Origin of the sequence: Escherichia sp. E10V10 (genome assembly GCF_004211985.1) — a bacterium.
GTDB lineage: Bacteria > Pseudomonadota > Gammaproteobacteria > Enterobacterales > Enterobacteriaceae > Escherichia.
In genome coordinates this window covers 1-57671 of the sequence record NZ_RHJO01000003.1, presented here as the reverse complement: position 1 = coordinate 57671, position 57671 = coordinate 1, and the positions used below count along the sequence as shown (strand labels likewise).

50 protein-coding genes, 1 tRNA gene, 1 pseudogene and 1 riboswitch (1 of these 53 running past the window's edge) are annotated in these 57671 nt (G+C 51.7%); of the genes and pseudogenes, 32 read left to right on the top strand and 20 right to left on the bottom strand.

What is annotated here, in order from left to right; genetic code table 11:
- On the top strand, positions 1-2106 hold the 3' portion of the coding sequence (locus D9736_RS06720; protein WP_130257978.1) for a TonB-dependent siderophore receptor. It extends 36 nt beyond the left edge of the window; the window shows 2106 of its 2142 coding nt (coding positions 37-2142); its start codon lies beyond the left edge, outside the window; it ends in the stop codon at positions 2104-2106.
- Between the two features lie 63 nt (positions 2107-2169).
- Here the strand turns inward: D9736_RS06720 and parE are convergent, their stop codons facing one another.
- Genes parE through nudF form a run of 5 tightly spaced genes read right to left on the bottom strand, consistent with a single transcriptional unit; the run spans position 2170 to position 6576 of the window.
- Complete coding sequence (gene parE, locus D9736_RS06715; RefSeq protein ID WP_130218204.1) at positions 2170-4062, bottom strand: DNA topoisomerase IV subunit B; 1893 nt, start codon at positions 4060-4062, stop codon at positions 2170-2172.
- Between the two features lie 28 nt (positions 4063-4090).
- Positions 4091-4672: an esterase YqiA gene (gene yqiA / locus D9736_RS06710; RefSeq protein WP_130257977.1), complete on the bottom strand. Its 582-nt coding sequence runs from the start codon at positions 4670-4672 to the stop codon at positions 4091-4093.
- Positions 4672-5499, bottom strand: coding sequence for a 3',5'-cyclic-AMP phosphodiesterase (gene cpdA / locus D9736_RS06705; protein WP_130218206.1), 828 nt, complete (start codon positions 5497-5499; stop codon positions 4672-4674). Before cpdA ends, yqiA begins: the two co-directional genes overlap by 1 nt.
- Before the next feature lie 24 nt (positions 5500-5523).
- Positions 5524-5946, bottom strand: coding sequence for a DUF1249 family protein (locus tag D9736_RS06700; protein WP_130257976.1), 423 nt, complete (start codon positions 5944-5946; stop codon positions 5524-5526).
- Positions 5947-6576 (bottom strand): ADP-ribose diphosphatase, encoded by a 630-nt coding sequence (nudF, locus tag D9736_RS06695; protein ID WP_021564655.1) that lies wholly within the window; start codon positions 6574-6576, stop codon positions 5947-5949.
- Between the two features lie 204 nt (positions 6577-6780).
- Here nudF and tolC point away from each other — a divergent pair, with 204 nt between their 5' ends.
- The 6 genes from tolC to dsbI all read left to right on the top strand — a co-directional run bounded on the left by tolC (position 6781) and on the right by dsbI (position 13897).
- The gene (tolC, locus tag D9736_RS06690) at positions 6781-8262 is read left to right on the top strand and encodes an outer membrane channel protein TolC (protein ID WP_130257975.1); all 1482 of its coding nucleotides are present in this window, start codon (positions 6781-6783) and stop codon (positions 8260-8262) included.
- 147 nt (positions 8263-8409) lie between these two features.
- Entirely contained in the window at positions 8410-9081 is a 672-nt protein-coding gene (locus tag D9736_RS06685; RefSeq protein WP_000831534.1) for a DUF1190 family protein, read from the top strand.
- A 5-nt stretch (positions 9082-9086) separates the two neighbouring features.
- On the top strand, positions 9087-10247 hold the full coding sequence (locus tag D9736_RS06680) for a glutathionylspermidine synthase family protein (protein WP_130223918.1): 1161 nt from the start codon (positions 9087-9089) through the stop codon (positions 10245-10247).
- Between the two features lie 481 nt (positions 10248-10728).
- Positions 10729-12525: an aryl-sulfate sulfotransferase gene (locus D9736_RS06675; protein WP_130257974.1), complete on the top strand. Its 1797-nt coding sequence runs from the start codon at positions 10729-10731 to the stop codon at positions 12523-12525.
- A gap of 17 nt (positions 12526-12542) precedes the next feature.
- Positions 12543-13211 carry a thiol:disulfide interchange protein DsbA/DsbL gene (locus D9736_RS06670; RefSeq protein ID WP_000040018.1) on the top strand — a complete coding sequence of 223 codons (669 nt, stop codon included), beginning with the start codon at positions 12543-12545 and terminating at the stop codon, positions 13209-13211.
- A 14-nt stretch (positions 13212-13225) separates the two neighbouring features.
- The gene (dsbI, locus tag D9736_RS06665; RefSeq protein ID WP_130257973.1) at positions 13226-13897 is read left to right on the top strand and encodes a protein-disulfide oxidoreductase DsbI; all 672 of its coding nucleotides are present in this window, start codon (positions 13226-13228) and stop codon (positions 13895-13897) included.
- Positions 13898-13944: 47 nt separating this feature from the next.
- Here dsbI and ygiD read toward each other — a convergent pair whose 3' ends face one another.
- Positions 13945-14733: a 4,5-DOPA dioxygenase extradiol gene (gene ygiD / locus D9736_RS06660; protein WP_205712922.1), complete on the bottom strand. Its 789-nt coding sequence runs from the start codon at positions 14731-14733 to the stop codon at positions 13945-13947.
- Positions 14734-14875: 142 nt separating this feature from the next.
- On the opposite strand from ygiD, the gene zupT reads away from it, so the two are divergent.
- Complete coding sequence (zupT, locus tag D9736_RS06655; protein WP_014639308.1) at positions 14876-15649, top strand: zinc transporter ZupT; 774 nt, start codon at positions 14876-14878, stop codon at positions 15647-15649.
- Between the two features lie 55 nt (positions 15650-15704).
- On the opposite strand, the gene yqiD is transcribed toward zupT, so the two are convergent.
- Both yqiD and ribB read right to left on the bottom strand, forming a co-directional pair.
- A complete protein-coding gene (gene yqiD, locus D9736_RS23350) occupies positions 15705-15875 on the bottom strand; it encodes a protein YqiD (RefSeq protein WP_165382779.1) in 171 nt (56 codons plus the stop codon).
- A 263-nt stretch (positions 15876-16138) separates the two neighbouring features.
- Positions 16139-16792, bottom strand: coding sequence for a 3,4-dihydroxy-2-butanone-4-phosphate synthase (ribB, locus tag D9736_RS06650; protein ID WP_130257971.1), 654 nt, complete (start codon positions 16790-16792; stop codon positions 16139-16141).
- Positions 16793-16895: 103 nt separating this feature from the next.
- A riboswitch (FMN riboswitch) is annotated at positions 16896-17044 on the bottom strand.
- A 121-nt stretch (positions 17045-17165) separates the two neighbouring features.
- Between ribB and ubiK the strand changes: the two genes are divergently transcribed.
- Positions 17166-17465, top strand: coding sequence for a ubiquinone biosynthesis accessory factor UbiK (gene ubiK / locus D9736_RS06645; RefSeq protein WP_064529620.1), 300 nt, complete (start codon positions 17166-17168; stop codon positions 17463-17465).
- 34 nt (positions 17466-17499) lie between these two features.
- Here the strand turns inward: ubiK and glgS are convergent, their stop codons facing one another.
- On the bottom strand, positions 17500-17700 hold the full coding sequence (gene glgS, locus D9736_RS06640) for a cell surface composition regulator GlgS (protein WP_130210460.1): 201 nt from the start codon (positions 17698-17700) through the stop codon (positions 17500-17502).
- A 266-nt stretch (positions 17701-17966) separates the two neighbouring features.
- On the opposite strand from glgS, the pseudogene D9736_RS06635 reads away from it, so the two are divergent.
- From D9736_RS06635 to ibsE, 5 genes and pseudogenes are all read left to right on the top strand, one after another.
- A pseudogene (locus D9736_RS06635) lies at positions 17967-18595 on the top strand (OB-fold-containig protein).
- 26 nt (positions 18596-18621) lie between these two features.
- Positions 18622-20283 carry a flotillin family protein gene (locus D9736_RS06630; protein ID WP_130257970.1) on the top strand — a complete coding sequence of 554 codons (1662 nt, stop codon included), beginning with the start codon at positions 18622-18624 and terminating at the stop codon, positions 20281-20283.
- A gap of 238 nt (positions 20284-20521) precedes the next feature.
- Positions 20522-20581, top strand: coding sequence for a type I toxin-antitoxin system Ibs family toxin (locus tag D9736_RS06625; RefSeq protein ID WP_001387081.1), 60 nt, complete (start codon positions 20522-20524; stop codon positions 20579-20581).
- A gap of 316 nt (positions 20582-20897) precedes the next feature.
- A complete protein-coding gene (locus tag D9736_RS06620) occupies positions 20898-20957 on the top strand; it encodes a type I toxin-antitoxin system Ibs family toxin (protein WP_100733770.1) in 60 nt (19 codons plus the stop codon).
- Positions 20958-21272: 315 nt separating this feature from the next.
- Positions 21273-21332: a type I toxin-antitoxin system Ibs family toxin gene (gene ibsE / locus D9736_RS06615; protein ID WP_001387082.1), complete on the top strand. Its 60-nt coding sequence runs from the start codon at positions 21273-21275 to the stop codon at positions 21330-21332.
- Between the two features lie 119 nt (positions 21333-21451).
- On the opposite strand, the gene hldE is transcribed toward ibsE, so the two are convergent.
- Genes hldE through ygiF form a run of 3 tightly spaced genes read right to left on the bottom strand, consistent with a single transcriptional unit; the run spans position 21452 to position 27097 of the window.
- Positions 21452-22885 (bottom strand): bifunctional D-glycero-beta-D-manno-heptose-7-phosphate kinase/D-glycero-beta-D-manno-heptose 1-phosphate adenylyltransferase HldE, encoded by a 1434-nt coding sequence (gene hldE, locus D9736_RS06610; protein ID WP_130218220.1) that lies wholly within the window; start codon positions 22883-22885, stop codon positions 21452-21454.
- Positions 22886-22932: 47 nt separating this feature from the next.
- Positions 22933-25773 carry a bifunctional [glutamate--ammonia ligase]-adenylyl-L-tyrosine phosphorylase/[glutamate--ammonia-ligase] adenylyltransferase gene (gene glnE / locus D9736_RS06605; protein ID WP_130218222.1) on the bottom strand — a complete coding sequence of 947 codons (2841 nt, stop codon included), beginning with the start codon at positions 25771-25773 and terminating at the stop codon, positions 22933-22935.
- A gap of 22 nt (positions 25774-25795) precedes the next feature.
- Positions 25796-27097, bottom strand: a complete 1302-nt coding sequence (gene ygiF / locus D9736_RS06600; protein WP_130257969.1) for an inorganic triphosphatase — start codon at positions 27095-27097, stop codon at positions 25796-25798.
- A gap of 243 nt (positions 27098-27340) precedes the next feature.
- On the opposite strand from ygiF, the gene D9736_RS06595 reads away from it, so the two are divergent.
- Together D9736_RS06595 and cca are read left to right on the top strand one after the other, a co-directional pair.
- Complete coding sequence (locus D9736_RS06595; protein WP_130210468.1) at positions 27341-27961, top strand: TIGR04211 family SH3 domain-containing protein; 621 nt, start codon at positions 27341-27343, stop codon at positions 27959-27961.
- 63 nt (positions 27962-28024) lie between these two features.
- Entirely contained in the window at positions 28025-29263 is a 1239-nt protein-coding gene (gene cca / locus D9736_RS06590) for a fused tRNA nucleotidyltransferase/2',3'-cyclic phosphodiesterase/2' nucleotidase/phosphatase Cca (protein WP_130257968.1), read from the top strand.
- 181 nt (positions 29264-29444) lie between these two features.
- Here cca and bacA read toward each other — a convergent pair whose 3' ends face one another.
- A complete protein-coding gene (bacA, locus tag D9736_RS06585; RefSeq protein WP_130210446.1) occupies positions 29445-30266 on the bottom strand; it encodes an undecaprenyl-diphosphate phosphatase in 822 nt (273 codons plus the stop codon).
- Between the two features lie 90 nt (positions 30267-30356).
- Positions 30357-30725, bottom strand: coding sequence for a bifunctional dihydroneopterin aldolase/7,8-dihydroneopterin epimerase (folB, locus tag D9736_RS06580; protein WP_010347879.1), 369 nt, complete (start codon positions 30723-30725; stop codon positions 30357-30359).
- Positions 30726-30829: 104 nt separating this feature from the next.
- On the opposite strand from folB, the gene plsY reads away from it, so the two are divergent.
- The gene (gene plsY, locus D9736_RS06575; RefSeq protein WP_130210442.1) at positions 30830-31447 is read left to right on the top strand and encodes a glycerol-3-phosphate 1-O-acyltransferase PlsY; all 618 of its coding nucleotides are present in this window, start codon (positions 30830-30832) and stop codon (positions 31445-31447) included.
- 12 nt (positions 31448-31459) lie between these two features.
- Here the strand turns inward: plsY and ttdR are convergent, their stop codons facing one another.
- Positions 31460-32392, bottom strand: a complete 933-nt coding sequence (gene ttdR / locus D9736_RS06570; protein WP_130257967.1) for an L-tartrate utilization transcriptional activator TtdR — start codon at positions 32390-32392, stop codon at positions 31460-31462.
- Between the two features lie 206 nt (positions 32393-32598).
- Here ttdR and ttdA point away from each other — a divergent pair, with 206 nt between their 5' ends.
- From ttdA to ttdT, 3 genes are read left to right on the top strand one after another with little or no spacing between them, the layout of a single operon-like run.
- Positions 32599-33510, top strand: a complete 912-nt coding sequence (gene ttdA / locus D9736_RS06565) for a L(+)-tartrate dehydratase subunit alpha (RefSeq protein ID WP_130223898.1) — start codon at positions 32599-32601, stop codon at positions 33508-33510.
- A complete protein-coding gene (gene ttdB, locus D9736_RS06560) occupies positions 33507-34112 on the top strand; it encodes a L(+)-tartrate dehydratase subunit beta (protein WP_000722957.1) in 606 nt (201 codons plus the stop codon). The genes ttdA and ttdB overlap by 4 nt, the downstream gene beginning before the upstream one ends.
- A gap of 47 nt (positions 34113-34159) precedes the next feature.
- Complete coding sequence (ttdT, locus tag D9736_RS06555) at positions 34160-35623, top strand: L-tartrate/succinate antiporter (protein WP_130257966.1); 1464 nt, start codon at positions 34160-34162, stop codon at positions 35621-35623.
- A 42-nt stretch (positions 35624-35665) separates the two neighbouring features.
- Here ttdT and tsaD read toward each other — a convergent pair whose 3' ends face one another.
- On the bottom strand, positions 35666-36679 hold the full coding sequence (gene tsaD / locus D9736_RS06550) for a tRNA (adenosine(37)-N6)-threonylcarbamoyltransferase complex transferase subunit TsaD (protein ID WP_001264352.1): 1014 nt from the start codon (positions 36677-36679) through the stop codon (positions 35666-35668).
- Between the two features lie 237 nt (positions 36680-36916).
- Between tsaD and rpsU the strand changes: the two genes are divergently transcribed.
- The 3 genes from rpsU (at position 36917) to rpoD (ending at position 41024) form a co-directional block, all read left to right on the top strand.
- The gene (gene rpsU, locus D9736_RS06545; RefSeq protein WP_001144069.1) at positions 36917-37132 is read left to right on the top strand and encodes a 30S ribosomal protein S21; all 216 of its coding nucleotides are present in this window, start codon (positions 36917-36919) and stop codon (positions 37130-37132) included.
- A 110-nt stretch (positions 37133-37242) separates the two neighbouring features.
- Positions 37243-38988, top strand: a complete 1746-nt coding sequence (gene dnaG / locus D9736_RS06540) for a DNA primase (protein WP_000918810.1) — start codon at positions 37243-37245, stop codon at positions 38986-38988.
- A gap of 194 nt (positions 38989-39182) precedes the next feature.
- Positions 39183-41024: an RNA polymerase sigma factor RpoD gene (gene rpoD / locus D9736_RS06535; protein WP_130223894.1), complete on the top strand. Its 1842-nt coding sequence runs from the start codon at positions 39183-39185 to the stop codon at positions 41022-41024.
- A 78-nt stretch (positions 41025-41102) separates the two neighbouring features.
- Here rpoD and mug read toward each other — a convergent pair whose 3' ends face one another.
- The gene (mug, locus tag D9736_RS06530) at positions 41103-41609 is read right to left on the bottom strand and encodes a G/U mismatch-specific DNA glycosylase (RefSeq protein ID WP_130257965.1); all 507 of its coding nucleotides are present in this window, start codon (positions 41607-41609) and stop codon (positions 41103-41105) included.
- Positions 41610-41734: 125 nt separating this feature from the next.
- Between mug and D9736_RS06525 the strand changes: the two genes are divergently transcribed.
- Positions 41735-41810, top strand: a tRNA-Ile gene (locus D9736_RS06525).
- A 60-nt stretch (positions 41811-41870) separates the two neighbouring features.
- Here D9736_RS06525 and nfeF read toward each other — a convergent pair.
- The gene (gene nfeF / locus D9736_RS06520; RefSeq protein WP_130257964.1) at positions 41871-42635 is read right to left on the bottom strand and encodes an NADPH-dependent ferric chelate reductase NfeF; all 765 of its coding nucleotides are present in this window, start codon (positions 42633-42635) and stop codon (positions 41871-41873) included.
- Positions 42636-42922: 287 nt separating this feature from the next.
- Between nfeF and nfeR the strand changes: the two genes are divergently transcribed.
- Complete coding sequence (gene nfeR / locus D9736_RS06515; RefSeq protein WP_000018003.1) at positions 42923-43546, top strand: DNA-binding transcriptional regulator NfeR; 624 nt, start codon at positions 42923-42925, stop codon at positions 43544-43546.
- A gap of 198 nt (positions 43547-43744) precedes the next feature.
- Here the strand turns inward: nfeR and aer are convergent, their stop codons facing one another.
- Positions 43745-45265 carry an aerotaxis sensor receptor Aer gene (gene aer, locus D9736_RS06510; RefSeq protein WP_130257963.1) on the bottom strand — a complete coding sequence of 507 codons (1521 nt, stop codon included), beginning with the start codon at positions 45263-45265 and terminating at the stop codon, positions 43745-43747.
- A gap of 417 nt (positions 45266-45682) precedes the next feature.
- Between aer and ygjG the strand changes: the two genes are divergently transcribed.
- Positions 45683-47062, top strand: a complete 1380-nt coding sequence (ygjG, locus tag D9736_RS06505; RefSeq protein ID WP_001297164.1) for a putrescine aminotransferase — start codon at positions 45683-45685, stop codon at positions 47060-47062.
- Between the two features lie 41 nt (positions 47063-47103).
- On the opposite strand, the gene D9736_RS06500 is transcribed toward ygjG, so the two are convergent.
- A complete protein-coding gene (locus D9736_RS06500; RefSeq protein WP_000450588.1) occupies positions 47104-47436 on the bottom strand; it encodes a tRNA-binding protein in 333 nt (110 codons plus the stop codon).
- Between the two features lie 218 nt (positions 47437-47654).
- Between D9736_RS06500 and ebgR the strand changes: the two genes are divergently transcribed.
- The 6 genes from ebgR to ygjK all read left to right on the top strand — a co-directional run bounded on the left by ebgR (position 47655) and on the right by ygjK (position 57428).
- On the top strand, positions 47655-48638 hold the full coding sequence (ebgR, locus tag D9736_RS06495; protein WP_089560137.1) for a transcriptional regulator EbgR: 984 nt from the start codon (positions 47655-47657) through the stop codon (positions 48636-48638).
- Between the two features lie 183 nt (positions 48639-48821).
- Entirely contained in the window at positions 48822-51914 is a 3093-nt protein-coding gene (gene ebgA, locus D9736_RS06490; protein WP_130257962.1) for a beta-galactosidase subunit alpha, read from the top strand.
- Entirely contained in the window at positions 51911-52360 is a 450-nt protein-coding gene (locus D9736_RS06485; RefSeq protein WP_001219954.1) for a beta-galactosidase subunit beta, read from the top strand. The genes ebgA and D9736_RS06485 overlap by 4 nt, the downstream gene beginning before the upstream one ends.
- Before the next feature lie 62 nt (positions 52361-52422).
- Complete coding sequence (locus D9736_RS06480; protein ID WP_130257961.1) at positions 52423-53856, top strand: amino acid permease; 1434 nt, start codon at positions 52423-52425, stop codon at positions 53854-53856.
- A 133-nt stretch (positions 53857-53989) separates the two neighbouring features.
- Positions 53990-55060, top strand: coding sequence for a protein YgjJ (ygjJ, locus tag D9736_RS06475; protein WP_130257960.1), 1071 nt, complete (start codon positions 53990-53992; stop codon positions 55058-55060).
- Between the two features lie 16 nt (positions 55061-55076).
- Positions 55077-57428, top strand: a complete 2352-nt coding sequence (gene ygjK / locus D9736_RS06470; RefSeq protein WP_130257959.1) for an alpha-glucosidase — start codon at positions 55077-55079, stop codon at positions 57426-57428.
- Positions 57429-57671: the final 243 nt, after the last annotated feature.

Below are 57671 nucleotides of genomic sequence, written 5' to 3'. Positions count from 1 at the left end.
GGTCGGGCGCTCTTTTCACTGCTCTTTGCAGCACCAATGATTCATGCAACCGACACTGCAACGACCAAAGATGGCGAAACAATCACTGTTACAGCGGATGCAAATACCGCAACTGAGGCGACCGATGGTTATCAACCTCTGAGCACCTCCACGGCGACATTAACCGATATGCCGATGCTGGATATCCCGCAGGTGGTCAATACGGTTAGCGATCAGGTTCTGGAAAATCAGAATGCGACGACGCTGGATGAGGCGCTTTATAACGTCAGTAACGTGGTACAGACCAATACATTAGGCGGGACTCAGGATGCTTTTGTACGCCGTGGGTTTGGCGCAAACCGGGATGGCTCCATCATGACCAACGGTCTGCGAACCGTACTTCCTCGCAGCTTCAACGCTGCAACAGAACGTGTAGAAGTGCTAAAAGGTCCGGCCTCCACGCTGTATGGCATTCTCGATCCTGGCGGACTGATTAACGTCGTGACAAAGCGCCCGGAAAAAACATTCCATGGTACTGTCTCAGCCACTTCCTCCAGTTTTGGCGGAGGCACTGGGCAACTGGATATCACAGGTCCCATTGAAGGCACTCAGCTGGCATACCGCCTGACGGGGGAAGTGCAGGATGAAGATTACTGGCGGAATTTCGGTAAAGAGCGCAGCACATTTATTGCCCCATCACTCACCTGGTTTGGTGATAATGCAACAGTAACCATGCTCTATTCACATCGGGATTATAAAACGCCGTTCGATCGTGGAACGATTTTCGACCTTACGACGAAACAGCCCGTAAACGTTGATCGAAAAATACGTTTCGACGAACCGTTTAATATTACAGATGGTCAGTCCGATCTGGCGCAACTCAACGCAGAATATCATCTCAATAGCCAGTGGACAGCGCGCTTTGATTACAGCTACAGCCAGGATAAATACAGCGATAATCAGGCTCGTGTTACCGCGTATGATGCAACGACAGGAACGCTGACACGGCGTGTTGATGCAACTCAGGGATCTACCCAGCGTATGCATTCTACTCGTGCGGATCTGCAAGGGAATGTTGATATTGCTGGATTCTATAATGAGATTCTGGGTGGGGTATCATATGAATATTATGATCTTCTGCGCACAGATATGATTCGCTGTAAAAACGCTAAAGATTTCAATATCTACAACCCTGTTTATGGCAATACCAGCAAATGCACAACGGTCTCGGCGTCGGACAGCGATCAGACGATCAAACAGGAGAGCTACTCAGCTTATGTACAGGATGCGCTCTATCTGACAGATAACTGGATTGCTGTCGCCGGGCTCCGCTATCAGTATTACACACAATATGCGGGTAAAGGCCGTCCTTTTAATGTCAATACTGACAGCCGCGATGAACAATGGACGCCCAAACTGGGGTTAGTCTACAAACTGACGCCATCGGTATCCTTATTTGCTAATTATTCGCAAACATTTATGCCGCAGTCGTCAATTGCCAGCTACATTGGCGATCTTCCACCGGAATCATCTAATGCTTACGAAGTCGGGGCAAAATTCGAGCTGTTCGATGGTATAACCGCAGATATTGCGCTGTTTGATATCCATAAACGTAACGTGTTGTATACCGAAAGTATTGGTGATGAAACCATCGCCAAAACGGCAGGCCGCGTTCGTTCTAGAGGGGTAGAAGTCGACCTTGCGGGAGCATTAACTGAAAACATTAATATCATTGCCAGCTACGGCTATACCGATGCTAAGGTTCTGGAAGATCCTGATTATGCAGGAAAACCATTGCCGAATGTTCCTCGTCATACCGGTTCGCTATTCCTGACCTATGATATTCATAACATGCCAGGCAATAACACACTGACGTTTGGCGGTGGCGGACATGGTGTAAGCCGTCGTTCGGCAACCAATGGGGCTGACTATTATCTGCCAGGCTATTTTGTTGCCGATGCCTTCGCCGCATACAAAATGAAATTGCAGTATCCGGTCACACTGCAATTAAACGTCAAAAACCTGTTTGATAAAACGTATTACACCTCTTCCATCGCCACAAATAATCTGGGGAATCAGATTGGCGATCCGCGTGAAGTGCAATTCACGGTGAAAATGGAATTTTGATAAAAAAAGCCCGGTATACACGTGTATACCGGGCTATGTTTTATTCTCCTGACGGGAAGATTATCAGACCTCAATCTCCGCCATGTCACCTTTCTCTTGCAACCAGTTACGGCGATCTTCCGAGCGTTTCTTCGCCAACAGCATATCCATCATCGCGTCGGTACGCTGATCGTCTTCATCATCGATGGTCAACTGCACCAGACGGCGAGTGTTCGGGTCGAGCGTGGTTTCACGTAGTTGCAGCGGGTTCATTTCACCCAGACCTTTAAAACGCTGGACATTTGGCTTGCCTTTCTTGCGTTTTAATTGTTCGAGCACGCCCTCTTTCTCTTCTTCCGTCAAGGCGTAATAGACCTCTTTGCCAAGGTCAATGCGGTAGAGCGGTGGTAGCGCTACATATACGTGACCATGTTTCACCAGCGTACGGAAGTGTTTTACAAACAAGGCGCAGAGCAACGTGGCAATGTGCAGACCATCGGAGTCAGCATCCGCCAGGATACAGATCTTGCCATAACGCAGTTGGCTAAGATCATCGCTGTCAGGATCGATACCGATCGCTACCGAAATATCATGCACTTCCTGCGAGGCCAGCACTTCGTCGGAAGAAACTTCCCAGGTGTTAAGGATCTTACCTTTCAGCGGCATGATCGCCTGATATTCACGATCGCGCGCCTGCTTGGCAGATCCGCCTGCGGAGTCACCTTCCACGAGGAACAGTTCGGTACGGTTAAGGTCCTGCGCGGTACAATCAGCCAGTTTGCCAGGCAGTGCCGGGCCGCTGGTCAGCTTTTTACGCACCACTTTTTTGGCCGCACGCATACGGCGCTGGGCACTGGAAATCGCCATCTCCGCCAGCAGTTCAGCCGCCTGAACGTTCTGGTTCAGCCACAGGGTAAAGGCATCTTTCACCACGCCAGAAACGAATGCCGCGCACTGACGCGAAGAGAGACGCTCTTTGGTCTGCCCGGCAAACTGCGGATCCTGCATTTTTACTGACAGCACATAGGCACAGCGATCCCAGATATCTTCCGCCGACAGCTTCACGCCGCGCGGCAGGATGTTGCGGTATTCGCAAAACTCACGCATCGCATCCAGCAGCCCCTGACGCAGACCGTTAACGTGCGTACCGCCCTGCATCGTTGGGATCAGGTTGACGTAACTTTCGGTCAGCAGTTCGCCACCTTCCGGCAGCCACAGCAGCGCCCAGTCAACGGCTTCCGTTTCACCGTTAAAGTTACCGATAAACGGTTTTTCCGGCAGTGTCGGCAGGCCGTTTACCGCTTCCGCCAGGTAATCATTCAGACCGTCCTGATAGCACCAGCGTTGTTCGGTATTGTTGATCTCATCTTTAAAAGTGATCTCAACGCCAGGACACAATACCGCTTTGGCTTTCAGCACATGTGTAAGGCGTGAAACAGAGAAGCGCGGGCTGTCAAAGAAGGTTTCATCCGGCCAGAAGTGCACGCTGGTACCGGTATTGCGTTTACCGCAAGTGCCGACAACCTGCAAATCCTGCACCTTTTCGCCATTTTCAAAGGCGATGTTATAAATCTGACCATCGCGGCGCACGTTAACTTCTACGCGCTTTGACAGGGCGTTAACCACCGAGATCCCCACGCCGTGCAGACCGCCAGAGAACTGGTAGTTTTTGTTAGAAAATTTACCGCCCGCGTGCAAACGGCAAAGAATCAGTTCTACCGCCGGAACACCTTCTTCCGGGTGAATATCCACCGGCATCCCACGGCCATCGTCAATCACTTCCAGCGACTGGTCAGCATGTAAAATAACGTCCACGCGTTTTGCGTGACCCGCCAGTGCTTCATCCACACTGTTATCAATGACTTCTTGCCCCAAATGGTTAGGGCGAGTGGTATCGGTATACATCCCCGGACGGCGGCGAACCGGCTCAAGCCCGGTGAGTACCTCAATGGCATCAGCGTTATAAGTTTGCGTCATGGTTTAAGTTAGTAATTCGAGTTGATCGTCAGAGATGGTGCAGACCAAGAAAATCGACGATCGGGTTGAAATAATCTTCGAAGCCCGTGAATGCGTGGTTGCCGCCTTCTATAACAGTCTGGCGGCAGGAAGCGTAGTACGCCACCGCCTGGCGGTAATCCAGCACTTCATCTCCCGTCTGTTGCAGCAGCCAGATCAAATCCGGCGCTTCCAGCGGGTCAATCTGCATGACTTTAAGATCGTAAATATGGCGAGACTCTAGCACATATTGCTGCCCGGTGTAGGGGTTCTCGTTCTGACCGAGATAGTCCGTCAGCAGTTCAAACGGGCGCACCGCCGGGTTTACCACCACTGCGGGCAGCATAAAACATTGCGACAACCAGGTGGCGTAATATCCCCCCAGTGACGAACCGACAATACCCAGCGAATCGCCGCCATGTTCCAGGACAATGGATTCCAGCAGTTCTGCCGCATCGGAAGGATACGGCGGTAACTGCGGAATAATCAGCTCAACGTCAGGGTGATGTTCCGCCAGCCAGTTTTTCAACAAGCTCGCTTTCGCAGAAAGCGGCGAACTATTGAAACCGTGTAAATAAAGAAGCGTCGACATCAGTAACCTTCTGAAGCGGTATCTGGTTGGAAACGGGAGTCTGCCAGGCGGTGTACTTCTGTGGTCAGCGTACCATCGGCATGGAGTTCCAGCGTACGCCAACCGGGCGCGATGGTGTCCAGCGTGAAGTTGGAACAGTGCGGCTTAAACTGCACGCAGGTCGATGGCGTTGCCAGCAGGCGACGACCGTTCCAGTCGAGATCCAGTTCCTGATGGATATGGCCGCATAACAGATATTTGACGTGCGGAAACTTCACCAGCACGTTATCCAGTTCGCCCGCGTTACGCAGGCTGTGTTGGTCAAGCCAGCTACAGCCCGCAGGCAACGGATGATGATGCAGCAACAGCAAGGTATGGCGCTCTGGCGCATCAGCCAGTTTACGTTCCAGCCACTCGAGTTGAAACTCGCTTAGCTCACCGTGCGGTACGCCAAACACCTGGCTGTCCAGCAACAGGATTTGCCACTGTTCACCGATAAACACGCGTTTCGCTGAAGATATACCCGCGTCCTGTAGCGCGCTGTACATCGCAGGCTGGAAATCATGGTTGCCCGGCAGCCAGACGCAGGGCGCACGAAAACTTGCGATGCCTTCAGCGAAGTGCTGATAGGCCGCAGCCGTTTGATCCTGCGCTAAATCACCTGTCGCGACAATCAGGTCGAATTCGTGCTGGTGTGGGCGAATCGCCTCCAGCACCGCCTGGTAACTTTCCCAGGTGTTCACCCCTAACAGGGCTTCGTGCTTTTGCGCAAACAGGTGAGTATCGGTAATTTGTAAAATCCTGACTCTGGACTCACCAGCCAGAGGAAGGGTTAACAGGCTTTCCAAATGGTGTCCTTAGGTTTCACGACGCTAATAAACCGGAATCGCCATCGCTCCATGTGCTAAACAGTATCGCAACCAGTCCGCTAAAAACTGATTAATTTGATGCTTTTCGTCGCGTTGATGCAACTTTTTATTAGGATAATCATACCGCGCTTTGAAGCGGAAAATCTGCTGACTTGAACACACTTCAGCCACCATCGCGTCATGATACAGACGCACCGTCATCGACGGAAGGCTCCAGTAACTGATCGCGGGCGCAATCTGTTCAATAGTCACCAGGGTAGTGTATCGGGTCGATTCCACAATCGTTAGCCGATATTGTGCATCTGCCACCTGATAGCTTACAGTTTCACCGGGTGCGTCATTGCGCGGTAACAAACGGCGCAATTGTGAAAAGTTCATCTCGCACAGGCGCATCATTTCAGGAAAGTCAGGTGTGTAACGCTTCATTTATGCCCACTCATTTTTTAACGCTTGATGATGCAGTTGCAGCCATTGCAAAGCGATGACCGACGCTGCGTTGTCGATTTTCCCCTCTTCTACCCATTGGTATGCCTGTTCCCGACTTACCACATGAACGCGAATATCTTCGTTTTCATCAGCCAGACCGTGAATACCGCTTGCGGTCGTGGCGTCCACTTCGCCCACCATAATTGACGAACGCTCGCTGGTGCCGCCCGGGCTTGCCAGGAAACTTAACACCGGTTTGGTCCGTTTCACTTTTAGTCCCGCCTCTTCAATCGCTTCGCGACGGGCAACATCTTCCACACTCTCACCTTCTTCAATCATCCCGGCAACCATTTCCAGTAACCAGGGCGTTTCGCTAGTGTCATACGCGGCGATTCGTATCTGCTCAATCAGTACAACTTCATCGCGCACTGGGTCAAAGGGTAGCAAGACTGCGGCGTGACCGCGTTCAAAAATTTCCCGTCGGACCTCATGACTCATTTGTCCGTTGAATAGACGATGGCGAAATCTATAAAGATCTAATGAAAAAAAGCCGCGATAAAGTGTTTCTCGTGCAATAATTTCTACATCGTTTTTGCCAAATGTAACGGGCAGGTTGTCTGGCTTAAGCATGGCTAATGTCCTGGCACTAATAGTGAATAAAATGTGAATTTCAGAGACGTTTGACTGCCGTTTGAGCAGTCATGTGTTAAATTGAGGCACATTAATGCCCTATGGCACGTAACGCCAACCTTTTGCGGTAGCGGCTTCTGCTAGAATCCGCAATAATTTTACAGTTTGATCGCGCTAAATACTGCTTCACCACAAGGAATGCAAATGAAGAAATTGCTCCCCATTCTTATCGGCCTGAGCCTTTCTGGGTTCAGTTCGTTGAGCCAGGCCGAGAACCTGATGCAAGTTTATCAGCAAGCACGCCTTAGTAACCCGGAATTGCGTAAGTCTGCCGCCGATCGTGATGCTGCCTTTGAAAAAATTAATGAAGCTCGCAGTCCATTACTGCCACAGCTAGGTTTAGGTGCAGATTACACCTACAGCAACGGCTACCGCGACGCGAACGGCATCAACTCTAACGCAACCAGTGCGTCCCTGCAGTTGACCCAGTCCATTTTCGATATGTCGAAATGGCGCGCACTGACCTTGCAGGAAAAAGCTGCCGGTATTCAGGACGTCACTTACCAGACCGATCAACAAACTTTGATCCTCAACACCGCGACCGCTTATTTCAACGTGTTGAATGCCATTGACGTGCTTTCTTATACTCAGGCACAAAAAGAGGCAATCTACCGTCAGTTAGATCAAACCACCCAACGCTTTAACGTGGGCCTGGTGGCGATCACCGACGTGCAGAACGCCCGCGCACAGTACGATACCGTGCTGGCGAACGAAGTGACCGCACGTAACAACCTCGACAACGCCGTTGAGCAGCTGCGTCAGATCACCGGTAACTACTATCCGGAACTGGCGGCGCTGAATGTCGAAAACTTCAAGACCGACAAGCCACAGCCGGTTAACGCGCTGCTGAAAGAAGCCGAAAAACGCAACCTGTCGCTGTTACAGGCTCGTTTGAGCCAGGACCTGGCGCGCGAGCAAATTCGCCAGGCGCAGGACGGTCACTTACCGACTCTGGATTTGACGGCCTCTACCGGAATTTCTGACACCTCTTACAGCGGTTCAAAAACCCGTGGTGCGACCGCAGGCCAGTATGACGACAGCAATATGGGCCAGAACAAAGTGGGCCTGAGCTTCTCGCTGCCGATTTATCAGGGCGGAATGGTTAACTCACAGGTGAAACAGGCACAGTACAACTTTGTCGGTGCCAGCGAGCAACTGGAAAGCGCCCATCGTAGCGTCGTGCAGACCGTGCGTTCCTCCTTCAACAACATTAATGCATCTATCAGTAGCATTAACGCCTACAAACAAGCCGTGGTTTCCGCCCAAAGCTCATTAGACGCGATGGAAGCGGGCTACTCGGTCGGTACACGTACCATTGTTGATGTGTTGGATGCGACCACCACGCTGTACAACGCCAAGCAAGAGCTGGCGAATGCGCGTTATAACTACCTGATTAACCAGTTGAATATTAAATCAGCTCTGGGTACGTTGAACGAGCAGGATCTGCTGGCACTGAACAATGCGCTGAGCAAACCGGTTTCCACTAACCCGGAAAACGTTGCCCCGCAAACGCCGGAACAGAATGCTATTGCTGATGGTTATGCGCCTGATAGCCCGGCACCAGCCGTTCAGCAAGCATCCGCACGCACTAACACCAGTAACGGTCATAACCCTTTCCGTAACTGATGACGACGACGGGGCTTCGGCCCCGTCTGAACGTAAGGCAACGTAAAGATACGGGTTATCTGCCGCATTCTTCCCCCTTCTCGCTTCAATTTCGACCAGCCATCCTCTATTCTGATGGGTATTTACCACTGGTCCCGGAAGACAAAAATGAAACGGACAAAATCCATACGCCACGCATCGTTCCGTAAAAACTGGAGCGCACGCCACCTGACACCTGTCGCTCTCGCTGTTGCTACTGTTTTTATGCTGGCAGGCTGTGAAAAGAGTGATGAAACTGTGTCTCTCTATCAAAATGCTGACGACTGTTCAGCTGCAAACCCAGGCAAAAGCGCCGAATGTACCACCGCGTACAACAATGCGCTGAAAGAAGCAGAACGTACTGCGCCGAAATACGCCACTCGTGAAGACTGTATTGCCGAATTTGGTGAAGGTCAGTGCCAGCAGGCGCCAGCCCAGGCTGGCATGGCACCTGAAAACCAGGCGCAGGCCCAGCAATCCAGCGGGAGTTTCTGGATGCCGTTGATGGCCGGTTACATGATGGGACGTCTGATGGGCGGCGGCGCGGGATTTGCACAGCAGCCGCTGTTCTCCTCGAAAAACCCAGCCAGCCCGGCTTACGGTAAATATACCGACGCGACGGGTAAAAACTATGGCGCAGCCCAGCCAGGCCGCACCATGACCGTACCGAAGACGGCAATGGCACCAAAACCGGCGACCACCACTACCGTTACCCGCGGCGGTTTTGGTGAATCTGTTGCCAAACAAAGCACTATGCAGCGTAGCGCAACCGGCACCTCTTCTCGTTCAATGGGTGGCTGATACCGATGGAAAGAGTCAGTATTACCGAGCGCCCAGACTGGCGTGAAAAAGCCCACGAATACGGTTTCAATTTTCACACCATGTACGGCGAGCCGTACTGGTGTGAAGATGCTTACTACAAGTTAACCCTCGCCCAGGTTGAAAAGCTGGAAGAAGTCACCGCCGAACTGCACCAGATGTGCCTGAAAGTGGTGGAAAAAGTGATCTCCAGCGATGAGCTGATGACCAAATTCCGCATTCCAAAGCACACGTGGAGTTTTGTGCGTCAGTCATGGCTGACGCACCAGCCGTCGCTTTATTCACGCCTTGATCTGGCGTGGGATGGCACTGGCGAACCTAAACTTCTGGAAAATAACGCTGATACGCCCACATCACTGTATGAAGCAGCATTCTTTCAGTGGATCTGGCTGGAAGATCAGCTTAACGCGGGCAACCTGCCGGAAGGCAGCGACCAGTTTAACAGTCTGCAAGAAAAGCTGATCGATCGCTTTGTCGAGCTGCGTGAACAGTATGGCTTCCAGTTGCTGCATCTCACCTGCTGTCGTGACACGGTGGAAGATCGTGGCACCATCCAGTATTTGCAGGACTGCGCGACGGAAGCTGAAATTGCTACCGAGTTCCTGTACATCGACGATATCGGTTTAGGTGAAAAAGGTCAGTTCACGGATTTACAGGATCAGGTCATCGCTAACCTGTTCAAACTGTATCCGTGGGAGTTTATGCTGCGCGAGATGTTCTCCACCAAGCTGGAAGATGCTGGCGTACGCTGGCTGGAACCGGCGTGGAAGAGCATTATCTCCAACAAAGCACTTCTGCCGCTACTGTGGGAGATGTTCCCGAATCATCCGAACCTGTTGCCCGCTTATTTTGCGGAAGATGATCATCCAGAAATGGAAAAATATGTGGTTAAGCCAATCTTCTCGCGTGAAGGCGCAAACGTGTCGATTATCGAGAATGGCAAAACCATTGAAGCAGCAGAAGGTCCGTATGGCGAAGAAGGCATGATTGTTCAACAATTCCATCCGCTGCCGAAATTTGGCGACAGCTATATGTTGATTGGTAGCTGGCTGGTGAACGATCAACCCGCCGGAATTGGCATTCGTGAAGACCGTGCATTGATCACCCAGGATATGTCTCGGTTTTATCCGCATATTTTTGTTGAATAACACTGCTTAATATTGCCCCGATAATCGGGGCAATTTTCATAATCCATCATTTATAATCTCCATCAATATATAAATCCATACATCTCCAACTTTTATTTAACATTAATAACCAATTTAATGTTAAATCGTCATATGTAAGTGATATTGCAATTAAAGTAAGTAAATAAATCACCGCATAACACATTGATATATATTAAATATTTTGTTTTTATCTCTTCATATTTTAATTTAATAATTAAAAAACAATGTCGCAGAGATCACACTACGCAATATTGAGCATTGTTATTGATATATCGCCACCCTACTATCCATTAAAAATAAATAGTTGTTTCAACAAATAACAACATATTCAAAAGCAGCAAAACATTCTCATATTTTATTAGAGTTACATTATTCATTCACAAAACAAATTTATTAGTACCATCTCAACAGTCGATATTCATCATTATTATATATTTGCGTTATATAAGGAGATATATCCATGTTTGATAAATATAGAAAAACACTGGTAGCCGGAACAGTAGCATTAGCTCTGGGGTTGTCTGCAACTGGCGTAATGGCGGCGGGTTTTAAACCTGCACCACCTGCCGGGCAACTCGGTGCAGTCATTGTCGATCCCTACGGCAATGCCCCACTGACCGCTTTGGTTAACTTAGATAGCCACGTCATTTCTGACGTCAAAGTTACCGTCCACGGGAAGGGCGAAAAAGGCGTTGAAATCAGCTATCCCGTAGGCCAGGAGTCACTAAAAACTTACGATGGTGTACCGATTTTTGGTCTTTATCAGAAATTTGCCAACAAAGTGACCGTTGAGTGGAAAGAAAACGGCAAGGCCATGAAAGATGATTACGTGGTGCAAACTTCAGCCATCGTCAACAATTACATGGATAACCGTTCCATCTCTGATCTACAGCAGACCAAAGTCGTTAAAGTCGCACCTGGTTTTGAAGATCGCCTCTATCTGGTTAATACCCACACCTTTACGGCACAAGGTTCCGATCTCCACTGGCACGGTGAGAAAGATAAAAATGCCGGGATCCTCGATGCAGGTCCGGCAACCGGCGCACTGCCTTTTGATATCGCACCCTTTACTTTCATTGTCGATACCGAAGGTGAATACCGCTGGTGGCTGGATCAAGACACCTTCTACGATGGCCGTGACCGTAATATCAACAAACGTGGTTATCTGATGGGTATCCGCGAAACACCACGCGGCACCTTTACCGCAGTACAAGGCCAGCACTGGTACGAGTTCGACTTGATGGGTCAGGTGCTGGAAGATCATAAACTGCCGCGCGGATTCGCTGACGCCACTCATGAATCCATTGAGACGCCTAATGGTACGGTACTGTTGCGCGTAGGTAAGAGTAACTACCGTCGCGATGACGGCGTACACGTCACCACCATTCGTGATCATATCCTCGAAGTCGATAAATCTGGTCGCGTTGTCGATGTATGGGATCTGACGAAGATCCTCGATCCGAAACGTGATGCTCTGCTCGGTGCACTGGATGCTGGCGCAGTTTGCGTTAACGTTGATCTTGCTCACGCCGGACAGCAGGCAAAACTGGAACCAGATACGCCGTTTGGCGACGCGCTGGGTGTAGGACCAGGTCGTAACTGGGCGCACGTCAACTCCATCGCCTATGACGCGAAAGATGACTCAATTATCCTCTCTTCTCGTCACCAGGGCGTTGTGAAAATTGGTCGTGATAAACAAGTGAAATGGATCCTTGCCCCCTCGAAAGGCTGGGAAAAACCATTGGCCAGCAAATTGCTGAAACCCGTTGACGCTAACGGTAAGCCGATCACCTGTAACGAAAATGGCCTGTGTGAAAACTCAGACTTCGACTTCACCTATACCCAGCATACCGCATGGATCTCCAGCAAAGGTACACTCACTATCTTTGATAACGGCGACGGTCGCCATCTGGAACAACCTGCCTTACCAACCATGAAATATTCCCGTTTTGTGGAATATAAGATTGATGAGAAGAAAGGTACCGTTCAGCAAGTTTGGGAATACGGTAAAGAACGCGGTTACGATTTCTATAGCCCAATCACCTCCATTATCGAATACCAGGCTGACCGTGACACCATGTTCGGCTTCGGTGGCTCCATTCATCTGTTTGACGTCGGTCAGCCGACCGTCGGTAAGTTGAACGAGATCGACTACAAAACCAAAGAAGTGAAAGTGGAAATCGACGTGATGTCTGATAAACCCAACCAGACTCACTACCGTGCGCTGTTAGTCCGTCCAAAACAGATGTTTAAATAATTAAGAAGGGAATAAAAATGTCGAAATTAGGGATCTCATCACTGTTTAAAAGCGTACTACTTACTGCGGCTCTGGCGGTTTCATTTACTGCTTCTGCATTTACCGAAGGCACGGATTATATGGTCCTGGAAAAACCGATTCCGAATGCCGACAAAACGCTGATTAAGGTATTCAGCTACGCCTGCCCGTTCTGTTACAAGTACGACAAAGCGGTTACCGGTCCGGTATCGGAAAAAGTGAAAGATGTCGTTGCTTTCACGCCGTTCCATCTGGAAACCAAAGGCGAATACGGTAAACAGGCGAGCGAAGTCTTTGCTGTCTTGATCAATAAAGATAAAGCAGCAGGTATTTCCTTATTTGATGCTAACTCTCAGTTTAAGAAAGCCAAGTTTGCCTACTACGCGGCTTATCACGACAAAAAAGAACGCTGGTCTGACGGTAAAGATCCCGCGGCCTTTATCAAAACGGGTCTGGATGCTGCTGGTATGAGCCAGGCGGATTTTGAAGCTGCACTGAAAGAGCCAGCGGTACAAGAAACACTGGAAAAATGGAAAGCCTCTTATGAAGTCGCCAAAATCCAGGGTGTTCCGGCTTATGTCGTTAATGGTAAGTACTTGATCTACACCAAGAGCATCAAATCCATCGACGCGATGGCAGACCTTATCCGTGAGTTAGCAAGCAAATAACAGGGAAACAGGCTATGGGTATTAAGGGAATGTGGAAAGACCTTCGCGCATCACCAGTCGACACACTGGTCAGATGGCAGGAGCAACGCTTTTTGTGGTTGTTAATGGCCGTTGCGATGGGCGCGTTAATTATCCTGGCGCACTCTTTCTTCCAGATCTATCTCTACATGGCCCCCTGTGAGCAATGTGTATACATTCGCTATGCCATGTTTGTGATGGTTATTGGAGGATTGGTTGCGGCGATCAACCCGAAGAACATCATCCTTAAGCTGATTGGCTGCGTGATGGCATTTTACGGCAGCATCATGGGGCTGAAGTTTTCATTCAAACTGAACGATATCCACCATGCAGTGCATAACCCGGATCCCGATTCACTGTTTGGCGTTCAGGGTTGCTCTACCGATCCAACTTTCCCCTTTAACCTGCCGCTGGCACAATGGGCACCAAACTGGTTCAAACCTACCGGGGATTGCGGCTATGATGCGCCAATCGTTCCCGATGGCGTCACACTGAGCAGTATGCAGCAGTGGTTTGTGGCGATGTATCAGCAATCTGAAGGCTGGTATCTGCTACCGCCGTGGCACTTTATGAACATGGCTCAGGCCTGTATGTTGGCTTTTGGTCTTTGCTTATTGCTGCTATTAGTGATGAGCGGCGCATGGGGACTCAAGCTGCTGAGAAAGTAAGGTAATGCAAACCGAAGCCAGAAATTGGCTTCGGTTTTCTTCATCTATTAACCTACCTGCACCGACAACATACTTAAGCTGCCCATTTCTATACCATCGACCGGAATGGTAATTGGCTCCTGACCATCCCATGCACCTAAAACATACAATAGCGGCAGGTAATGCTCCGGTGTTGGATTCGATAACGCGCCACCTTCATGGTCGAGATAATTCACCAGAGGATGCTGCTCCACTGGCCCTTGCCACGTCAGATTCGCTTTCACATACTCATTAAACGACGTCGCCCACGGATAGGGGGAACTATCGCCATGCCATTTCACCGTGCGCAGGTTATGCACCACGTTACCGCTGGCGACCAACATTATTCCTTCATCTCGCAGCGCTGCCAGTTTACGCCCCATCTCAAAGTGCCAGGCGGCGGGTTTGGTGCTATCAATACTTAACTGCACCATCGGGATATCCGCTTGCGGATACATCTTAATCAGCACCCCCCACGAGCCGTGGTCAAAGCCCCAGGCTTCTTTATCCAGTGTGACAGGCACTGGCGCTAGCAGCTCAACCAATCGCTGAGCCAAAGCCGGTGAGCCAGGAGCCGGATAATGGGTGTCGTACAGCGCCTGCGGAAAGCCGCCAAAGTCATGAATCGTTGGCGGCGTCTCCATCGCAGTCACTCCTGTACCACGGGTAAACCAGTGAGCCGAAACCACGACAATCGCTTTCGGACGTGGCAATGTCATCCCCAACTTCTGCCAGCTGCGGGTATACAAATTATCTTCCAGCACGTTCATCGGACTACCGTGACCTAAAAACAATGCTGGCATACGTGTTGAAGACATGATGATATCCTTAACTAAAGGTGTCATTTTGATATCCTCACAATACGCTTGTTCGGCGGAGTAAGAACCCGGATAACGATGATGATCATCATCAGTTATTTTGACGATCTGCCTGAAGGTGAAGATTTATAAGGAGTTGTCGATGTCAGTACCTCTCATTCTGACCATACTGGCGGGGGCAGCCACGTTTATTGGCGCGTTTCTCGGCGTTCTCGGGCAAAAACCCTCGAACCGACTGCTGGCATTTTCGCTAGGGTTTGCAGCGGGGATCATGTTGCTGATCTCATTGATGGAGATGCTCCCTGCCGCATTAGCCGCCGAAGGAATGTCCCCCGTTCTGGGCTACGGGATGTTTATCTTTGGTCTGCTGGGCTATTTTGGTCTGGACCGCATGTTGCCGCATGCGCATCCGCAGGATTTAATGCAAAAATCGGTGCAACCGTTGCCCAAATCGATCAAGCGCACTGCTATTCTGCTCACTCTTGGAATCAGTCTGCATAACTTCCCGGAAGGGATTGCCACTTTTGTTACGGCAAGCAGTAACCTGGAGCTGGGCTTTGGCATCTCACTGGCCGTGGCGTTGCACAATATTCCTGAAGGTCTGGCGGTTGCGGGGCCGGTTTACGCGGCAACGGGGTCGAAACGCACCGCAATTCTGTGGGCGGGGATTTCTGGGCTGGCGGAAATTCTCGGCGGCGTGCTGGCGTGGTTAATCCTTGGTAGCATGATTTCCCCGGTGGTCATGGCGGCAATCATGGCGGCGGTTGCAGGAATCATGGTGGCGCTCTCCGTGGACGAATTAATGCCGTTAGCCAAAGAGATTGATCCCAATAATAATCCCAGCTATGGCGTGCTGTGTGGGATGTCAGTAATGGGATTTAGTTTAGTGCTGTTACAAACGGCGGGAATTGGTTGAAAACAACTTCAGATGTTGTCCAGCATGGACAACATCTGCAGGCATCGCAGAAGCACTACTCCAGCTTTTCTGCGGTCTCTTCTCTCGCACTGTTTAAGTATTTGTTTCTCGCTTCAAGCAGTGCGTCTCTGTCCTGGCGAAACGCCCGACAATAACGTTTCAAATGCAGGAAATACCCCACCACAACCAGCGCAATCAATACAATCCAGTACCAGGAGATAAACATCCTTTTTACCCTTAATATTTAACAATACCAAACATTTAGCGCATAAATTTCACATATCCATTTTCGGATATATTTATATGGTCGCATAATATCGGAACATTTATATGATTTTGATCATAATGAAAAAGGTTGTCTGATATTAGTGAAATTTACTCATAGATAAAGCGGTGAAATTTACATTCAGCAGGGTAAGTGCAAAATAAAACCGAAGCCTTCTACGGCTTCGGTTTCTTTGATTATCGCGCCAGTTTTAGCAGTTATTTTCAGCTAGCTTTGCGCTCATGCGCCTGACGGTATGCAACCAGATCCTCAATAGTGACCAGCGCCATATTGTGTTTGTTGGCAAACTCGATGCACTCTGGCGCGCGGGCCATGGTGCCATCGTCATTAGTCAGTTCACACAGCACACCTGCAGGTTTAAAGCCTGCCAGCGTCATCAGATCAATAGTCGCTTCGGTATGACCGCCACGAGTCAGTACACCACCCGCCTGCGCGCGCAATGGGAAAACGTGGCCAGGGCGATTCAAGTCTGAAGGTTTAGCACCATCAGCAATCGCAGCGCGAACAGTCGTGATACGGTCAGCAGCAGAAACACCGGTAGTCACACCTTCAGCAGCTTCAATGGTCACGGTAAAACCAGTGCCATAGGCGCTGGTATTATTTTCGACCATCATTGGCAGATCGAGTTGTTTACGGCGTTCTTCGGTTATGCACAAGCAAACAATACCGCTACCGTGGCGAATGGTCAGAGCCATCTGCTCAACGGTCATGGTTTCTGCCGGGAAGATCATATCGCCTTCGTTTTCACGCTCTTCATCATCAAGCACCATCACACCGCGTCCTTCACGCAGCGCCGCCAGTGCATTTTCAACACGTTCGAAAGGCGTACCAAAAGAGGAAAGTAGCGTCTGATTCATGGTAAAAAAACCTCACTAAAATTATGGTTACCAGAATCAGGGCAGTCTTAGGAGTGGCGGCATATAGCCAAAATAACGTGAGCGGGTCCATGCCCGACAGAATCGTTACTCTCTCCCATCCGGACTCTAACCGTCGGCCCCGGAATTACACCGGATCTGCTGTCCTTTGAGTTTGCACCCAAAGCGCTCGCGGGCTTTCAACTGAGTTGATTTACCGCCGGTGGGGAATTTCGCCCCGCCCTGAGAATAAGCGAATTCACTATAACGCTAATGATTAGCGGCAGCAACGCATAGGTTCACATAATTCTGGTTTATGACTTACCCTTATCGCACTACAATGGCACTAAACACCTATCAGTACAGGGAAACTACAATGATTGACCCGAAAAAAATTGAGCAAATTGCTCGCCAGGTTCACGAATCAATGCCTAAAGGAATCAGGGAGTTCGGGGAAGATGTGGAGAAAAAAATCCGCCAAACCCTACAAGCACAGCTGACTCGCCTCGATTTGGTAAGCCGCGAAGAATTCGATGTGCAGACGCAGGTCCTGTTACGGACTCGTGAGAAACTGGCGTTACTGGAGCAGCGCATCAGTGAACTGGAAGCTCGTAGTAATCCGGCAGCAGAAGTTCAATCTCCTCCCGCCATCCCACCAGTTGATAAAGCAGAATAAAGCACCACAAAAACGGGCCTGACGGCCCGTAATATCAATGTTCTAGTTCCAGTTCTCTTGACTGTGTCATTTGCTGGCAATACCAGGCATAACGAGCGCAAAACCAGGTTCTGTGTTCTTCATCCATATTACCAGTGACGGCCAGAATATCGACCGGTCGACCTTCAGCATTCATTCTGGCAAAACTACGCGCCAGGAAATCGAAATTATTTAAAGAATTAAGACCATGATCCATAAGCACATCCTCCGGTTATCGCATACCTTTTAAGGCCATATGCTTTTTCTGATTTCAGTATTCCTTAATCAGTGTAGTGCCTTTAAACATAACGTGCGTAAATATATTGTTTTGGATCACACTTTTTATTGAAAATAATTACAACGTTAAAAGACTTTCCCTTTTAAAATTTCACTAACGCATGTTATTATTAGCAAAGATAAATGTAAGGAAGGAAATCATACCATAGTAAACAATGCGTCACTGAATGGACGATGGAGTGACTGATGATTTTATTTGCCGACTATAACACACCTTATCTTTTCGCTATTTCCTTTGTACTTTTGATCGGCCTGTTAGAAATTATTGCTATTGTCTGCGGTCACATGCTCTCCGGTGCTCTTGATGCACATCTTGATCATTACGATTCCATAACCACAGGTAATATTAGTCAGGCACTTCATTATCTTAATATTGGAAGGCTACCAGCCCTCGTCATCCTCTGCCTGTTAGCTGGTTTTTTTGGCCTTATCGGCATCGTTCTACAGCATGCCTGCGTGACGGTCTGGAAAGCTCCGCTCTCAACCTGTTGGTGGTTCCTGTTTGTTTACTGCTCACTGTTATTACAGTGCATTATATCGGCAAGGCGATCGCCCCCTGGATTCCTCGCGATCATAGTTCTGCTATTACAGAAGAAGAATATATTGGCTGCATGGCATTAATTACCGGTCATCAGGCAATATCTGGCAGACCCTGTGAAGGAAAACTTACCGATCAATTTGGTCAAATACACTATTTATTACTGGAACCTGAAGAAGGAAAAAACTTCACCAAAGGTGACAAGGTATTGATTATTTGCCGACTTTCTGCAACACGATATTTAGCAGAAAAAAATCCCTGGCCAAATATATTGTAAATATTTAATCAAAAGGAAATTTAATAATGGATGATATTGTTAACTTAGTACCGTCATGGATGTTTATGGCGATTGTTGCCGTATGTGTTCTGTTTATTATCGGTATTATTTTCGCGCGACTTTATCGTCGGGCATCTGCCGAGCAGGCATTTGTTCGTACCGGGTTAGGCGGGCAAAAAGTGGTAATGAGCGGCGGCGCAATCGTAATGCCGATCTTCCACGAAATCATTCCTATCAATATGAATACGCTCAAGCTGGAAGTCAGCCGTTCTACTATTGATAGCCTGATTACGAAAGATCGTATGCGTGTTGATGTTGTAGTGGCTTTCTTTGTACGGGTAAAACCGTCAGTAGAAGGCATCGCCACTGCGGCCCAGACGTTGGGGCAACGCACGCTATCACCAGAAGATTTACGTATGCTGGTCGAGGATAAATTCGTCGATGCCCTACGCGCCACCGCTGCGCAAATGACCATGCATGAGTTACAGGATACCCGCGAGAACTTCGTGCAGGGTGTACAAAATACCGTGGCAGAAGACTTGTCGAAAAACGGGCTGGAACTGGAAAGTGTTTCACTCACAAACTTTAACCAGACTTCGAAAGAGCATTTTAACCCGAACAACGCTTTTGACGCCGAAGGTTTGACCAAACTAACCCAGGAGACGGAACGCCGTCGTCGCGAGCGTAACGAAGTTGAACAGGATGTAGAAGTTGCGGTGCGTGAGAAAAATCGAGACGCTCTTTCGCGGAAGCTGGAGATTGAACAGCAAGAAGCGTTTATGACGCTTGAGCAGGAGCAGCAGGTTAAAACCCGTACCGCTGAACAAAATGCGAAAATTGCGGCTTTTGAAGCTGAACGTCGTCGTGAAGCAGAGCAGACGCGAATTCTGGCTGAACGACAGATTCAGGAGACGGAAATCGACCGCGAACAGGCCGTCCGCTCAAGAAAGGTTGAGGCTGAACGTGAAGTTCGCATTAAAGAGATCGAACAGCAGCAGGTCACCGAAATCGCCAACCAGACGAAATCAATCGCCATTGCGGCAAAATCAGAGCAACAATCCCAAGCAGAAGCGCGTGCCAACCTCGCACTTGCAGAAGCGGTAAGTGCGCAACAAAACGTAGAAACCACTCGCCAGACAGCCGAAGCCGATCGTGCCAAGCAGGTGGCGCTGATTGCCGCAGCGCAAGACGCAGAAACCAAAGCGGTCGAACTGACCGTGCGGGCGAAAGCAGAGAAAGAAGCCGCAGAGATGCAGGCGGCAGCGATCGTTGAGTTAGCCGAAGCTACGCGTAAAAAAGGCCTGGCGGAAGCAGAAGCGCAACGTGCGCTGAACGACGCTATCAACGTACTTTCTGATGAACAAACCAGCCTTAAATTCAAACTGGCGCTACTACAGTCGTTACCTGCGGTAATAGAGAAATCCGTTGAACCGATGAAGTCTATCGACGGCATCAAGATTATTCAGGTCGATGGATTGAACCGTGGTGGCGCTGCGGGGGATGCGGCATCAGGCAGCGTTGGTGGCAGAAATCTGGCGGAACAGGCATTGTCTGCCGCCCTTTCTTACCGCACACAGGCACCGCTGATTGACTCCTTGCTCAATGAAATTGGCGTTTCAGGCGGCTCGCTGGCGGCATTGACTTCACCCTTAACCTCAACAACTCCCGTCGCAGAAAACGTAGAATAAATATTCATCTATGAATATCCCTGGCCCAAAAAGCCGGGGATTTTTTATATCTGCATTCCGGTAAAAAGTGCAAATGATCAGGTTGTTACAGCGTTTTGCGAGTCGACTCGGGGAAGAGAAAACTGCATCAGGGAAAGCGTTGCGCGGGGTCAGGCGCTAATCAACAATCGGGGAGCCAGCAAGGGGCTGAAACGGGAAAGCCCCTCCCGAGGAAGGGGCCTTACAGAAGGAAAGGGTTATGATGAAGCTTGTCATCATACTGATTGTGTTGTTACTCGTAAGTTTCGCAGCTTATTAACAGCCAATCAGAGGGGGGAGAAATCCTCCCTCACCCTTATTCCTTTACTCTAGGTTGAAAAAACAACAGCGTCAAGAAGGTTTCATTAACGCATATCCCTGGCCCAAAAAGCTGGGGATTTTTTATATCTGCGTTCCACTAAAAAGTGCAAATAATCAGTTTGTTACAGCGTTTTACGTGACCGCTCGGGGAAGAGAAATCTGTATCAGGGAAAGCGTTGCGCGGGGTCCGGCGCTCATCAACAATCGGGGAGTCAGCAAGGGGCTGAAACGGGAAAGCCCCTCCCGAAGAAGGGGCCTTACAGAAGGAAAGGGTTATGATGAAGTTCGTCATCATACTGATTGTGTTGTTACTGATAAGTTTCCACGCTTACTAACAGCCAATCAGAGGGGGGAGAAATCCTCCCTCACCCTTGTTCCTTTACTTTAGGTTGAAAAAAAATCAGCGTCAAGAAGGTTTCATTAACGCATATCCCTGGCCCAAAAGCCGGGGATTTTTTATATCTGCATTCCGCTAAAAAGTGCAAATGATCAGGCTGTTGCAGCGTTTTGCGAGTCGACTCGGGGAAGAGAAAACTGCATCAGGGAAAGCGTTGCGCGGGGTCAGGCGCTCATCAACAATCGGGAAGTCAGTAAGGGGCTGAAACGGGAAAGCCCCTCCCGAAGAAGGGGCCTTATAGAAGGAAAGGGTTATGATGAAGTTCGTCATCATACTGGTTGTGTTGTTACTGCTAAGCTTCCCAACTTACTAACAACTGATCAGAGGGGGGAGAAATCCTCCCTTACCCTTGTTCCTTTACTCTAGGTTGAAAAAACAACAGCGTCAATAGGTCTACCTGACACGAAGCGAGATCTGTGAACCGCTTTCCGGTTAGCCTTTTTTATCCTGTTGGATCTTCTTGATGATGTTAGTGGTCGAGCAACCGTCTTCAAAGTTGAGCACCAGCACTTCGCCGCCGTTGGCCCAGACTTCTTTACTCCCGGCAATTTCTTCTGGTTTATAGTCGCCTCCTTTTACCAGCAGATCTGGCAGGATCCCGGCGATCAGGCGCTGCGGCGTGTCCTCTTCAAACGACACCACCCAGTCGACCGCTTCCAGTGCGCCCAGCACAATCATACGCTGTTCGAGCGGGTTAACCGGGCGAGAATCCCCTTTCAGGCGTTTGGTGGAGGCATCGCTGTTCACGGCGACAATCAAGCGGTCACCCAGCTTGCGGGCATTTGCCAGATAAGAGACATGCCCGGCGTGGAGAATGTCGAAGACGCCGTTGGTCATCACTACTTTTTCGCCACGTTTACGCGCCGCCGCTACAGCCAGCTTCAGCTCATCTTCGGTCATCACGCCAAAACCGGTATCTGCACGTCCACGTACTGCGTTTTCCAGCTCGATCGGCGAAACCGTGGATGTCCCCAGTTTGCCGACCACCACACCAGCCGCCGCATTGGCAAAGAAGCAGGCTTCTTCCAGCGAATTACCAGCCGCCAGCGTTGCCGCAAGCACGCCAATCACCGTGTCGCCTGCACCGGTAACGTCATAGACTTCTTGCGCCTGAGTTGGCATATGCAGCGGCTCTTTACCTGGTTGCAGCAGCGTCATCCCCTGCTCGGAACGGGTTACCAGCAGCGCAGAGAGTTCGTAGTCGGCAATCAGTTTCATGCCGCGTTCAACAATCTCTTCTTCGGTTTTACATTTACCAACAACAGCTTCAAATTCCGAGAGATTAGGCGTTAACAGCGTAGCGCCGCGGTAGCGTTCAAAATCGGTGCCTTTTGGATCAATCAGCACCGGAACGCCCGCTTTACGCGCCAGTTGGATCATCTGCTGTACGCTTGCCAACGCACCTTTCGCATAGTCAGAAAGCACCAGCGCGCCAATCGTACCGAGAGCCTGATTAATCCGCTCATGCAGCGGCTGCGGATCAACACCTTCGAAACCTTCTTCGAAATCCAGGCGGATCAACTGTTGGTTACGAGAAAGCACCCGCAGTTTGGTGATGGTCGGATGCGTCGGCACAGAAACGAAGTCGCATTTTACGTTCACGTCCGCCAGCGATTTACTGAGCGCGCGCGCCGCATCATCAATACCTGTCAGCCCCACCAGGCGTGCGTTTGCACCGAGAGAAGCGATGTTCATCGCCACGTTGGCCGCGCCGCCCGGACGTTCTTCGATGGTATTCACTTTAACCACGGGTACTGGCGCTTCCGGCGAGATACGGCTGGTGGGACCGTACCAGTAACGATCCAGCATTACATCACCAACCACCATCACTCCTGCACGTTCAAACTCTGGCAGCGTTACTTTCATTCCTGTCTCCTGAGAGATTCAAAATTTGCGCGCGATAATACCATATTTCATTCCTCCACCAGCCACTTCTGCCAGCTTGCCCGCACCAGTTCACGCTCTGCGGTAAAGTAATCCTCCGGCACATGGCCCGGCAACTCTTGTAATGCCAGATGATGAAGTTCATCGCGCAGCGTAGTGTAAGCACGGCTCAGCGCCATCGCTTCCTGCTCTTCCATAATGTCGTTTTGCGCCAGTAGTTCCAGAATGCGCACGTTGTCTGACCAGCGCGTTAACTTCGGTTTTTCATGGGCGTAGCGCAACACCAGATATTGGGTAATAAATTCGATATCGGTAATTCCGCCTTCATCGGCTTTGATATCAAAGCGATCGCGATGTTTATTGCCGAGATGGGCGCGCATTTTCTCGCGCATTTCCCGCACTTCTGTCTGTAAAGTTTTGCCTTCACGCGGCAACGTCATAATCTCCCGGCGTACTGCGTCAAATTGAGCGGTCAATTGTGGATCACCATATACCACGCGAGCACGTACCAGCGCCTGATGTTCCCACGTCCAGGCCTCGTTTCTCTGATAATCGGCAAACGCTTCTGCGGAAGTCACCAGCATTCCCGCCGCCCCGGACGGGCGTAGCCGTGCATCCACTTCGTACAAAATACCGGAAGACGTGCGCGTGCTGAACAAGTGCATAATGCGTTGCGCCAGACGCAGGTAAAACTGCCGGCCGTCGATTTCCCGCTCGCCGTCCGTCATTACATCCATCGGGCAATCATGGAGGAAGATCAGGTCAAGATCAGAACTATATCCCAGCTCCCAACCGCCCAGCTTACCGTAGCCAACCACCGCAAAGCCGCGACCTTCACGTTCGTTCAGGTGGGTCGGTTTTCCGTAACGGGCGACCATTTGAACCCACGCCTGCTGAACGACGGCATCTATCATAGCTTCTGCCAACCAGGTTAAGTGATCGCTCACTTTCATTACTGGCAGCGTACCGGCAATATCCGCTGCGGCGATGCGTAACAGTTGCGCCTGTTTAAACTGACGCAGCGCCTCAAGTTGTTGTTCTTCGTCATCTTCTGGCACGCGCAGTAAATACTGGCGCAATTCGTCACGATAGGCATCCGTCGCTGTCGGCTGGTAGAGGGTGTTCGGATCGAGCAGTTCATCCAGCAATAATGGATAACGCGCCAGTTGACTGGCAATCATCGGCGATGCAGCACACAGAGAAATCAAATGCTTAAGCGCCGCGGGGAATTCACTGAGCAATTCTAAATAGGTGGTGCGGGTAACAATCCCCACCAGCAAGGCGGTAATGCGCGACAGCGTGACAGCAGCGTCTTCACGCGCGCATACGTCACTTAACAAATGCGGCATGAGATGGTCGAGCACCTGACGTCCGCGCGGCCCAATAGTGCGCTTATCCAGCTCTTTGCGGAAATCGGCAATCAGCGTCAGCACCTGTTTGCGATCATCTTCTCTAAGATGCGCCAGCACTGGCGTGGTGTCATCTTCCTGCAATGCATCCTGCCACAGCTCACGCCACTGCTCCGATAGAGTCTCTTCCAGGGTTTCGCTTTCGTCGTCACCAATCAGATCGTTAAATACCCGACGCACATTAGCCATATGTCCGCCCAGCGCTCCGGTCAGTTGCTGCCAGTCAGCAAAGTCCATCGCCCACGCCAGCCGCGCACGGTTAAGCTCATCAGAAGGAAGCGTCTGGGTTTGTTCGTCATTAATGCTTTGCAGCAGGTTTTCCAGGCGCCGCAGGAACAGATATGCCACTCGCAATTGTTCGGCATCATTCTCAGAGAGCAGATGCAATGCCGCAATGGCGCTGAGCGTTGGCAGTAAAGAGCGCGATTGCAGCGACGGTTCGCGCCCGCCGCGAATAAGCTGGAACACCTGGACGATAAATTCAATTTCGCGAATACCGCCCGCGCCCAGTTTGATGTTGTCAGTGAGGCCACGGCGACGCACTTCACGGGCAATCATCCCTTTCATGTTGCGCAGAGACTGAATCACACTGAAATCGATGTAACGACGAAAAACAAACGGGCGCAGCATCGAACGCAATTCGTTAGCATAAACGCCGTCGCTATCGCCCATAATCCGCGCCTTGACCATCGCGTAACGCTCCCAGTCACGCCCCTGCTCCTGGTAATAATCTTCCAGCGCTGCAAAGCTCAGCACCAGCGGGCCACTTTCGCCAAACGGACGCAGCCGCATATCTACGCGATAGACAAAGCCATCTTGCGTTGGTTGATCCAGCACTTTAATCAACCGCTGCCCCATGCGGGTAAAGAACTGAGCGTTGTCCAGTTCCCGGCGTCCGCCCTGCGTACAACCATGTTCAGGCCAGGCAAAAATCAGATCGATATCTGAGGAGAAATTCAGTTCCCCTCCACCCAGCTTACCCATGCCTAAAATCAGCAGCGGTTGCGCTTCGCCCTGCGCATTGCACGGCGTTCCCCACTCGCGGCAGCATGCGTCATACAACCAGTCACGCGCCGCAACAATCAGCGTCTCCGCCAGATGGCTGAGCTGCTGCAATATGCTCTCTTCAGTAACCAGCGCCAGCGTTTGCGCCCAGGCGATACGTACCATAATGCGCCGCCGGAACAGCCGCAGTTCACGCATTAACCCAGCCTCGTCACTCACGTTACTGAGCGCCTCCTGTAACCACTCGCCGTAATACTGCCATTCATCGGCTTGTGGCGGCTCGCTTTCCAGCTCCGTCAGCCACTCTGGATGCGCAATTACGCTATCCTGCACAAAATCACTAAAAGTAAGTACTGACTTCGCCTGTGCGCTAAGTAATTCCTCGGCTAAAGGCGCTGGCAGCCGCTCAACAACGGTCTGCCAGTACTGCTGTAACGGTGAAGAGAGCGGCTTCATAAGCGATTTTATCCTTGCCTGATTAACGTTTTCCGCTATGCAACCAGAACGGTTCCTGATTGTTTGCCTCATTACGGAAATGTTCAATTTCAATGCGTTGCCCGGTCGCAATAGCGTGACGCAGCCCCTGCCAGTTCTCCAGCCAGGCTTGCGCGACGACAGGATCGTAGTAACCCGCCAGCAACAGTATTGAGTCAATGTCACGTGTCAGGCGTGGCAACTGGTCACGGTAGCGATCGCCCAGCGGCTGGCAAAAAACGCTTTTCAGTTCAGCAGCATGGCGGGAAAGATGGATATCGGCAAAGCGTTTGAAGGAATCGCTGATTTTGCCCTGCGCTTTGGCATCTAAAAACGGCTGCCAGGCTTTGCTAACCAGCCATTCGGTCAACGCCAGTTTCGCCATTGCCGTTTCGGTAGAATAGACCGCCGTCACGGCAGAAACCGCAGAAGCAATGGTCGCCTCGCATTGAGTCAGCAGATCACGTAAGTGAGTGCTCGCTTTACGCGGCACGATACCGCCGAACAGCATCAGAGTATGGCGAACCAGGCCGATTGCTGCCAGCACCTGCTCTTTTGCCGCCTCGTTGCCGCGTATCCACAACTCTTCATGGTACTGCCATTGTGCTAACGCCAGCTCGAGCGCCGCTTCCAGCCCCTGTTCCACATCGGCTTTTGCCGCAACATGCAAAATGGTGGTGGGTTTGATTTCACGCGCGGGATTTCCCTGCGCCAGATGATAGCCACGCGCCGCCTTGCTCAGGCTGCCCTGGCGTAAACCAGTTTGCGATGCCAGTTGGTTTGCCAGTTTCAGCACCGCGCGCGTTTCGCCGCTAAGTAGTTCCAGTTCCAGCTCGCAGATAGGTTCAGCAAATTCTCCGGCTTTCACCTCACCCTGATCGAGAGCGATTTCAATTCGGCTGCCATCAATCTCCACCAGCCATTTTTCGCGATAAAAATCGGTGCTGAACAGCGGTTGTACGCGGGAAGCGAGATCGGCAGGTAACTCGCCGTTCGGCCAGACTTCCGTCGGCAACTGCGCCAGGTCGAGCGTCGGTTCGCTCAACGCCACGTTATATTCCGGGCGCTGGTGTAAACCGCCAGTCACTCGCCCGGCGACTTTCATCGTCATTTCATAGCGACCATTTTCGCCACGAATACGCAAGCCCATATCGTGCCCACGCAGCCAGTTATCCGGCGTTTCGTAGTAAATATTCAGCAACTGCACGGGGTCATGGTGCTCGCCGCCCAGCGTATTGAGATGGTCACGCAACGCCTCAACGGCACTGTGATTAACAATAAACTTTAATTCGATTTCCTGAGCCATGGCCTTTACTTATCCGGTTATGTCACATTAGTGACGATGAACGGCGAACTTAATGCGATCTTTTTTGTCAGTAGATAGTATTTTGCGCCAAATTGCCATGCAACGGGCAATTTGACGGGCGTAAAAGATTGAAGCTGTGGCAAGACCTGACACAGAGGATTCCGATTGATAGCGAATGCTTTGCGTAGCGACACTGATGCCACTACTATCGTTCCACTTTTCCCAGACAATAACGACAGCCTGATGCCAAAATTACGCCTGATCGGATTAACTATACTTGCACTTAGCGCCACTGCCGTCTCGCACGCCGAAGAAAAGCGCTATGTTTCTGACGAACTGAACACCTGGGTCCGCAGCGGTCCGGGGGATAATTATCGCCTCGTGGGCACAGTTAACGCGGGCGAGGAAGTAACCTTATTACAAACTGACGCCAACACCAATTATGCCCAGGTGAAAGACAGCTCCGGCCGTACCGCCTGGATCCCGTTAAAAGAACTTAATACCGAGCCAAGCCTGCGCACTCGTGTACCGGTGCTGGAAAATCAGGTCAAAACGCTGACCGATAAGCTCACCAATATTGATAACACCTGGAATCAGCGCACTGCTGAAATGCAGCAAAAAGTGGCGCAAAGTGACAGCGTGATCAACGGGTTAAAAGAAGAAAATCAGAAGCTGAAAAACGAGCTGATTGTCGCCCAGAAAAAGGTCGATGCCGCCAGCGTGCAGTTAGATGACAAACAGCGCACCATCATCATGCAATGGTTTATGTATGGCGGCGGTGTACTGGGTCTTGGCTTGCTGCTCGGACTGGTATTACCGCACCTGATCCCAACGCGCAAACGCAAAGATCGCTGGATGAACTAAATCGCCTTCTTCGTTGCACTGTCTTATTATTAGGAATTGTGTATTTGACGAAGGGAAGATGGCGTGAAGATTTATCTGGTCGGTGGTGCGGTACGGGATGCATTGTTAGGGCTACCGGTCAAAGACAGAGATTGGGTGGTGGTCGGCAGTACGCCACAGGAGATGCTCGACGCGGGCTACCAACAGGTAGGCCGCGATTTTCCTGTTTTTCTGCATCCGCAAACGCATGAAGAGTATGCGCTGGCACGTACCGAACGGAAATCCGGCTCCGGTTACACCGGTTTTACCTGCTATGCCGCACCGGATGTCACGCTGGAAGATGATCTTAAGCGTCGCGATCTGACCATTAATGCGCTGGCCCAGGACAATGACGGCGAGATTATCGACCCGTACAACGGTCTGGGCGATCTGCAAAATCGTCTGTTACGCCATGTTTCCCCCGCTTTTGGCGAGGATCCGCTACGCGTGCTGCGCGTGGCGCGTTTTGCTGCGCGTTATGCCCACCTCGGTTTTCGTATTGCTGATGAAACCCTGGCGCTGATGCGCGAGATGACCCACGCGGGCGAACTGGAACATCTTACGCCTGAACGGGTGTGGAAAGAGACGGAAAGCGCCCTCACCACCCGCAATCCACAAGTGTTCTTCCAGGTGCTGCGCGATTGCGGCGCACTGCGCGTTTTATTCCCGGAAATTGACGCCCTGTTCGGCGTTCCGGCCCCCGCCAAATGGCATCCGGAAATCGACACCGGGATTCATACCTTAATGACGCTCTCCATGGCGGCGATGCTAAGTCCGCAGGTCGATGTCCGTTTCGCGACGTTATGCCACGATCTCGGTAAAGGACTGACGCCGCCAGAGCTTTGGCCACGTCATCATGGACATGGCCCGGCAGGTGTTAAGTTGGTGGAACAACTATGCCAGCGTCTGCGCGTGCCAAATGAAATTCGCGATTTAGCCAAACTGGTGGCGGAGTTTCACGATCTCATTCACACCTTCCCGATGCTGAACCCGAAAACCATCGTTAAATTATTTGATTCCATTGATGCCTGGCGTAAACCGCAGCGTGTTGAGCAACTGGCGCTGACCAGCGAAGCTGACGTGCGCGGCAGAACCGGTTTTGAATCGGCGGACTACCCGCAAGGCCGCTGGTTGCGCGAAGCCTGGGAAGTGGCACAGTCAGTGCCGACAAAAGCCGTCGTTGAAGCAGGATTTAAAGGTGTAGAGATTCGCGAAGAGCTGACTCGCCGCCGGATTGCAGCGGTAGCTTGCTGGAAGGAACAACGTTGCCCAAAGCCTGAGTGAGTGTTGGGCATTTTGCCGGATGCGACGTGAACGCCTTATCCGGCTACATGTCAACGACGGTTGTAGGCCTGATAAGACGCGCGAGCGTCGCATCAGGCGTTGATTGCCGGATGCGGCGTGAACGCCTTATCCGGCCTACGCAATCGTGGACAATTCCAGGCATCCGACACTATTCTTCACATCAAAAGAACACGACGTACACCGCAGCCGCCACAATAAAGCGATAAATGGCGAATGGGATAAACGAAATCCGCTTAATCAATTGCAGGAAGGTTTTAATCGCTATCAGCGCCACTACGAAGGCAGTGATAAACCCAACGGCAAACATCGGGATATCGCCGGTTGTCAGGAAGCCCCAGCTTTTGTAGAGATCAAGCGCCGTTGCGCCCATCATCATCGGCACCGCCAGCAGGAACGAGAACTCAGAAGCCGCGTAACGGCTCACCCCCATCAGCATCCCACCTGAAATGGTCGCCCCGGAGCGAGAGAATCCTGGCCACAGCGCCAGACACTGGAAGCAGCCAATCATAAACGCCTGGCGATAGGTCATATCATCCAGACCCGGCGCACGCGGCTCTTTCGGCTTCAGACATTCGGCGGCAATCAGCAACAAACCGCCGACAACCAGCGCATACATGACATTTATCGGGTTAAACAATGATTTAATCATGTCGTGGAACAACAGTCCCAGCACCACCGCAGGGATCATCCCCAGCAAAATGTGGATCAGCGTTAAACGACCTTTGCTTTCTCCTTCGTGCTGCAACGGGCGTCCAAAGTGAATGCCAATCAGACCAAACAGACGCCGCCAGAACATGACAACCACTGCCAGAATTGATCCAAGCTGGATCACGACTTCAAAGGTTTTCGCCGTGTCGCCCTCAAACCCCAACAAGTGACCGACAATAATCATATGGCCCGTGCTGGATACCGGCAGAAATTCTGTCAATCCTTCGACCACACCCAATATTGCCGCTATCAGCAGCGAGTGCATATCGCTCATCAATAAACCCCTAAATTATTAAAATGTACCGCTTGTCCGAACTACTGCAGTATGACCAAGTTATAACCGTTTGGTTTAACAGCTGTAAAATTAATTATTTTCTTTCAGATTATTGCCACGCTCAATGATTACGCCAACATTCGCCGCCCGCGCCACTGCGCCTGGCTTGCTAAGTTTGATGCGCACCCACGGCGAATTAAAGCGAGTTAACAGCAGTTCCGCCACTTCTTCCGCCACGCGTTCCACCAGTGCAAAACGCGCCCCCTCGACGTGGCTGACCACCGTTTCTGCAATGTCAGCGTAACTGAGGCAATCCGCCACATCATCACTTTTCGCCGCTTTACGGTTATCCCACGCCATTTCGATATCGAACACTAACTTCTGTTCGATGGTCTGTTCCCAGTCGTAAACACCAATAGTGGTGATTACCGAAAGTTGCTCTATAAATACAATATCCATCACGTCCTGCCTGCTTTTTGGCTAACCGGATACCACTTCCGGCGAAATGTGCGTATTATCCACAGATTCATCGTTGAACACGAATTTTCAAAACGGAACAGCTTATGAGTGCAATCGCGCCTGGAATGATCCTCATCGCGTACCTCTGCGGCTCCATTTCCAGTGCCATTCTGGTTTGCCGCCTTTGTGGCTTGCCCGACCCGCGAACCAGCGGCTCCGGTAATCCTGGCGCGACCAACGTTTTACGCATGGGTGGTAAAGGAGCAGCCGTAGCAGTGCTGATCTTTGACGTCCTAAAAGGTATGTTGCCTGTCTGGGGAGCATATGAATTAGGCGTAAGCCCATTTTGGCTGGGATTAATTGCGATTGCCGCCTGTCTTGGACACATCTGGCCCGTTTTCTTCGGTTTTAAAGGGGGAAAAGGCGTTGCCACCGCTTTTGGCGCTATTGCTCCGATCGGCTGGGATTTAACGGGCGTGATGGCGGGGACCTGGCTACTTACCGTGCTATTGAGTGGATATTCGTCGCTGGGGGCGATTGTCAGCGCGCTGATTGCTCCGTTTTATGTCTGGTGGTTCAAGCCACAATTCACCTTCCCGGTTTCGATGCTCTCTTGCCTGATCCTGCTGCGTCATCATGACAACATCCAGCGTCTGTGGCGTCACCAGGAGACAAAAATCTGGACGAAATTTAAAAGAAAGCGCGAAAAGGATCCCGAGTGATTTCTCGCGAGTCTACATAACCTGATAGCCTTCGTCGGGCTTGCCCAGCCGTTGCTGGCACCATGCCGCCAGAAATTCCACGCAGACACGTAATTTCATGCTGCGATAGAGCGGCTCCCGGTAAACAGCCCAGATATTGGCGCTTTGCGCATACTCCGGCAATACTCGCACCAGTTTACCACTCTCCAGAAACGGCAACACATCCCACTCGGAACGCAGCATAATCCCTTTGCCCTCCAGCGCCCATTGCAGCACAATCTCGCCGCTGTTGGAGGAAAGATGCCCACTAACCTTCACCGATTTTTTCTCCTGACCGTTCCCCAACTCCCATATTCCATGGGTCATATCGCGCTCTTTGGTCACCAGACAGTCATGACGACTTAATTCCTGTAAGGATTGTGGCTGCGGATATTTTTGCAGATACTCAGGTGCGGCGCATAATATTCTTTTATTTTTCGTTAACAGATGCGCGATATAATAATCAGGAATTTCGTCATTAATACGAATATCCAGATCAATATTATCCTGCACTAAATCAATTTGCCGATCGAACAATTCAAAATGCACCTGTAATTCAGGGTAATTGCGCATCAGTTCGGTAATGGCTGGCGCAATATAACTGCGCCCAAAGCCAAAGCTGCAACCAATACGAATCATCCCCTCCGGGCGCGTTTTGATTTGCGTGACGTCATCGACCAGTCGCTGATATTGGGTGAGGATTTCCAGCGCATGTTCGTAACAACGTTGGCCACTTTCAGTCAGCGCCACGCCGCGAGCAGAGCGGTTCAGCAGTGTGGTTGCCAACGTATTTTCAAGGATTTGGATCCGCTTGGTGACAAATGCAGGCGTTTGCCTAAGCGTTGCCGCTGCGGCGCTAAAACTCCCGCTATGGACGATTTCCACCAGTACCTGCAAGTCTTTGGCTAAAGGCCAGCTATTTAGCATTGTTAAATATCCGCAGTTTTGATAAACGCAGTGTATTTCGCAAAACATTGCCATTCCCTGCTCTGGCGCAATATTCGTTCTTATTTTCGTGTTGATTAACGAACTGTTAATTACATATTCACGGCGGCAAAAAATATAAAACCACATTTTTAGTGGTAGTTTGTGGCGGTGAATTTTTCCAGACAAATACATAAACTGGAGTTGCCATGATGAGCGAATGTAATAAGCAACAGGCAGTGAAAAAGTTGACGGATATTGTCGCTAACTTTACCGCCATGATTTCTACCCGAATGCCCGATGACGTGGTGGACAAACTAAAACAGCTAAAGGATGCCGAAACGTCGTCGATGGGAAAAATCATCTACCACACGATGTTCGACAACATGCAAAAAGCGATCGACCTGAATCGTCCTGCCTGTCAGGACACCGGGGAGATTATGTTCTTCGTTAAAGTCGGTTCCCGCTTCCCGCTGCTTGGCGAGCTGCAAAGCATTCTTAAGCAAGCTGTGGAAGAAGCAACCGTCAAAGCGCCACTGCGTCACAACGCGGTGGAAATTTTTGACGAAGTGAACACCGGCAAAAATACCGGCAGCGGCGTACCGTGGGTTACCTGGGACATCATTCCCGACGGCGACGATGCGGAAATCGAAGTTTACATGGCAGGCGGCGGCTGCACACTGCCTGGCCGCTCGAAAGTGTTAATGCCGTCAGAAGGCTACGAAGGCGTGGTGAAATTCGTCTTCGAAAATATCTCCACCCTCGCCGTAAACGCCTGTCCACCGGTACTGGTGGGCGTGGGCATCGCCACCTCGGTGGAAACCGCCGCAGTGCTCTCGCGTAAAGCCATTTTGCGCCCTATTGGCAGCCGCCATCCCAATCCAAAAGCGGCAGAGCTGGAGCTACGCCTGGAGGAAGGACTCAACCGTCTGGGGATTGGTCCACAGGGGCTGACTGGCAACAGTTCAGTGATGGGCGTACATATCGAATCTGCCGCCCGCCATCCGTCAACCATCGGCGTTGCTGTCTCTACAGGCTGCTGGGCGCATCGTCGCGGCACGCTGCTGGTTCATGCCGATCTCTCCTTTGAAAATCTGTCTCACACCCGGAGCGCGTTATGAAAAAGATCCTGACAACCCCGATCAAAGCTGAAGATCTGCAAGATATTCGCGTCGGCGATGTGATCTACCTGACCGGTACGCTGGTGACCTGCCGTGACGTTTGTCACCGCCGATTGATCGAACTGAAACGTCCGATCCCTTACGATCTCAACGGCAAAGCGATTTTCCACGCTGGCCCCATCGTGCGCAAAAACGGCGACAAATGGGAGATGGTTTCCGTCGGTCCGACAACCAGTATGCGTATGGAAAGTTTTGAACGTGAATTTATAGAGCAGACCGGCGTGAAACTGGTGGTCGGCAAAGGCGGAATGGGGCCGCTGACCGAAGAAGGCTGTCAGAAATTCAAGGCGTTACATGTGATTTTCCCTGCTGGCTGCGCGGTACTGGCGGCAACCCAGGTGGAAGAGATTGAAGAAGTGCACTGGACAGAACTCGGGATGCCGGAGTCGCTGTGGGTCTGCCGGGTCAAAGAGTTCGGCCCGCTGATTGTCTCTATTGATACCCACGGCAACAACCTGATAGCCGAAAACAAAAAGCTGTTCGCCGAACGCCGCGATCCCATCGTGGAAGAGATCTGCGAGCACGTCCATTACATCAAATAACCCTCCCGGAGAGGCTCGCCCCTCTCCTTTTTCGCAGGCATAACACGATGAAACCTTCCACTGAATGGTGGCGATACCTTGCGCCGCTGGCGGTCATCGCCATTATTGCTCTACTTCCGGTTCCCGCAGGGCTGGAGAGTCATACCTGGCTCTACTTCGCCGTTTTTACTGGCGTGATTGTTGGGCTGATCCTCGAACCCGTGCCGGGTGCCGTGGTGGCGATGGTGGGTATATCCATCATCGCCATTCTTTCGCCGTGGCTGCTGTTTAGCCCGGAGCAGCTCGCCCAGCCAGGCTTTAAATTCACTGCAAAATCCCTCTCGTGGGCGGTTTCCGGTTTTTCTAATTCGGTTATCTGGCTGATTTTCGCCGCCTTTATGTTTGGTACGGGCTATGAAAAAACCGGGCTGGGGCGACGTATCGCGCTGATTCTGGTGAAAAAGATGGGGCATCGCACGCTGTTTCTTGGCTATGCGGTGATGTTCTCCGAGCTGATCCTGGCACCTGTAACACCGTCCAACTCGGCGCGTGGTGCGGGGATTATCTATCCCATCATCCGTAACCTGCCGCCGCTCTATCAATCACGGCCTAACGACAGCAGTTCACGCAGCATTGGCTCGTACATCATGTGGATGGGGATTGTTGCCGACTGCGTGACCAGCGCCATTTTCCTGACGGCGATGGCACCAAACTTGCTGTTAATTGGACTGATGAAAAGCGCATCTCACGCTACGCTGAGTTGGGGCGACTGGTTCCTCGGGATGTTGCCGCTCAGTATTTTACTGGTTCTGCTGGTTCCCTGGCTGGCTTACGTGCTGTACCCGCCGGTACTGAAGTCTGGCGATCAGGTGCCGCGCTGGGCAGAGACGGAACTGCAGGTAATGGGCCCGCTCTGTTCGCGTGAAAAACGGATGCTGGGGCTGATGGTAGGCGCGCTGGTGCTGTGGATTTTCGGCGGTGATTATATCGATGCCGCGATGGTCGGTTACAGCGTGGTGGCACTGATGCTGCTTCTGCGCATTATCAGTTGGGACGACATTGTCAGTAATAAAGCGGCGTGGAACGTTTTCTTCTGGCTGGCCTCGCTTATCACCCTCGCTACCGGACTCAACAACACCGGTTTTATTAGCTGGTTTGGCAAACTGTTAGCAGGCAGCTTAAGCGGTTATTCGCCGACGATGGTGATGGTGGCGTTGATTGTGGTGTTTTATCTGCTGCGCTACTTCTTTGCCAGCGCCACGGCGTATACCTCTGCTCTCGCACCGATGATGATTGCCGCCGCGCTGGCGATGCCGGAAATCCCGCTGCCGGTGTTCTGCCTGATGGTTGGCGCGGCAATTGGTCTGGGGAGCATTCTTACACCATACGCCACCGGACCCAGTCCGATTTACTACGGTAGTGGTTATCTGCCAACGGTGGATTACTGGCGACTGGGGGCGATTTTTGGGCTGATATTCCTCGTGTTGCTGGTGATTACCGGCTTACTGTGGATGCCCGTGGTGTTGCTTTAAGTGAGGACGGTGCCGGAAATTGCTCTCCGGCACCTGATAGTTTTACGCAGCCGGTAACTCTGCCAGCGGCCAGCGCGGACGCACGCTAACGCCGAGATCCGCCGTCGCGCCTGCTTTAAACCGCACCATTCCGGCATAGGCGATCATCGCGCCGTTATCCGTACAAAATTCCGGACGCGCATAGAACACTTCACCGCGACGCTTTTTCATCATTTCCGCCAGTTTCGCCCGCAGCGTGCGGTTAGCACTCACGCCGCCGGCCATGACCAGTCGCTTAAAGCCCGTCTGATCCAGCGCACGCTTACACTTAATCATCAGCGTATCGACCACCGCATCTTCAAAGGCGCGGGCGATATCAGCACGCGTCTGGTCGTCGGTGCCATTGTCACGAATGGTATTTGCCGCGAAGGTTTTCAGACCAGAGAAGCTGAAATCCAGCCCCGGACGGTCGGTCATCGGACGCGGGAAGACAAAGCGTCCGGCTGTACCCTGAGCCGCCATTTTCGACAGTAACGGTCCGCCAGGATAATCCAGCCCCAGCAGCTTTGCAGTTTTATCAAACGCTTCCCCGGCGGCATCATCAATAGACTCGCCGAGCAGCTCGTACTGCCCAATGCCAGTCACGCTGATTAACTGCGTATGACCGCCGGAAACCAGCAGCGCGACAAACGGAAATTCTGGCGGGTTATCTTCCAGCATCGGCGCTAACAGATGCCCTTCCATATGGTGTACCGGGATCGCCGGAACGTCCCAGGCAAACGCCAGAGAACGCCCCACGGTCGCGCCAACCAGCAGCGCGCCGACTAATCCAGGACCTGCGGTATAGGCCACAGCGTCAATGTCTTTTGCCGTTAAACCAGACTCCTTCAGCGCTGCCTGGATCAACGGTACGGTTTTACGCACGTGATCGCGGGAAGCCAGTTCAGGCACGACGCCGCCGTAGTCAGCGTGCAATTTCACCTGACTATACAATTGGTTGGCTAACAAACCTTTTTCATCGTCGTAAATGGCGATGCCAGTTTCATCGCAGGAAGTTTCAATACCCAGTACACGCATGACTTGTTTTACCTCGCTTTATTACCGCGCAGTGTAGGACCAATGCGGGTTGATGTAAAACTTTGTTCGCCCCTGGATAAAGCCTCGTGTATACTCCCCACCCTTATAAAAGTCCCTTTCAAAAGAGGCCGCGGTGCTTTACAAAGCAGCAGCAATTGCAGTAAAATTCCGCACCATTTTGAAATAAGCTGGCGTTGATGCCAGCGGCAAACCGAATTAATCAAAGGTGAGAGGCACATGCCGGTAATTAAAGTACGTGAAAACGAGCCGTTCGACGTAGCTCTGCGTCGCTTCAAGCGTTCCTGCGAAAAAGCAGGTGTTCTGGCGGAAGTTCGTCGTCGTGAGTTCTATGAAAAACCGACTACCGAACGTAAGCGCGCTAAAGCTTCTGCAGTGAAACGTCACGCGAAGAAACTGGCTCGCGAAAACGCACGCCGCACTCGTCTGTACTAATTCCCCGAGAGCGTTGCTCTCCGATCAGACCGAGTTGTAGTTGTAAGGCCGTGCTTCCGAAAGGAATGCGCGGCTTATTTTCGTTTATGAATTGCTAAAAATCGGGGCCTATGGCTGGACGAATCCCACGCGTATTCATTAATGATCTGCTGGCACGCACCGACATCGTCGATCTGATCGATGCCCGTGTGAAGCTGAAAAAGCAGGGCAAGAATTTTCACGCGTGTTGTCCATTCCACAACGAGAAAACCCCGTCATTCACCGTTAACGGTGAGAAACAGTTTTACCACTGCTTTGGATGTGGCGCGCACGGCAACGCGATCGACTTCCTGATGAACTACGACAAGCTCGAGTTCGTCGAAACGGTCGAAGAGCTGGCTGCAATGCACAATCTTGAAGTGCCATTTGAAGCAGGCAGCGGCCCCAGCCAGATCGAGCGCCATCAGCGGCAAACGCTTTATCAGTTGATGGACGGTCTGAATACGTTTTACCAACAATCTTTACAGCAACCTGTTGCTATGTCTGCGCGCCAGTATCTGGAAAAACGCGGATTAAGCCACGAGGTTATCGCCCGCTTTGCGATTGGTTTTGCGCCCCCCGGCTGGGACAACGTCCTGAAACGGTTTGGCGGCAATCCAGAAAATCGTCAGTCATTGATTGATGCGGGCATGTTGGTCACTAACGATCAGGGACGCAGTTACGATCGTTTCCGCGAGCGGGTGATGTTCCCCATTCGCGATAAACGCGGTCGGGTGATTGGTTTTGGCGGGCGCGTGCTGGGCAACGATACTCCCAAATACCTGAACTCGCCGGAAACGGACATTTTCCATAAAGGCCGCCAGCTTTACGGTCTTTATGAGGCGCAGCAGGATAACGCTGAACCCAATCGTCTGCTTGTGGTCGAAGGCTATATGGACGTAGTGGCGCTGGCGCAATACGGCATTAATTACGCCGTTGCGTCGCTGGGTACGTCAACCACTGCCGATCACATACAGCTGTTATTCCGCGCAACCAACAATGTCATTTGCTGTTATGACGGCGACCGCGCAGGTCGCGATGCCGCCTGGCGAGCGCTGGAAACGGCGCTGCCTTACATGACAGACGGTCGTCAGCTACGTTTTATGTTTTTGCCTGATGGCGAAGACCCTGACACGCTGGTACGAAAAGAAGGTAAAGAGGCGTTTGAAGCGCGGATGGAGCAGGCGATGCCGCTCTCCGCATTTCTGTTTAACAGCCTGATGCCGCAGGTTGATCTGAGTACCCCTGACGGACGCGCGCGCTTAAGTACCCTGGCGCTACCGCTGATTTCACAGGTGCCGGGCGAAACGCTGCGAATATATCTTCGTCAGGAATTAGGCAATAAGTTAGGCATACTTGATGACAGCCAGCTTGAACGATTAATGCCAAAAGCGGCAGAGAGCGGCGTTTCTCGCCCTGTTCCGCAGCTAAAACGCACGACCATGCGTATACTTATAGGGTTGCTGGTGCAAAATCCAGAATTAGCGACGTTGGTCCCGCCGCTTGAGAATCTGGATGAAAATAAGCTCCCTGGACTTGGCTTATTCAGAGAACTGGTCAACACTTGTCTCTCTCAGCCAGGTCTGACCACCGGGCAACTTTTAGAGCACTATCGTGGTACAAATAATGCTGCCACCCTTGAAAAACTGTCGATGTGGGACGATATAGCAGATAAGAATATTGCTGAGCAAACCTTCACCGACTCACTCAACCATATGTTTGATTCGCTGCTTGAACTGCGCCAGGAAGAGTTAATCGCTCGTGAGCGCACGCATGGTTTAAGCAACGAAGAACGCCTGGAACTCTGGACATTGAACCAGGAACTGGCGAAAAAGTGATTTAACGGCTTAAGTGCCGAATAGCGATCGGGAAGCCCCCGACAGCCGCACTGAGAGGCAGCGGCAAATATATAAGTACGCCCTCGTAATTATCGTTGGCGGTAAACAGCCGTTGGATTTCAGCGTTAACACCTGAAGGACATCGGGTCAATCGCCCAACACCAACCTCATGAAATAAGTGTGGATACCGTCTTATGGAGCAAAACCCGCAGTCACAGCTGAAACTTCTTGTCACCCGTGGTAAGGAGCAAGGCTATCTGACCTATGCCGAGGTCAATGACCATCTGCCGGAAGATATCGTCGATTCAGATCAGATCGAAGACATCATCCAAATGATCAACGACATGGGCATTCAGGTGATGGAAGAAGCACCGGATGCCGATGATCTGATGCTGGCTGAAAACACCGCGGACGAAGATGCTGCCGAAGCCGCCGCGCAGGTGCTTTCCAGCGTGGAATCTGAAATCGGGCGCACGACTGACCCGGTACGCATGTACATGCGTGAAATGGGCACCGTTGAACTGTTGACCCGCGAAGGCGAAATTGACATCGCTAAACGTATTGAAGACGGGATCAACCAGGTTCAATGCTCCGTTGCTGAATACCCGGAAGCGATCACCTATCTGCTGGAACAGTACGATCGTGTGGAAGCAGAAGAAGCGCGTCTGTCCGATCTGATCACCGGCTTTGTTGACCCGAACGCAGAAGAAGATCTGGCACCAACCGCCACTCACGTCGGCTCTGAGCTTTCCCAGGAAGATCTGGACGATGACGAAGATGAAGACGAAGAAGATGCTGACGACGATACCGCCGACGATGACAACAGCATCGACCCGGAACTGGCTCGTGAAAAATTTGCGGAACTGCGCGCTCAGTACGTTGTAACGCGTGACACCATCAAAGCGAAAGGCCGTAGCCATGCAGCCGCTCAGGAAGAGATCCTGAAACTGTCTGAAGTGTTCAAACAGTTCCGCCTGGTGCCGAAGCAGTTTGACTACCTGGTCAATAGCATGCGCGTCATGATGGATCGCGTTCGTACGCAAGAACGTCTCATCATGAAGCTCTGCGTTGAGCAGTGCAAAATGCCGAAGAAAAACTTCATCACCCTGTTTACCGGCAATGAAACCAGCGATACCTGGTTCAATGCGGCAATTGCGATGAACAAGCCGTGGTCGGAAAAATTGCACGATGTCTCTGAAGAAGTACATCGCGCCCTGCAGAAACTGCAGCAGATTGAAGAAGAAACCGGCCTGACTATCGAGCAGGTTAAAGATATCAACCGTCGCATGTCCATCGGTGAAGCGAAAGCCCGCCGTGCGAAGAAAGAGATGGTTGAAGCGAACTTACGTCTGGTTATTTCTATCGCCAAGAAATACACCAACCGTGGCTTGCAGTTCCTTGACCTGATTCAGGAAGGCAACATCGGTCTGATGAAAGCGGTTGATAAATTCGAATACCGCCGTGGTTACAAGTTCTCCACCTACGCAACCTGGTGGATTCGTCAGGCGATCACCCGTTCTATCGCGGATCAGGCGCGCACCATTCGTATTCCGGTGCATATGATTGAGACTATCAACAAGCTCAACCGTATTTCTCGTCAGATGCTGCAAGAGATGGGCCGCGAGCCGACGCCGGAAGAATTGGCTGAACGTATGCTGATGCCGGAAGATAAGATCCGCAAAGTGCTGAAGATCGCCAAAGAGCCAATCTCCATGGAAACGCCGATCGGTGATGATGAAGATTCGCATCTGGGGGATTTCATCGAGGATACTACCCTCGAGCTGCCGCTGGATTCTGCGACCACCGAAAGCCTGCGTGCGGCAACGCACGACGTGCTGGCTGGCCTGACCGCGCGTGAAGCGAAAGTTCTGCGTATGCGTTTTGGTATCGACATGAACACCGACCATACGCTGGAAGAAGTGGGTAAACAGTTCGACGTTACCCGCGAACGTATCCGTCAGATCGAAGCGAAGGCGCTGCGCAAACTGCGTCACCCGAGCCGTTCTGAAGTACTGCGTAGCTTCCTGGACGATTAATCGGTAGCCGGATAAAGCGTTTCCGCCGCATCCGGCACTTGTCTCTTTGCACAAACGCCACCTTTTCGGTGGCGTTTTTTATCGCCCACGCACCACCAGTGCCTGATCCAGTTCCCGATACGCCTCCACCAGCTTTTCCAGAGAAACTCGACTTAAACCGCTGGGATTTGGCAGCACCCAAATCTGCGTCGAACCAATAGTGAGCGTTTGTTTCCCCCACGGTGCGCCGCGCTGGCTGAATCCTTGCTCATATGCTTGTTTGCCCAGAATCGCCAACGCCTGAGGCTGATAATCTTCAATTTTTTCAATCAGCTTACGCCCGCCTGCGTGCAGCTCCTGCTTTGAAACTTCATTGGCTTGCACCGTTGGACGGTCAACCAGTTTGGTCACTCCACAACGATAATCCAGCAAATGCTGCGCCTCCTGCGGCTTCAACTGTCTGTCAGTAAACCCGGCCTGATAAATCACCTTCCAGAAACGGTTCGCCGGATGAGCAAAAGGAAAGCCAGTATCCGCAGATGAAAGCCCCGGATTGATGCCGCAAAACACCACACGCAATCCTGGCGCAAGAATATCTTCAACCATATTAACCCCTGAACAACACAACCTGGGGAAAGTATAACGAATTGAAAACACATTGTTTATAAAAACAGCAGGCGCGCGGTAATGGCTGGATTGCGACACGGAGTTACTTTATAATCCGCTACCATGGCCCCTTAGCTCAGTGGTTAGAGCAGGCGACTCATAATCGCTTGGTCGCTGGTTCAAGTCCAGCAGGGGCCACCAGATACAGTAAAGGCTGACGAGAAATCGTCAGCCTTTTTGCTTTTTTGATATGGAAAGCAATTACTTCGCGTGCCAGTAAGCCGCTGCGCGTACCCGTTGAGAGTCATACTGTTCCGCTTCAAAGCGGCGGCTTAAATTCTTCACCACCTTCCCTTCGCCGGTTATCCAGATGAAGTAATCATCGGCAGGGATTTGCATCTGCGCCAGACGCGCATCTACCGCCTGCTCATCATGCGCCAACCATTCGATATTAAAACCATCAAGGTGCGCGAGATAATCCTGACAGGCGTTATCCCGCACGCTGACCAGCGCGGTAACTTGCGGTTTAGCAGCAAGTTTGCTCAACGTTTCCAGGCGGCGGCGTAGTGCGGGCATCCCGGACTCATCGCAAACATACAGCTGATACGCGTAATCTTCCGGCACCACCAGCGAACCGCGCGGACCTGCCACCGTGAGTTTATCGCCCGGTTGCGCCTGCATCGCCCAGCCGCTGGCGACGCCGCCTTCGTGAATAAAGAAATCGATCGCCAGTTCATGGCGTTGTTCGTCATACAACGGCGTATAGTCACGCGACGGTGGGCGTGGTCCTTCCGGCCAGACAATCCCCTCTTCCGTTACCGTTGGCGGCACAAAGTGAGCGTCAGATTTAGGGAAGAAGAGTTTGCTGTGATCGTCAAAGCCGCGCGACGTAAAGCCGTCCAGCGCCTCGCCGCCGAGGACAATGCGCTGAAAACCAGCGCTGATGCGCTCAACACGTAACACAGTCAGTTCACGGAAGCGCAGATCATTGCGAACGCGCTGCGGGTAGCGGGGGGAGTTATTCATTGTTATCGCCTTCGTGATGGTAATCAGATATATCTAAATAAATTTCGCAAATGATAATGATTGCTAATCATGATAAATGCAAGCGATTTGTAGAACTGATATATCTATTGTCTGATAAGACGAACCGCCTCTTCTCAGGCATCATTGCTCAATGCCGGATGCGGCGTGAACGCCTTATCCGGCCTGGATGTTGAGTACATCTGCGTTTAAAAATCATTTTTACACTTGCAAGAACTCTCACATCAGATATAAATTAGATATATCTAATTAAGCAAAAGGAGGCTGATATGAGCCATCATCACGAAGGGTGTTGTAAACATGAAGGCCAGCCACGCCATGAAGGCTGCTGCAAAGGTGAGAAGTCAGAACACGAGCACTGCGGACACGGTCACCAGCATGAACACGGTCAATGCTGTGGTGGTCGCCACGGTCGCGGCGGCGGTCGTCGGCAGCGTTTCTTTGGTCACGGTGAATTGCGTCTGGTGATTCTGGATATTCTCTCGCGCGATGACAGCCACGGCTACGAGTTGATTAAAGCGATTGAGAATCTGACCCAGGGGAATTACACCCCAAGCCCGGGCGTCATCTACCCGACGCTGGATTTTCTGCAGGAGCAGTCGCTAATTACCATCCGCGAAGAGGAAGGCGGCAAAAAGCAGATTGCGTTGACCGAACAAGGCGCGCAGTGGCTGGAAGAAAACCGCGAACAGGTGGAGATGATTGAAGAACGCATCAAAGCGCGTTGCGTTGGTGCGGCGCTGCGCCAGAACCCGCAAATGAAGCGAGCGCTGGATAATTTTAAAGCGGTGCTGGATTTACGCGTCAATCAGAGCGACATCAGCGACGCGCAGATAAAAAAGATCATTGCGGTGATCGACCGCGCCGCGTTTGATATTACGCAACTGGATTAATCACCGATTGCCGGATGCGGCGTGAACGCCTTATCCGCCTACACACCCCGTAGGCCTGATAAGATGCGCCAGCATCGCATCAGGCATCGTGTACCAACCGCCGGATGCGGCGTCCAGCCTACACACCCCGTAGGCCTGATAAGATGCGCCAGCATCGCATCAGGCATCGTGCTCCAACCGCCGGATGCGGCATACCGATTAATGCAGCACCGTCACCGCGTCTTCCAGTCGGCTGGCGCGGTGTTTCACCATCGCCGACACCTGCGCACTCTCTTCCACCAACTCAGCGTTTTTCTGCGTGATCAGGTTAAGCTCATCCACCGCACGGGTCAGGCTGGAAAGCCCATCGGCCTGTTCCAGCGTTGAGTGGCTAATCTGGGCGATCAACTGGGTGACATTTTTCACCTGCGCCACAATATCGTCCATCGTCCGTCCGGCAGCGTGCACCTGCTGCGAACCGGATTGCACCTTATCAGCACTGGCATCGATCAGCTTGCGGATATCGTTGGCAGCATTGGCGCTGCGGCTGGCTAAATGACGCACTTCCCCTGCCACCACTGCAAAACCTTTGCCCTGTTCTCCGGCACGCGCCGCTTCCACCGCCGCATTCAGGGCCAGAATATTGGTCTGAAACGCAATATCGTTAATCAGCGAAGTAATGGTGCCAATGCGCTGGGTACTGTCGGCGATATCGTCCATCGTCTTGATCACCGTGGTCATCGCCTCCCCGCCTTGCACAGCCGCATTACTGGCGGTGATAGAAAGTTTATCGGCAGCCGACGCTGTGGCTGAGTTCTGTTTCACCGACGCCGCCATCTGGTTCATGGTCGCTACAGTTTGCTGGACATTATCTACCGTCTGCTGAGTATGCTCGTTCAGTTCATCGGTGCCTTTTGCCAGCGCCTCACTCCCGTTTCTGACGCTGGAAACCTGGCTGGAGACATCATTAATCAACCAGCGACACATCAGGCCAAGCTGCCCTACCGCGCGTAATGTCAGCCCCAGCTCATCGCTGCGATTCAAATGCTCAACACTATTACGTTCTCCGGTCGCCACCTTCAGTGCCTGGCTGGCGACATTTTCTATCGGACGTACAATTTGCCATTCAAAACAGGCATTTCCCAACAACATCACTAACGCACAGAGGAAATACGTCACCACCGGGGCAGCGACAAACCAGAGCATGGCCGCCAGCACGATAAACATCAGTGTCATCACTCCACGCACTCGCCAGCGAAGCGGTAATGACGGCAGTTTTCCCAACCAACCGTTACGTACCACCAGCCCTTTATGCATACGTTTATTGGTACGTCCAGCGTTCAGCGCCTTATACAGCGGCTCTACCGCCGCGATCTCTTCATCCGTCGCCCGGGAGCGAATCGACATATAGCCACTGATTTTGCCCTCGCGCACCATCGGCACTGCATTCGCCCGTATCCAATAATGGTCGCCATTTTTGCGGCGATTTTTCACGATGCCGCTCCAGGGTTCCCCTTTTTTCAGGGTGTACCACATATCCGCAAACGCCGCTTTTGGCATATCCGGGTGACGCACCATGTTGTGCGGCTGACCCTGTAACTCCTGCAAGGTATAGCCGCTCACTTGCACGAAAGAATCATTGGCGTGGGTGATATAGCTTTGCAGATCGGTAGTGGACATCAGGGTAGTATCGTCAGCCAGCGGGGTATTTTGCTGGGTGACATACGGATGAGAAGACATAATCGCGTCCTGTGCAGGTTATATGGTTGTTAACTACTTGTCGGAAGTTATGTCGGCCCCGGCGCGGTTATCTTTAGCACTTTAATTTGATTTAGATCGCAATTTGCAACTAAAGCACAAAGCCTAATCCCTTGATTTAAAATACTTTCATTCTGTTATTATCCGAGAACGTTAATTATCTTGCCCAAAAATCCGGCATTTATTGCCCTGAAAGAATGCATTTGCACAGCGATCGCAAAATTCCCCCCCGATAAAATCGTACAAAATAACGACAACAGTTAACATTTAGCATTAAATGTTACGCAAATGATAATGTAATTTGTGTTTATCCCGATTTTCGCGATCGCAGCCGGAGTGGCGCAATCCCTGCAATACTTAAATCGGTATCATGTGATACGCGAGCCTCCGGAGCATATTTTGAACAGGTTACCTTCGAGCGCATCGGCTTTAGCGTGCAGCGCCCACGCCCTGAATCTCATTGAAAAGCGAACGCTGGATCATGAGGAGATGAAAGCACTTAACCGGGAGGTGATTGAATACTTCAAAGAGCATGTCAATCCGGGGTTTTTAGAGTATCGCAAATCTGTTACCGCTGGCGGGGATTACGGAGCCGTAGAGTGGCAAGCGGGAGGTTTAAATACGCTTGTCGACACCCAGGGACAGGAGTTTATCGACTGCCTGGGAGGTTTTGGAATTTTCAACGTGGGGCACCGTAATCCAGTTGTGGTTTCCGCCGTACAGAATCAACTTGCGAAACAACCGCTGCACAGCCAGGAGCTGCTCGATCCGTTACGGGCGATGCTGGCGAAAACTCTTGCTGCGCTAACGCCCGGTAAACTGAAATACAGCTTCTTCTGTAATAGCGGCACCGAGTCCGTTGAAGCAGCGCTGAAACTGGCGAAGGCTTATCAGTCGCCGCGCGGCAAGTTTACTTTTATTGCCACCAGCGGCGCGTTCCACGGTAAATCACTTGGCGCGCTGTCGGCCACGGCGAAATCGACCTTCCGCAAACCGTTTATGCCACTGCTGCCGGGCTTCCGTCATGTACCGTTTGGCAATATCGAAGCCATGCGTACGGCTCTTAACGAGTGCAAAAAAACCGGTGATGATGTGGCTGCGGTGATCCTCGAACCGATTCAGGGCGAAGGTGGCGTAATTCTGCCGCCGCCGGGCTATCTCACCGCCGTGCGTAAGCTGTGCGATGAGTTCGGCGCACTGATGATCCTCGATGAAGTACAAACGGGCATGGGGCGCACGGGCAAGATGTTTGCCTGCGAACATGAGAACGTACAGCCGGACATCCTGTGTCTGGCAAAAGCCCTCGGCGGCGGCGTGATGCCGATTGGCGCAACCATCGCCACTGAAGAGGTGTTCTCTGTCCTGTTCGACAACCCGTTCCTGCATACCACCACCTTTGGCGGCAACCCGCTGGCCTGTGCGGCGGCGCTGGCGACCATCAATGTGTTGCTGGAGCAGAATTTACCGGCTCAGGCAGAACAAAAAGGCGATATGTTGCTGGACGGTTTCCGTCAACTGGCGCGGGAATATCCCGATCTGGTACAGGAAGCGCGTGGTAAAGGGATGTTGATGGCGATTGAGTTTGTTGATAACGAAATCGGCTATAACTTTGCCAGCGAGATGTTCCGCCAGCGCGTACTGGTGGCCGGAACGCTCAATAACGCCAAAACGATCCGCATTGAACCGCCACTGACACTGACCATTGAACAGTGTGAACTGGTGATCAAAGCGGCGCGTAAGGCGCTGGCGGCCATGCGAGTCAGTGTCGAAGAAGCGTAATATCAAATCGGATGGCGATGCAACGTCGCCATCCGATCTTTTTATACGATACGTACGCCCGCAGGCATCATCCGCTCCGGCGTTAACAGCACGCTTTCACTGCCGTCATCGGTTTCCGCACACAACAGCATGCATTCCGACGTTTCACCGCGCATTTTCGCTTTTTGCAGATTGCACAAGACCACCACCGTTTTCCCCATCAGCTCTTCTTCGCTGTAGTACGGCACCAGGCTGGTCACGGTTTGCAGCGTTTTTTCACCCACATCAACCTGTACGATATACAGCTTGTCGGCGTTTTCATGGCGTTTCACTTCCACAATTTTCCCGACACGCATTTCCAGACGTGCAAAATCAGCGTAAGCCACGGTTTCCATTGTTTCCTCCCTTCGAGTAAAATTTTACTAAACTATAGCAAAAGTTTTTCTCAATCCTGTAGGCTAAAAATGGAGAATGCAGGCGTGATCACATTCGTAAGCCGCTGTGTTACCGTTACAGCGTCAAAGAAACGCGCTTTATTTACTGAAAACAGGTGACCCGATAAGCACTTCCTCTACAATGGAAGCGCACATCAGGGAAAGTAAAAAAGGTAAACATGGCAACACTAAAAGACATCGCAATCGAAGCTGGCGTATCCCTGGCGACAGTATCCAGGGTCTTAAATGACGATCCGACATTGAATGTGAAAGAAGAGACGAAACATCGCATTCTCGAGATCGCCGAAAAGCTGGAGTACAAGACCAGTAGTGCCCGTAAACTCCAGACAGGTGCAGTCAACCAACACCATATTCTGGCTATCTACAGCTACCAGCAGGAGCTGGAGATCAACGATCCTTACTATCTGGCGATCCGCCACGGCATTGAAACTCAGTGCGAAAAGCTGGCGATCGAACTGACCAATTGTTATGAACACAGCGGCTTACCAGACATTAAAAACGTCACCGGTATTTTAATTGTCGGCAAACCCACGCCCGCCCTGCGCGCCGCTGCCAGCGCATTGACCGACAATATCTGTTTTATCGATTTTCACGAACCTGGCAGCGGTTACGATGCGGTGGATATCGATCTGGCACGCATCAGTAAAGAAATCATCGACTTCTATATCAACCAGGGTGTTAATCGCATTGGTTTTATTGGCGGTGAAGACTTGCCTGGCAAGGCGGATATTCGTGAGGTCGCCTTTGCGGAATATGGCCGACTGAAACAAGTGGTACGCGAAGAGGATATCTGGCGCGGCGGTTTTTCCAGTTCGTCGGGCTATGAACTGGCAAAACAGATGCTGGCGCGGGAAGACTATCCGAAGGCACTGTTTGTTGCTTCCGATTCCATTGCTATCGGCGTACTGCGGGCAATTCATGAACGTGGCCTGAACATCCCACAGGATATTTCGCTTATCAGCGTTAACGATATCCCCACCGCGCGATTTACCTTTCCGCCGCTCTCCACCGTGCGCATCCATTCCGAGATGATGGGAAGTCAGGGCGTTAACCTGGTGTATGAAAAAGCCCGCGATGGTCGCGCGCTGCCGCTATTAGTCTTCGTTCCCAGCAAATTAAAACTGCGCGGTACGACCCGTTAAATCCCCTTACACACTGTCCGGCAATCGTTTTTGCCGGACAGTGCTGCCGTTTATTTTCGTGATCCAGTTAAAGTAAATGCATTTACCCGCTACTTTTTAGTAAAAATTTTACTAAACTCCCCAGCAATTACACAAACTACCATCACCATGAATGGTTCCGATTTCTCTCTACCGGGAGGCCCTATGAATCGCTGGGAAAACATTCAGCTCACCCACGAAAACCGACTTGCGCCGCGTGCGTACTTTTTTTCATATGACTCTGTTGCGCAGGCGCGTACTTTTGCCCGTGAAACCAGCAGCCTGTTTCTGCCCTTAAGCGGTCAGTGGAATTTCCACTTTTTTGACCACCCGCTGCAAGTACCAGAAGCCTTCACCTCTGAGTTAATGGCTGACTGGGGGCATATTACCGTCCCCGCCATGTGGCAAATGGAAGGCCACGGCAAACTGCAATATACCGACGAAGGTTTTCCGTTCCCCATCGATGTGCCGTTTGTCCCCAGCGATAACCCAACCGGTGCCTATCAACGTATTTTCACCCTCAGCGACGGCTGGCAGGGTAAACAGACGCTGATTAAATTTGACGGCGTCGAAACCTATTTTGAAGTCTATGTTAACGGTCAGTATGTGGGGTTCAGCAAGGGCAGTCGCCTGACCGCAGAGTTTGACATCAGCGCGATGGTTAAAACCGGCGACAACCTGTTGTGTGTGCGCGTGATGCAATGGGCGGACTCTACCTACGTGGAAGACCAGGATATGTGGTGGTCAGCGGGGATCTTCCGCGATGTTTATCTGATCGGAAAACACCTAACGCATATTAACGATTTCACCGTGCGTACCGACTTTGACGAAGCCTATTGCGATGCCACGCTTTCCTGCGAAGTGGTGCTGGAAAATCTCGCCGCCTCCCCTGTCGTAACGACGCTGGAATATACCCTGTTTGATGGGGAACGCGTGGTGCACAGCAGCGCCATTGAGCATCTGGCAATTGAAAAGCTGACCAGCGCCAGCTTTGCTTTTACTGTCGAACAGCCGCAGCAATGGTCGGCAGAATCCCCTTATCTTTACCATCTGGTCATGACGCTGAAAGACGCCGACGGCAACGTTCTGGAAGTGGTGCCACAACGCGTTGGCTTCCGTGATATCAAAGTGCGCGACGGTCTGTTCTGGATCAATAACCGTTATGTGATGCTGCACGGCGTCAACCGCCACGACAATGATCATCGCAAAGGCCGCGCCGTTGGGATGGATCGCGTCGAGAAAGATCTCCAGTTGATGAAGCAGCACAACATCAACTCCGTGCGTACCGCTCACTACCCGAACGATCCGCGTTTTTACGAACTGTGTGATATCTATGGCCTGTTTGTGATGGCGGAAACCGACGTCGAATCGCACGGCTTTGCTAATGTCGGCGATATCAGCCGTATTACCGACGATCCGCAGTGGGAAAAAGTCTACGTCGAGCGCATTGTTCGCCATATTCACGCGCAGAAAAACCATCCGTCGATCATCATCTGGTCGCTGGGCAATGAATCCGGCTATGGCTGTAACATCCGCGCGATGTACCACGTAGCGAAGGCGCTGGATGACACGCGACTGGTGCATTACGAAGAAGATCGCGATGCTGAAGTGGTCGATATTATTTCCACCATGTACACCCGCGTGCCGCTGATGAATGAGTTTGGTGAATACCCGCATCCGAAGCCGCGCATCATCTGTGAATATGCTCATGCGATGGGGAACGGACCGGGCGGGCTGACGGAGTACCAGAACGTCTTCTATAAGCACGATTGCATTCAGGGACATTATGTCTGGGAGTGGTGCGACCACGGGATCCAGGCGCAGGATGACAACGGCAATGTCTGGTATAAATTCGGCGGCGACTACGGCGACTATCCCAACAACTATAACTTCTGTCTTGATGGTTTGATCTATTCCGATCAGACGCCGGGACCGGGCCTGAAAGAGTACAAACAGGTTATCGCACCGGTAAAAATCCACGCGCTGGATCTGACTCGCGGTGAGTTGAAAGTCGAAAATAAACTATGGTTTACCACGCTTGATGACTACACCCTGCACGCAGAGGTGCGCGCCGAAGGTGAAACGCTCGCGACGCAGCAGATTAAATTGCACGACGTTGCACCGAACAGCGAAGCCCCCTTGCAGATCACGCTGCCGCAGCTGGACGCCCGCGAAGCGTTCCTCAACATTACGGTGACCAAAGATTCCCGCACCCGCTACAGCGAAGCCGGACACCCTATCGCCACTTATCAGTTCCCGCTGAAGGAAAACACCGCGCAGCCAGTGCCTTTCGCACCAAATAATGCGCGTCCGCTGACGCTGGAAGACGATCGTTTGAGCTGCACCGTTCGCGGCTACAACTTCGCGATCACCTTCTCAAAAATGAGTGGCAAACCGACATCCTGGCAGGTGAATGGCGAATCGCTGCTGACCCGCGAGCCAAAGATCAACTTCTTCAAGCCAATGATCGACAACCACAAGCAGGAGTACGAAGGGCTGTGGCAGCCGAATCATTTGCAGATCATGCAGGAACATCTGCGCGACTTTGCCGTAGAACAGAGCGATGGTGAAGTGTTGATCATCAGCCGCACGGTTATAGCCCCGCCGGTGTTTGACTTCGGGATGCGCTGCACCTACATCTGGCGCATCGCTGCCGATGGCCAGGTTAACGTGGCGCTTTCCGGCGAGCGTTACGGCGACTATCCGCACATCATTCCGTGCATCGGTTTCACCATGGGGATTAACGGCGAATACGACCAGGTGGCGTATTACGGTCGTGGACCGGGCGAAAACTACGCCGACAGCCAGCAAGCTAACATCATCGATATCTGGCGCAGCAACGTCGATGCCATGTTCGAGAACTATCCCTTCCCGCAGAACAACGGCAACCGTCAGCATGTCCGCTGGACAGCACTGACTAACCGCCACGGCAACGGTCTGCTGGTGGTTCCGCAGCGCCCAATTAACTTCAGCGCCTGGCACTATACCCAGGAAAACATCCACGCTGCCCAGCACTGTAACGAGCTGCAACGCAGTGATGACATCACTCTGAATCTCGACCACCAGCTGCTTGGCCTCGGCTCCAACTCCTGGGGCAGCGAGGTGCTGGACTCCTGGCGCGTCTGGTTCCGTGACTTCAGCTACGGCTTTACGTTGCTGCCGGTTTCTGGCGGAGAAGCTACCGCGCAAAGCCTGGCGTCGTATGAGTTCGGCGCAGGGTTCTTTTCCACGAATTTGCACAGCGAGAATAAGCAATGAGGATCATCGATAACTTAGAACAGTTCCGCCAGATTTACGCCTCTGGTAAGAAGTGGCAACGCTGCGTTGAAGCGATTGAAAATATCGACAACATTCAGCCTGGCGTCGCCCACTCCATCGGTGATTCATTGACTTACCGCGTGGAGACAGACTCAGCGACCGATGCGCTATTTACCGGGCATCGACGCTATTTTGAAGTGCATTACTACCTGCAAGGGCAGCAAAAAATTGAATATGCGCCGAAAGAGACATTACAGGTCGTGGAATATTATCGTGATGAAACTGACCGTGAATATTTAAAAGGCTGCGGAGAAACCGTAGAGGTCCACGAAGGGCAAATCGTTATTTGCGATATCCATGAAGCGTATCGGTTTATCTGCAATAACGCAGTCAAAAAAGTGGTTCTCAAAGTCACCATCGAAGATGGTTATTTCCATAACAAATAACAACTACGGCGGCAAAAGGAGTTTGCCGCCACCGCTACCCTACTCATTTTCGGAGATGTGTTATGTCTGATACCAAACGTAATACAATCGGTAAATTCGGCTTGCTCTCGCTGACTTTTGCCGCCGTTTACAGCTTTAACAACGTTATCAATAATAATATTGAGCTTGGACTGGCCTCGGCACCGATGTTTTTCCTCGCGACGATTTTTTATTTTATTCCCTTCTGTCTGATCATCGCAGAATTTGTTTCGTTAAATAAAAACTCAGAAGCTGGTGTCTACGCGTGGGTAAAAAGTTCGCTGGGCGGACGTTGGGCATTTATTACTGCCTATACCTACTGGTTCGTAAACCTGTTCTTTTTCACCTCGCTGTTGCCGCGCGTTATTGCTTATGCTTCGTATGCCTTCCTCGGCTACGAATATATTATGACGCCGATTGCCACCACTATTATCAGTATGGTGCTGTTCGCCTTCTCCACCTGGGTTTCTACCAACGGGGCGAAAATGCTGGGGCCAATCACCTCCGTCACCTCAACACTGATGCTGCTGTTAACGCTCTCCTACATTTTACTGGCAGGTACGGCGCTGGTTGGCGGAGTACAGCCTGCCGATCCGATCACCGTTGACGCGATGATCCCGAACTTCAACTGGGCGTTCCTCGGCGTTACCACCTGGATCTTTATGGCCGCAGGTGGCGCGGAGTCCGTCGCGGTGTACGTTAACGACGTCAAAGGCGGTTCGAAATCGTTCGTTAAAGTGATCATCCTCGCCGGGATTTTTATCGGCGTACTGTATTCCGTCTCCTCGGTACTGATTAACGTCTTCGTCAGCAGCAAAGAGTTGAAATTTACCGGTGGATCGGTGCAGGTATTCCACGGCATGGCGGCGTATTTTGGTCTGCCGGAAGCGTTGATGAATCGCTTTGTCGGTCTGGTGTCCTTTACCGCGATGTTCGGCTCCCTGCTGATGTGGACCGCAACACCGGTGAAAATTTTCTTCTCCGAAATCCCGGAAGGCATCTTTGGCAAGAAAACCGTCGAACTTAACGAAAACGGCGTTCCGGCGCGCGCGGCGTGGATCCAGTTCCTGATCGTCATCCCGCTGATGATTATCCCGATGCTCGGTTCCAATACCGTGCAGGATCTGATGAATACCATTATTAATATGACCGCCGCAGCGTCCATGCTTCCGCCGTTATTCATCATGCTGGCTTACCTGAATTTACGCGCCAAATTAGATCACCTGCCACGCGATTTCCGTATGGGCTCCCGCCGCACCGGTATTATCGTTGTTTCAATGCTGATTGCGATATTTGCCGTAGGGTTTGTCGCTTCGACATTCCCGACTGGCGCGAATATTCTGACCATCATTTTTTATAACGTCGGCGGTATTGTTATCTTCCTCGGCTTTGCGTGGTGGAAATACAGTAAATATATAAAGGGATTAACGGCTGAAGAGCGCCATATTGAAGCGACGCCAGCCAGTAATGTTGATTAAGCAGACTAATAAAAAATGAGCAGGCATTTTCCCTCTTCCTGGATGGGGAGAGGGAAAATAGTTTCTGCCTTTATATTTTTATAATTACAACGATAAAAGGCTGTACTTTTTCTTTAGCTCATGGATTAACACAATGAAATTAATCACTGCACCATGCAGAGCATTACTTGCTCTGCCGTTTTGCTACGCCTTTTCTGCGGCAGGAGAAGAAGTACGTCCGGCAGAACATGACGACACAAAAACGCCCGCCATTACCTCGATGTCTTCTCCTTCATTTCGTTTTTACGGCGAATTAGGGGTTGGTGGATATATGGATTTAGAGGGTGAGAATAAACATAAATACAGCGACGGCACCTATATTGAAGGTGGCCTGGAGATGAAGTACGGCTCCTGGTTCGGCCTGATTTACGGCGAAGGCTGGACAGTGCAGGCCGACCACGACGGTAATGCCTGGGTGCCTGACCATAGCTGGGGCGGTTTCGAAGGTGGGATTAACCGTTTCTATGGCGGTTATCGTACCAATGATGGCACCGAAATCATGCTCAGTCTGCGTCAGGATTCCTCGCTGGATGACCTGCAATGGTGGGGCGATTTCACGCCCGATCTGGGCTACGTCATTCCCAATACCCGCGACATTATGACCGCGCTGAAGGTGCAGAATTTAACCGGCAACTTTCGTTATAGCGTCACCGCCACACCTGCCGGACATCATGACGAAAGCAAAGCCTGGCTACATTTTGGCAAGTACGATCGCTACGACGACAAATACACCTATCCGGCAATGATGAACGGTTACATCCAGTATGACCTTGCCGAAGGCATCACCTGGATGAACGGTCTGGAAATCACCGACGGCACAGGACAACTCTATCTCACTGGCCTGCTTACCCCTAACTTCGCCGCCCGCGCCTGGCACCATACCGGACGCGCCGACGGGCTGGACGTACCGGGAAGTGAAAGTGGGATGATGGTGAGCGCCATGTATGAAGCGTTAAAGGGCGTTTATCTCTCCACCGCTTACACCTACGCCAAACATCGCCCTGACCACGCTGACGATGAAACCACCTCTTTCATGCAGTTTGGTATCTGGTACGAATACGGCGGCGGACGTTTCGCAACGGCTTTTGATAGCCGCTTCTACATGAAAAATGCCTCTCACGATCCCAGCGACCAAATCTTCCTGATGCAATATTTTTACTGGTAATAAGGACTGTAATCTAATGAAAATAAAAACTATTTTAACGCCAGTAGCCTGCGCTCTGCTGATAAGTTTTTCCGCCCATGCCGCTAACGCCGACAATTATAAAAACGTGATTAACCGTACTGGCGCGCCGCAGTACATGAAGGATTACGATTACGACGACCACCAGCGTTTTAATCCGTTTTTTGATCTCGGTGCCTGGCATGGTCATCTGTTGCCAGACGGCCCGAATACCATGGGCGGTTTTCCGGGCGTAGCGCTGCTGACGGAAGAGTACATCAACTTTATGGCCAGCAATTTCGACCGCCTGACCGTCTGGCAAGACGGCAAGAAAGTCGACTTCACGCTAGAGGCATACAGTATTCCCGGCGCGCTGGTGCAAAAACTGACAGCAAAAGATGTGCAGGTCGAAATGACTCTGCGCTTCGCCACGCCGCGCACGTCACTACTGGAAACTAAAATCATCAGCAATAAACCGCTGGATCTGGTGTGGGATGGCGAACTGCTGGAAAAACTGGAAGCGAAAGAAGGGAAACCGCTTTCCGATAAAACCATTGCTGGCGAATACCCTGACTACCAGCGCAAAATCAGCGCCACCCGTGATGGCCTGAAAGTCACCTTTGGCAAAGTGCGCGCCACTTGGGATCTGCTGACCTCCGGTGAATCAGAATATCAGGTGCATAAATCCCTGCCGGTGCAGACTGAAATCAACGGCAATCGCTTTACCAGTAAGGCACATATCAACGGTTCGACGACGCTCTATACCACCTATTCCCATCTGCTGACCGCTCAGGAAGTTAGCAAAGAGCAAATGCAGATCCGCGATATTCTGGCGCGTCCGGCGTTTTATCTCACCGCCTCGCAGCAACGCTGGGAAGAGTATCTGAAGAAAGGATTAACCAATCCGGATGCGACGCCGGAACAGACGCGCGTCGCGGTGAAAGCGATCGAAACGCTCAACGGTAACTGGCGCTCGCCTGGCGGCGCGGTGAAATACAACACCGTCACGCCGTCGGTTACCGGACGCTGGTTCTCCGGCAATCAGACCTGGCCGTGGGATACCTGGAAGCAGGCATTTGCGATGGCGCATTTCAATCCGGATATCGCCAAAGAGAATATCCGCGCGGTCTTCTCCTGGCAGATCCAGCCAGGCGACAGCGTGCGTCCGCAGGATGTGGGCTTTGTCCCCGACCTGATAGCGTGGAACCTTAGCCCCGAGCGTGGCGGCGATGGCGGCAACTGGAACGAACGCAATACCAAACCCAGCCTTGCCGCCTGGTCGGTGATGGAAGTGTATAACGTCACCCAGGATAAAACCTGGCTGGCAGAGATGTACCCGAAACTGGTGGCCTATCACGACTGGTGGTTACGTAACCGCGATCACAACGGCAACGGCGTGCCGGAATATGGCGCGACCCGCGACAAAGCCCACAACACCGAGAGCGGCGAGATGCTGTTTACGGTGAAAAAAGGCGATAAAGAAGAGACGCAGTCTGGGCTGAACAACTACGCCCGCGTGGTGGAGAAAGGCCAGTACGACAGTCTGGAAATTCCGGCACAGGTTGCTGCGTCGTGGGAATCGGGCCGTGATGATGCCGCCGTCTTTGGGTTTATCGACAAAGAACAGCTGGATAAATATGTCGCTAATGGCGGCAAACGTAGCGACTGGACGGTGAAATTCGCCGAAAACCGCAGTCAGGACGGAACGTTGCTGGGCTACTCGCTATTGCAGGAGTCGGTGGATCAGGCCAGCTATATGTACAGCGATAACCATTATCTGGCGGAGATGGCAACCATCCTCGGTAAGCCGGAAGAGGCCAAACGCTATCGCCAGTTGGCACAGCAGCTCGCGGACTACATCAACACCTGTATGTTCGACCCGGCTACGCAGTTCTACTATGACGTGCGTATTGAAGATAAACCGCGGGCGAACGGCTGCGCGGGCAAACCGATTGTCGAACGCGGTAAAGGGCCGGAAGGCTGGTCACCGCTGTTTAACGGTGCGGCAACGCAGGCCAACGCCGACGCGGTGGTGAAGGTGATGCTCGATCCTAAAGAGTTCAACACCTTTGTCCCGCTGGGAACGGCTGCGTTAACCAACCCGGCCTTTGGCGCGGATATTTACTGGCGCGGGCGCGTATGGGTGGATCAGTTCTGGTTTGGTCTGAAAGGGATGGAGCGTTACGGTTATCGCGATGATGCCCTGAAACTGGCGGATACGTTCTTCCGGCACGCCAAAGGGTTAACCGCCGATGGCCCAATTCAGGAGAATTACAATCCGCTGACCGGCGCACAGCAAGGGGCACCGAATTTCTCCTGGAGTGCCGCGCATTTGTATATGTTGTATAACGATTTTTTCCGTAAGCAGTAATTTGCAACGGCTGGCGGATGCGGCGTAAACGCCTTATCCGCCCTACATGTGTGTTCCGTAGCTCCCGTAGGCCGGATAAGACGCGACGAGCGTCGCATCCGGCAATTGCACCGCGCCACTGGTGGATGCGGCGTAAACGCCTTATCCACCCTACATGTACGCTCCCGTAGGCCGGATAAGACGCGTCAAGCGTCGCATCCGGCAATTGCACCGCGCCACTGGCGGATGCGGCGTGAACGCCTT

Coding starts and splice junctions, on each gene's coding strand:
- parE (WP_130218204.1), bottom strand. CDS start 4,062: ATGACGCAAACTTATAACGCTGATGCCATTGAGGTACTCACCGGGCTT.
- yqiA (WP_130257977.1), bottom strand. CDS start 4,672: ATGTCGACGCTTCTTTATTTACACGGTTTCAATAGTTCGCCGCTTTCT.
- D9736_RS06700 (WP_130257976.1), bottom strand. CDS start 5,946: ATGAAGCGTTACACACCTGACTTTCCTGAAATGATGCGCCTGTGCGAG.
- nudF (WP_021564655.1), bottom strand. CDS start 6,576: ATGCTTAAGCCAGACAACCTGCCCGTTACATTTGGCAAAAACGATGTA.
- tolC (WP_130257975.1), top strand. CDS start 6,781: ATGAAGAAATTGCTCCCCATTCTTATCGGCCTGAGCCTTTCTGGGTTC.
- D9736_RS06685 (WP_000831534.1), top strand. CDS start 8,410: ATGAAACGGACAAAATCCATACGCCACGCATCGTTCCGTAAAAACTGG.
- D9736_RS06680 (WP_130223918.1), top strand. CDS start 9,087: ATGGAAAGAGTCAGTATTACCGAGCGCCCAGACTGGCGTGAAAAAGCC.
- D9736_RS06675 (WP_130257974.1), top strand. CDS start 10,729: ATGTTTGATAAATATAGAAAAACACTGGTAGCCGGAACAGTAGCATTA.
- D9736_RS06670 (WP_000040018.1), top strand. CDS start 12,543: ATGTCGAAATTAGGGATCTCATCACTGTTTAAAAGCGTACTACTTACT.
- dsbI (WP_130257973.1), top strand. CDS start 13,226: ATGGGTATTAAGGGAATGTGGAAAGACCTTCGCGCATCACCAGTCGAC.
- ygiD (WP_205712922.1), bottom strand. CDS start 14,733: ATGTCTTCAACACGTATGCCAGCATTGTTTTTAGGTCACGGTAGTCCG.
- zupT (WP_014639308.1), top strand. CDS start 14,876: ATGTCAGTACCTCTCATTCTGACCATACTGGCGGGGGCAGCCACGTTT.
- yqiD (WP_165382779.1), bottom strand. CDS start 15,875: ATGTTTATCTCCTGGTACTGGATTGTATTGATTGCGCTGGTTGTGGTG.
- ribB (WP_130257971.1), bottom strand. CDS start 16,792: ATGAATCAGACGCTACTTTCCTCTTTTGGTACGCCTTTCGAACGTGTT.
- ubiK (WP_064529620.1), top strand. CDS start 17,166: ATGATTGACCCGAAAAAAATTGAGCAAATTGCTCGCCAGGTTCACGAA.
- glgS (WP_130210460.1), bottom strand. CDS start 17,700: ATGGATCATGGTCTTAATTCTTTAAATAATTTCGATTTCCTGGCGCGT.
- D9736_RS06630 (WP_130257970.1), top strand. CDS start 18,622: ATGGATGATATTGTTAACTTAGTACCGTCATGGATGTTTATGGCGATT.
- hldE (WP_130218220.1), bottom strand. CDS start 22,885: ATGAAAGTAACGCTGCCAGAGTTTGAACGTGCAGGAGTGATGGTGGTT.
- glnE (WP_130218222.1), bottom strand. CDS start 25,773: ATGAAGCCGCTCTCTTCACCGTTACAGCAGTACTGGCAGACCGTTGTT.
- ygiF (WP_130257969.1), bottom strand. CDS start 27,097: ATGGCTCAGGAAATCGAATTAAAGTTTATTGTTAATCACAGTGCCGTT.
- D9736_RS06595 (WP_130210468.1), top strand. CDS start 27,341: ATGCCAAAATTACGCCTGATCGGATTAACTATACTTGCACTTAGCGCC.
- bacA (WP_130210446.1), bottom strand. CDS start 30,266: ATGAGCGATATGCACTCGCTGCTGATAGCGGCAATATTGGGTGTGGTC.
- folB (WP_010347879.1), bottom strand. CDS start 30,725: ATGGATATTGTATTTATAGAGCAACTTTCGGTAATCACCACTATTGGT.
- plsY (WP_130210442.1), top strand. CDS start 30,830: ATGAGTGCAATCGCGCCTGGAATGATCCTCATCGCGTACCTCTGCGGC.
- ttdR (WP_130257967.1), bottom strand. CDS start 32,392: ATGCTAAATAGCTGGCCTTTAGCCAAAGACTTGCAGGTACTGGTGGAA.
- ttdA (WP_130223898.1), top strand. CDS start 32,599: ATGATGAGCGAATGTAATAAGCAACAGGCAGTGAAAAAGTTGACGGAT.
- ttdB (WP_000722957.1), top strand. CDS start 33,507: ATGAAAAAGATCCTGACAACCCCGATCAAAGCTGAAGATCTGCAAGAT.
- ttdT (WP_130257966.1), top strand. CDS start 34,160: ATGAAACCTTCCACTGAATGGTGGCGATACCTTGCGCCGCTGGCGGTC.
- tsaD (WP_001264352.1), bottom strand. CDS start 36,679: ATGCGTGTACTGGGTATTGAAACTTCCTGCGATGAAACTGGCATCGCC.
- rpsU (WP_001144069.1), top strand. CDS start 36,917: ATGCCGGTAATTAAAGTACGTGAAAACGAGCCGTTCGACGTAGCTCTG.
- dnaG (WP_000918810.1), top strand. CDS start 37,243: ATGGCTGGACGAATCCCACGCGTATTCATTAATGATCTGCTGGCACGC.
- rpoD (WP_130223894.1), top strand. CDS start 39,183: ATGGAGCAAAACCCGCAGTCACAGCTGAAACTTCTTGTCACCCGTGGT.
- mug (WP_130257965.1), bottom strand. CDS start 41,609: ATGGTTGAAGATATTCTTGCGCCAGGATTGCGTGTGGTGTTTTGCGGC.
- nfeF (WP_130257964.1), bottom strand. CDS start 42,635: ATGAATAACTCCCCCCGCTACCCGCAGCGCGTTCGCAATGATCTGCGC.
- nfeR (WP_000018003.1), top strand. CDS start 42,923: ATGAGCCATCATCACGAAGGGTGTTGTAAACATGAAGGCCAGCCACGC.
- aer (WP_130257963.1), bottom strand. CDS start 45,265: ATGTCTTCTCATCCGTATGTCACCCAGCAAAATACCCCGCTGGCTGAC.
- D9736_RS06500 (WP_000450588.1), bottom strand. CDS start 47,436: ATGGAAACCGTGGCTTACGCTGATTTTGCACGTCTGGAAATGCGTGTC.
- ebgR (WP_089560137.1), top strand. CDS start 47,655: ATGGCAACACTAAAAGACATCGCAATCGAAGCTGGCGTATCCCTGGCG.
- ebgA (WP_130257962.1), top strand. CDS start 48,822: ATGAATCGCTGGGAAAACATTCAGCTCACCCACGAAAACCGACTTGCG.
- D9736_RS06485 (WP_001219954.1), top strand. CDS start 51,911: ATGAGGATCATCGATAACTTAGAACAGTTCCGCCAGATTTACGCCTCT.
- D9736_RS06480 (WP_130257961.1), top strand. CDS start 52,423: ATGTCTGATACCAAACGTAATACAATCGGTAAATTCGGCTTGCTCTCG.
- ygjJ (WP_130257960.1), top strand. CDS start 53,990: ATGAAATTAATCACTGCACCATGCAGAGCATTACTTGCTCTGCCGTTT.
- ygjK (WP_130257959.1), top strand. CDS start 55,077: ATGAAAATAAAAACTATTTTAACGCCAGTAGCCTGCGCTCTGCTGATA.